At 38.8% G+C, this 57,545-nt stretch carries 61 protein-coding genes, 3 pseudogenes and 2 riboswitches (2 of these 66 only partly in view); of the genes and pseudogenes, 49 read left to right on the forward strand and 15 right to left on the reverse strand.

All coding sequences use genetic code 11. The features are described 5' to 3' along the window. Both LC090_RS08535 and LC090_RS08540 read right to left on the reverse strand, forming a co-directional pair. A protein-coding gene (locus tag LC090_RS08535; RefSeq protein WP_226657149.1) for an SDR family NAD(P)-dependent oxidoreductase crosses the window boundary here: on the reverse strand, positions 1 to 611 show its 5' portion. 193 nt of this gene lie to the left of the window's left edge; the window shows 611 of its 804 coding nt (coding positions 1–611); it begins with the start codon at positions 609 to 611; its stop codon lies beyond the left edge, outside the window. Between the two features lie 109 nt (positions 612 to 720). Next, positions 721 to 2,373, reverse strand: a complete 1,653-nt coding sequence (locus tag LC090_RS08540) for a M4 family metallopeptidase (RefSeq protein ID WP_425590640.1) — start codon at positions 2,371 to 2,373, stop codon at positions 721 to 723. Between the two features lie 287 nt (positions 2,374 to 2,660). On the opposite strand from LC090_RS08540, the gene LC090_RS08545 reads away from it, so the two are divergent. The 4 genes from LC090_RS08545 (at position 2,661) to LC090_RS08560 (ending at position 6,926) form a co-directional block, all read left to right on the forward strand. Beyond that, the gene (locus LC090_RS08545) at positions 2,661 to 3,938 is read left to right on the forward strand and encodes a DNA polymerase thumb domain-containing protein (RefSeq protein ID WP_226658422.1); all 1,278 of its coding nucleotides are present in this window, start codon (positions 2,661 to 2,663) and stop codon (positions 3,936 to 3,938) included. A 14-nt stretch (positions 3,939 to 3,952) separates the two neighbouring features. Then, positions 3,953 to 4,282, forward strand: a complete 330-nt coding sequence (locus LC090_RS08550) for a YolD-like family protein (protein WP_226657152.1) — start codon at positions 3,953 to 3,955, stop codon at positions 4,280 to 4,282. Between the two features lie 149 nt (positions 4,283 to 4,431). Beyond that, positions 4,432 to 5,271, forward strand: coding sequence for an alpha/beta fold hydrolase (locus tag LC090_RS08555; RefSeq protein WP_226657154.1), 840 nt, complete (start codon positions 4,432 to 4,434; stop codon positions 5,269 to 5,271). Between the two features lie 177 nt (positions 5,272 to 5,448). Beyond that, a riboswitch (SAM riboswitch) is annotated at positions 5,449 to 5,552 on the forward strand. Positions 5,553 to 5,573: 21 nt separating this feature from the next. Then, the gene (locus tag LC090_RS08560) at positions 5,574 to 6,926 is read left to right on the forward strand and encodes a Na+/H+ antiporter NhaC family protein (RefSeq protein WP_425590641.1); all 1,353 of its coding nucleotides are present in this window, start codon (positions 5,574 to 5,576) and stop codon (positions 6,924 to 6,926) included. Positions 6,927 to 6,989: 63 nt separating this feature from the next. On the opposite strand, the gene LC090_RS08565 is transcribed toward LC090_RS08560, so the two are convergent. Beyond that, positions 6,990 to 7,667 (reverse strand): hypothetical protein, encoded by a 678-nt coding sequence (locus LC090_RS08565; RefSeq protein WP_226657158.1) that lies wholly within the window; start codon positions 7,665 to 7,667, stop codon positions 6,990 to 6,992. A gap of 292 nt (positions 7,668 to 7,959) precedes the next feature. Between LC090_RS08565 and LC090_RS08570 the strand changes: the two genes are divergently transcribed. Genes LC090_RS08570 through LC090_RS08580 form a run of 3 tightly spaced genes read left to right on the forward strand, consistent with a single transcriptional unit; the run spans position 7,960 to position 11,267 of the window. Beyond that, complete coding sequence (locus LC090_RS08570; protein WP_226657160.1) at positions 7,960 to 9,585, forward strand: SLC13 family permease; 1,626 nt, start codon at positions 7,960 to 7,962, stop codon at positions 9,583 to 9,585. A 21-nt stretch (positions 9,586 to 9,606) separates the two neighbouring features. Beyond that, entirely contained in the window at positions 9,607 to 10,839 is a 1,233-nt protein-coding gene (locus tag LC090_RS08575) for an MFS transporter (protein WP_226658423.1), read from the forward strand. Continuing rightward, positions 10,836 to 11,267 carry a GNAT family N-acetyltransferase gene (locus LC090_RS08580; protein WP_226657162.1) on the forward strand — a complete coding sequence of 144 codons (432 nt, stop codon included), beginning with the start codon at positions 10,836 to 10,838 and terminating at the stop codon, positions 11,265 to 11,267. The genes LC090_RS08575 and LC090_RS08580 overlap by 4 nt, the downstream gene beginning before the upstream one ends. 41 nt (positions 11,268 to 11,308) lie before the next feature. Here the strand turns inward: LC090_RS08580 and LC090_RS08585 are convergent, their stop codons facing one another. After that, positions 11,309 to 11,770: a hypothetical protein gene (locus tag LC090_RS08585; RefSeq protein WP_226657164.1), complete on the reverse strand. Its 462-nt coding sequence runs from the start codon at positions 11,768 to 11,770 to the stop codon at positions 11,309 to 11,311. A gap of 87 nt (positions 11,771 to 11,857) precedes the next feature. Continuing rightward, positions 11,858 to 12,394, reverse strand: a complete 537-nt coding sequence (locus LC090_RS08590) for a topology modulation protein (protein ID WP_226657166.1) — start codon at positions 12,392 to 12,394, stop codon at positions 11,858 to 11,860. Between the two features lie 327 nt (positions 12,395 to 12,721). On the opposite strand from LC090_RS08590, the gene LC090_RS08595 reads away from it, so the two are divergent. The 23 genes and pseudogenes from LC090_RS08595 (at position 12,722) to LC090_RS08695 (ending at position 29,359) form a co-directional block, all read left to right on the forward strand. Beyond that, complete coding sequence (locus tag LC090_RS08595) at positions 12,722 to 13,216, forward strand: GNAT family N-acetyltransferase (RefSeq protein WP_226657168.1); 495 nt, start codon at positions 12,722 to 12,724, stop codon at positions 13,214 to 13,216. Between the two features lie 167 nt (positions 13,217 to 13,383). Next, a complete protein-coding gene (locus tag LC090_RS21920; protein WP_255648066.1) occupies positions 13,384 to 13,518 on the forward strand; it encodes a hypothetical protein in 135 nt (44 codons plus the stop codon). A gap of 164 nt (positions 13,519 to 13,682) precedes the next feature. Then, positions 13,683 to 14,226 (forward strand): annotated as a pseudogene (locus LC090_RS08600) (N-acetyltransferase family protein). 184 nt (positions 14,227 to 14,410) lie between these two features. Beyond that, positions 14,411 to 14,998, forward strand: a complete 588-nt coding sequence (locus tag LC090_RS08605) for a YdcF family protein (RefSeq protein ID WP_226657170.1) — start codon at positions 14,411 to 14,413, stop codon at positions 14,996 to 14,998. 236 nt (positions 14,999 to 15,234) lie between these two features. Further along, positions 15,235 to 15,689: pseudogene (locus LC090_RS22130) on the forward strand (NUDIX hydrolase). A 167-nt stretch (positions 15,690 to 15,856) separates the two neighbouring features. Further along, complete coding sequence (locus LC090_RS08615) at positions 15,857 to 16,141, forward strand: hypothetical protein (RefSeq protein WP_226657174.1); 285 nt, start codon at positions 15,857 to 15,859, stop codon at positions 16,139 to 16,141. A gap of 136 nt (positions 16,142 to 16,277) precedes the next feature. Further along, on the forward strand, positions 16,278 to 16,706 hold the full coding sequence (locus tag LC090_RS08620; RefSeq protein ID WP_226658424.1) for a GNAT family N-acetyltransferase: 429 nt from the start codon (positions 16,278 to 16,280) through the stop codon (positions 16,704 to 16,706). A 434-nt stretch (positions 16,707 to 17,140) separates the two neighbouring features. Next, on the forward strand, positions 17,141 to 17,338 hold the full coding sequence (locus LC090_RS08625) for a hypothetical protein (protein ID WP_226657176.1): 198 nt from the start codon (positions 17,141 to 17,143) through the stop codon (positions 17,336 to 17,338). Positions 17,339 to 17,617: 279 nt separating this feature from the next. Next, positions 17,618 to 18,055: a MarR family winged helix-turn-helix transcriptional regulator gene (locus LC090_RS08630; protein ID WP_226657179.1), complete on the forward strand. Its 438-nt coding sequence runs from the start codon at positions 17,618 to 17,620 to the stop codon at positions 18,053 to 18,055. Positions 18,056 to 18,131: 76 nt separating this feature from the next. After that, positions 18,132 to 19,079: a ring-cleaving dioxygenase gene (locus LC090_RS08635; protein ID WP_226657181.1), complete on the forward strand. Its 948-nt coding sequence runs from the start codon at positions 18,132 to 18,134 to the stop codon at positions 19,077 to 19,079. A 49-nt stretch (positions 19,080 to 19,128) separates the two neighbouring features. Next, positions 19,129 to 20,106 carry a ring-cleaving dioxygenase gene (locus LC090_RS08640; RefSeq protein ID WP_226657183.1) on the forward strand — a complete coding sequence of 326 codons (978 nt, stop codon included), beginning with the start codon at positions 19,129 to 19,131 and terminating at the stop codon, positions 20,104 to 20,106. Between the two features lie 234 nt (positions 20,107 to 20,340). After that, entirely contained in the window at positions 20,341 to 20,529 is a 189-nt protein-coding gene (locus LC090_RS08645) for a hypothetical protein (protein ID WP_226657185.1), read from the forward strand. A 389-nt stretch (positions 20,530 to 20,918) separates the two neighbouring features. Continuing rightward, positions 20,919 to 21,079: pseudogene (locus LC090_RS22135) on the forward strand (cyclase); the annotation flags it as partial. Next, positions 21,056 to 21,247, forward strand: a complete 192-nt coding sequence (locus tag LC090_RS08650; RefSeq protein WP_226657188.1) for a hypothetical protein — start codon at positions 21,056 to 21,058, stop codon at positions 21,245 to 21,247. The pseudogene LC090_RS22135 and the gene LC090_RS08650, both read left to right, overlap by 24 nt. Positions 21,248 to 21,302: 55 nt before the next feature. Beyond that, on the forward strand, positions 21,303 to 22,172 hold the full coding sequence (dapA, locus tag LC090_RS08655) for a 4-hydroxy-tetrahydrodipicolinate synthase (RefSeq protein ID WP_226657190.1): 870 nt from the start codon (positions 21,303 to 21,305) through the stop codon (positions 22,170 to 22,172). A gap of 242 nt (positions 22,173 to 22,414) precedes the next feature. Beyond that, positions 22,415 to 23,392 (forward strand): glycerophosphodiester phosphodiesterase family protein, encoded by a 978-nt coding sequence (locus tag LC090_RS08660; RefSeq protein WP_226657192.1) that lies wholly within the window; start codon positions 22,415 to 22,417, stop codon positions 23,390 to 23,392. A gap of 170 nt (positions 23,393 to 23,562) precedes the next feature. Continuing rightward, a complete protein-coding gene (locus LC090_RS08665) occupies positions 23,563 to 24,144 on the forward strand; it encodes a type 1 glutamine amidotransferase family protein (protein ID WP_226658425.1) in 582 nt (193 codons plus the stop codon). Between the two features lie 265 nt (positions 24,145 to 24,409). Next, positions 24,410 to 24,664 (forward strand): hypothetical protein, encoded by a 255-nt coding sequence (locus LC090_RS08670; RefSeq protein ID WP_425590642.1) that lies wholly within the window; start codon positions 24,410 to 24,412, stop codon positions 24,662 to 24,664. Positions 24,665 to 24,694: 30 nt separating this feature from the next. Continuing rightward, positions 24,695 to 25,405: a nucleotidyltransferase domain-containing protein gene (locus LC090_RS08675; RefSeq protein WP_226657194.1), complete on the forward strand. Its 711-nt coding sequence runs from the start codon at positions 24,695 to 24,697 to the stop codon at positions 25,403 to 25,405. A 296-nt stretch (positions 25,406 to 25,701) separates the two neighbouring features. Continuing rightward, positions 25,702 to 26,259, forward strand: coding sequence for a M15 family metallopeptidase (locus LC090_RS08680; RefSeq protein WP_255648068.1), 558 nt, complete (start codon positions 25,702 to 25,704; stop codon positions 26,257 to 26,259). Positions 26,260 to 26,276: 17 nt separating this feature from the next. Next, entirely contained in the window at positions 26,277 to 26,741 is a 465-nt protein-coding gene (locus tag LC090_RS08685) for an NUDIX hydrolase (protein WP_226657196.1), read from the forward strand. Between the two features lie 298 nt (positions 26,742 to 27,039). Beyond that, positions 27,040 to 28,413, forward strand: coding sequence for a hypothetical protein (locus LC090_RS08690; protein ID WP_226657198.1), 1,374 nt, complete (start codon positions 27,040 to 27,042; stop codon positions 28,411 to 28,413). Between the two features lie 19 nt (positions 28,414 to 28,432). Beyond that, on the forward strand, positions 28,433 to 29,359 hold the full coding sequence (locus LC090_RS08695) for an aminoglycoside phosphotransferase family protein (protein WP_226657200.1): 927 nt from the start codon (positions 28,433 to 28,435) through the stop codon (positions 29,357 to 29,359). Positions 29,360 to 29,424: 65 nt separating this feature from the next. Here the strand turns inward: LC090_RS08695 and LC090_RS08700 are convergent, their stop codons facing one another. Then, entirely contained in the window at positions 29,425 to 32,067 is a 2,643-nt protein-coding gene (locus tag LC090_RS08700; protein ID WP_226657202.1) for an MMPL family transporter, read from the reverse strand. Beyond that, entirely contained in the window at positions 32,064 to 32,516 is a 453-nt protein-coding gene (locus tag LC090_RS08705) for a MarR family winged helix-turn-helix transcriptional regulator (protein ID WP_226657204.1), read from the reverse strand. Before LC090_RS08705 ends, LC090_RS08700 begins: the two co-directional genes overlap by 4 nt. Before the next feature lie 266 nt (positions 32,517 to 32,782). Between LC090_RS08705 and LC090_RS08710 the strand changes: the two genes are divergently transcribed. Then, on the forward strand, positions 32,783 to 33,088 hold the full coding sequence (locus tag LC090_RS08710) for an AbrB/MazE/SpoVT family DNA-binding domain-containing protein (protein ID WP_226657206.1): 306 nt from the start codon (positions 32,783 to 32,785) through the stop codon (positions 33,086 to 33,088). Between the two features lie 87 nt (positions 33,089 to 33,175). Here the strand turns inward: LC090_RS08710 and LC090_RS08715 are convergent, their stop codons facing one another. Beyond that, a complete protein-coding gene (locus tag LC090_RS08715; protein WP_226657208.1) occupies positions 33,176 to 33,934 on the reverse strand; it encodes a TrmB family transcriptional regulator in 759 nt (252 codons plus the stop codon). Positions 33,935 to 34,085: 151 nt separating this feature from the next. Between LC090_RS08715 and LC090_RS08720 the strand changes: the two genes are divergently transcribed. The 3 genes from LC090_RS08720 (at position 34,086) to LC090_RS08730 (ending at position 37,034) form a co-directional block, all read left to right on the forward strand. Next, positions 34,086 to 35,258 (forward strand): MFS transporter, encoded by a 1,173-nt coding sequence (locus LC090_RS08720; RefSeq protein ID WP_226657210.1) that lies wholly within the window; start codon positions 34,086 to 34,088, stop codon positions 35,256 to 35,258. 61 nt (positions 35,259 to 35,319) lie between these two features. Beyond that, positions 35,320 to 35,964, forward strand: a complete 645-nt coding sequence (locus LC090_RS08725; protein ID WP_226657212.1) for an SDR family oxidoreductase — start codon at positions 35,320 to 35,322, stop codon at positions 35,962 to 35,964. A gap of 140 nt (positions 35,965 to 36,104) precedes the next feature. Then, on the forward strand, positions 36,105 to 37,034 hold the full coding sequence (locus tag LC090_RS08730; RefSeq protein ID WP_226657213.1) for a manganese-dependent inorganic pyrophosphatase: 930 nt from the start codon (positions 36,105 to 36,107) through the stop codon (positions 37,032 to 37,034). Between the two features lie 106 nt (positions 37,035 to 37,140). On the opposite strand, the gene LC090_RS08735 is transcribed toward LC090_RS08730, so the two are convergent. Beyond that, positions 37,141 to 37,686 carry a hypothetical protein gene (locus LC090_RS08735; protein ID WP_226657214.1) on the reverse strand — a complete coding sequence of 182 codons (546 nt, stop codon included), beginning with the start codon at positions 37,684 to 37,686 and terminating at the stop codon, positions 37,141 to 37,143. Between the two features lie 128 nt (positions 37,687 to 37,814). On the opposite strand from LC090_RS08735, the gene LC090_RS08740 reads away from it, so the two are divergent. Beyond that, positions 37,815 to 38,672, forward strand: coding sequence for a phosphatidate cytidylyltransferase (locus LC090_RS08740; RefSeq protein ID WP_425590657.1), 858 nt, complete (start codon positions 37,815 to 37,817; stop codon positions 38,670 to 38,672). Between the two features lie 54 nt (positions 38,673 to 38,726). On the opposite strand, the gene fabL is transcribed toward LC090_RS08740, so the two are convergent. Then, positions 38,727 to 39,482: an enoyl-[acyl-carrier-protein] reductase FabL gene (gene fabL / locus LC090_RS08745; protein WP_226657215.1), complete on the reverse strand. Its 756-nt coding sequence runs from the start codon at positions 39,480 to 39,482 to the stop codon at positions 38,727 to 38,729. Positions 39,483 to 39,675: 193 nt separating this feature from the next. Here fabL and LC090_RS08750 point away from each other — a divergent pair, with 193 nt between their 5' ends. The 5 genes from LC090_RS08750 to LC090_RS08770 all read left to right on the forward strand — a co-directional run bounded on the left by LC090_RS08750 (position 39,676) and on the right by LC090_RS08770 (position 45,619). Further along, positions 39,676 to 39,921, forward strand: coding sequence for an HPr family phosphocarrier protein (locus LC090_RS08750; RefSeq protein WP_226657216.1), 246 nt, complete (start codon positions 39,676 to 39,678; stop codon positions 39,919 to 39,921). Between the two features lie 190 nt (positions 39,922 to 40,111). Further along, positions 40,112 to 40,684 carry an RNA polymerase sigma factor gene (locus tag LC090_RS08755; RefSeq protein WP_226657217.1) on the forward strand — a complete coding sequence of 191 codons (573 nt, stop codon included), beginning with the start codon at positions 40,112 to 40,114 and terminating at the stop codon, positions 40,682 to 40,684. Continuing rightward, positions 40,668 to 41,429: an anti-sigma factor gene (locus LC090_RS08760; RefSeq protein WP_226657219.1), complete on the forward strand. Its 762-nt coding sequence runs from the start codon at positions 40,668 to 40,670 to the stop codon at positions 41,427 to 41,429. Before LC090_RS08755 ends, LC090_RS08760 begins: the two co-directional genes overlap by 17 nt. A gap of 240 nt (positions 41,430 to 41,669) precedes the next feature. Then, on the forward strand, positions 41,670 to 43,199 hold the full coding sequence (locus LC090_RS08765) for a glycine betaine uptake BCCT transporter (protein ID WP_226657221.1): 1,530 nt from the start codon (positions 41,670 to 41,672) through the stop codon (positions 43,197 to 43,199). A 179-nt stretch (positions 43,200 to 43,378) separates the two neighbouring features. Further along, entirely contained in the window at positions 43,379 to 45,619 is a 2,241-nt protein-coding gene (locus LC090_RS08770) for an FUSC family protein (RefSeq protein ID WP_226657223.1), read from the forward strand. Positions 45,620 to 45,652: 33 nt separating this feature from the next. On the opposite strand, the gene LC090_RS08775 is transcribed toward LC090_RS08770, so the two are convergent. The 4 genes from LC090_RS08775 to coxB are packed head-to-tail and all read right to left on the reverse strand — an operon-like array spanning position 45,653 to position 49,184. Further along, the gene (locus LC090_RS08775) at positions 45,653 to 45,925 is read right to left on the reverse strand and encodes a cytochrome C oxidase subunit IV family protein (RefSeq protein WP_226657225.1); all 273 of its coding nucleotides are present in this window, start codon (positions 45,923 to 45,925) and stop codon (positions 45,653 to 45,655) included. A gap of 5 nt (positions 45,926 to 45,930) precedes the next feature. After that, positions 45,931 to 46,524 carry a cytochrome c oxidase subunit 3 gene (locus LC090_RS08780; protein ID WP_226658428.1) on the reverse strand — a complete coding sequence of 198 codons (594 nt, stop codon included), beginning with the start codon at positions 46,522 to 46,524 and terminating at the stop codon, positions 45,931 to 45,933. After that, positions 46,524 to 48,473 (reverse strand): cytochrome c oxidase subunit I, encoded by a 1,950-nt coding sequence (locus LC090_RS08785; protein WP_226657226.1) that lies wholly within the window; start codon positions 48,471 to 48,473, stop codon positions 46,524 to 46,526. The genes LC090_RS08780 and LC090_RS08785 overlap by 1 nt, the downstream gene beginning before the upstream one ends. Positions 48,474 to 48,476: 3 nt before the next feature. Beyond that, positions 48,477 to 49,184, reverse strand: a complete 708-nt coding sequence (gene coxB / locus LC090_RS08790) for a cytochrome c oxidase subunit II (protein WP_226657227.1) — start codon at positions 49,182 to 49,184, stop codon at positions 48,477 to 48,479. A 263-nt stretch (positions 49,185 to 49,447) separates the two neighbouring features. Here coxB and LC090_RS08795 point away from each other — a divergent pair, with 263 nt between their 5' ends. Beyond that, positions 49,448 to 50,224 (forward strand): 3-hydroxybutyrate dehydrogenase, encoded by a 777-nt coding sequence (locus LC090_RS08795; RefSeq protein WP_226657229.1) that lies wholly within the window; start codon positions 49,448 to 49,450, stop codon positions 50,222 to 50,224. 54 nt (positions 50,225 to 50,278) lie between these two features. Here the strand turns inward: LC090_RS08795 and LC090_RS08800 are convergent, their stop codons facing one another. Further along, entirely contained in the window at positions 50,279 to 50,902 is a 624-nt protein-coding gene (locus tag LC090_RS08800) for a LysE family translocator (protein WP_226657231.1), read from the reverse strand. Positions 50,903 to 50,955: 53 nt separating this feature from the next. On the opposite strand from LC090_RS08800, the gene LC090_RS08805 reads away from it, so the two are divergent. From LC090_RS08805 to LC090_RS08835, 8 genes are all read left to right on the forward strand, one after another. Further along, positions 50,956 to 51,744 (forward strand): class I SAM-dependent methyltransferase, encoded by a 789-nt coding sequence (locus tag LC090_RS08805; RefSeq protein WP_226657233.1) that lies wholly within the window; start codon positions 50,956 to 50,958, stop codon positions 51,742 to 51,744. Positions 51,745 to 51,849: 105 nt separating this feature from the next. Further along, a complete protein-coding gene (locus tag LC090_RS22140) occupies positions 51,850 to 52,092 on the forward strand; it encodes a hypothetical protein (protein ID WP_369522737.1) in 243 nt (80 codons plus the stop codon). Positions 52,093 to 52,152: 60 nt separating this feature from the next. Beyond that, positions 52,153 to 52,266 carry a GNAT family N-acetyltransferase gene (locus LC090_RS22145; protein WP_369522738.1) on the forward strand — a complete coding sequence of 38 codons (114 nt, stop codon included), beginning with the start codon at positions 52,153 to 52,155 and terminating at the stop codon, positions 52,264 to 52,266. A gap of 251 nt (positions 52,267 to 52,517) precedes the next feature. Further along, on the forward strand, positions 52,518 to 52,949 hold the full coding sequence (locus LC090_RS08815) for a GNAT family N-acetyltransferase (RefSeq protein ID WP_224591629.1): 432 nt from the start codon (positions 52,518 to 52,520) through the stop codon (positions 52,947 to 52,949). 453 nt (positions 52,950 to 53,402) lie between these two features. Then, a riboswitch (SAM riboswitch) is annotated at positions 53,403 to 53,500 on the forward strand. Positions 53,501 to 53,579: 79 nt separating this feature from the next. Then, complete coding sequence (locus tag LC090_RS08820) at positions 53,580 to 54,242, forward strand: sulfite oxidase-like oxidoreductase (protein WP_226657235.1); 663 nt, start codon at positions 53,580 to 53,582, stop codon at positions 54,240 to 54,242. A 173-nt stretch (positions 54,243 to 54,415) separates the two neighbouring features. Further along, positions 54,416 to 55,798 (forward strand): copper amine oxidase, encoded by a 1,383-nt coding sequence (locus tag LC090_RS08825; RefSeq protein ID WP_255648070.1) that lies wholly within the window; start codon positions 54,416 to 54,418, stop codon positions 55,796 to 55,798. Positions 55,799 to 56,014: 216 nt separating this feature from the next. Then, positions 56,015 to 57,253, forward strand: coding sequence for an ABC transporter substrate-binding protein (locus LC090_RS08830; RefSeq protein WP_226657237.1), 1,239 nt, complete (start codon positions 56,015 to 56,017; stop codon positions 57,251 to 57,253). Continuing rightward, on the forward strand, positions 57,222 to 57,545 hold the start of the coding sequence (locus LC090_RS08835; RefSeq protein ID WP_226657239.1) for an ABC transporter permease. 561 nt of this gene lie beyond the right edge of the window; the window shows 324 of its 885 coding nt (coding positions 1–324); its start codon is at positions 57,222 to 57,224; the stop codon falls past the right edge of the window. The genes LC090_RS08830 and LC090_RS08835 overlap by 32 nt, the downstream gene beginning before the upstream one ends.

Below are 57,545 nucleotides of genomic sequence, written 5' to 3' on the forward strand. Positions count from 1 at the left end.
CTGTTTCTTCCCATTTCTGTATCAACAAATCCAGGGCAGACGGCGTTCACTCTAATGCCATCTCGAATTGCCTCGTGTGCAAAGGACTGAGTAAAACCGGTGATCGCAAATTTTGAAGCACTATAGGCCGTGTTTCCGAAAGTTCCTCGAAGTCCGGACAGAGAAGAGAGGTTCACAATAGAACCTTTTTTCTTATTTTCACGCATTTTATTATAAACGAGCTGTGTTAATAAAACCGTTGAGAAATAATTGAGTTCCATTACCTTACGAAGGTCTTCTTCGTGTAATTGATCGAGCGTATCGCCGCCACCAATTCCAGCTGAATTTACTAATCCGGTAATCTCTCCTCTTTCTTTAATCGCATTTTCAATTAGGTTCGCACGATCCTGTTCGTCGTTTAAATCGGCTGGAAGAATGGTCACTTTAGCATCCGCAACTAACTTTTCACATTCGGCCTTTAACCCTTCTAATTTCTCTTTATTTCTTCCAGTGATTGTAATGGAAGCCCCTGCTTGAACAGCGGCTTTTGCCGTTTCGTATCCAATCCCACCAGTTGCTCCAGTGATTAGCACATGTTCTTGTTTGAGTGCATCTTCTTTAAAAATGGTCATGATTTCTTCCTCCTTTTTTGTTCTAGCCCTTTTTCCCGTTTAAAGACTTATAAAACCTTCCGAAATTGAAAAGACAGGTAGCCAGTAGCTACCTGTCTTACAGAAGTTGTTATTGAACACCAACAGCGTTAAATGCCTGTTTGACAGACTGCACTTCTGAGCTTCCGCTTCCATAAAGATCAGTTGCTGCTTGAACGGCTGCTGCTCTCATCTGACTAAAGTTCGAAGATGCGGTTAGGTATTGTGTTAATGTACGATAGTAAATAGCCCCAAGCTTGTCTTTTCCAATTCCAGATACGCTGACTCCGTAGAATGTACCGCCTTCACTTAAAAGATAAGCCGCTTTATTCATAATCCCGCTATTAATATGAACACCACCGTTATCCTGTGTACCTGTATAGCGTACAGAGTAATGATCAGGATCGCCAAATTGCGATGGGTCAGACATTGAACGAAGAGCGTCCCCAGAAGTTCCTGGTGTATAGATGTCTTCACCAATTAACCAGTCTGGATTGTTATTATCATGAAATTCCACAAGTGTTCCGAACACGTCAGACATTGATTCGTTTAGTGCACCCGATTCATTTTGATAAATGAGATCCGCTGTCGTATCTGTAACCGCGTGTGTTAATTCATGTGCTACAACATCCTCGCCGCCAGAAAGAGAGACGAATGTGGAGCCATCTCCATCACCATAGACCATTTGGCTACCGTTCCAAAACGCATTATTGTAGTTACGACCGTAATGGACAGTTGATTCTAGTGCTGCGCCGTTTCCGTCATAACTATCTCGATTGAAAACATCTTTATAATAATCGTACGTTGCTCCTGCATAATAGTGAGCGTCGACTGCTGCCGCATCGTAGCTTGCATTAAAGGCGTTATCCGCATCCGCCCATAATGAACCTGGTAGTCTTGTCCGATTAGCTGCGTCATAAGTAAGAATCCCGCCGCCTCTCGTTGTATCTTTCAAATAATAGGTCGAGGAGGAAAGAAGCGTATTGAACGTTTTTTGGTCACCGAGGACGCCTGTTCCGCTGGCCGTTTGAATTGTTCCGGTGATCGCACCACCGCCCGGCTTACCAACGCCTTCTTTTTTAGCTTCATGAAGGGCGTTAAAGCTTGTTAGTACTTTACCACTTGTTGCGTCAATTATGTACTGCCAGTTCCCTGGTTCAGGTGAAAGGAAGTTTAATGTGACGTGATAAGCGTATGTCGCAGATTCTCCCTCTGCATAAACGACAAGGTTTGATTCAGGTTTCTGTTCATAAGTTGGAGAGAAGCCTAGATCCTCTTCTGCTTTTTTAATAGCATCCTGTTTCTTGAATTTTGTTGTTTTTTTAAGCTCTTTCTTCGATCCAAGGTCCGGAATCACTGTACCGGATACAGCAGTTAAGACGCCGCTTTCATCAATGTGTGCGGTTTGAGTGGACCCATAAACCGGTGTTCCTTCATGAAGCTGCTGTAAACGAAAGACCGTGAAGCCGAGGTCGTCTTTTTCCTCTGAAAGTATTTTAAAAGCATCCTGAGCCGACGCTCCACTAAATTTGTAGAGGCTCTTCTGATCGTTCAAGTAATTAAATAATACTTCATTGGGATTTTGAGAGCTCCCTTTTGTTAACTTTCCTGAAACAAATGAAGGTGTCCCCGTTGTTTTATTCATATTCGTATCGGCTGCTGCAAAGGTAGAGGATGGAGCGAACATCGTACTAACGAGCCCCACTGATAAGCCTATTGAAAGCAAGTTCTTCTTCTTTCCCATTCCTGTTTCCCCCTCGTGATTAAGATGTGCTTACTTTATCACGAAAGTTTTAATATTCAAACTATTTTAACAATTATTGATATTTATGACCTATTCTTTCGTATGTATTAGTAGGTCTATTTACCTGTAACATCATGACCGTATAGGTCATTAGACTCGAACTTTTCTATCGCAAGATCCAACTTTAAAGTCGTAACCTTTTTGATTGGAAGAAAGTACTTATTGTAAAGGGAACGTATATTCGAGTAAAATACGGGTATAGATAAAGAGAACAAATGTTCTTAGTGATGAAAAGGAGGGGGATACAAGTGGATTATTCGCAATTTCCAAAGAAAACAATTCTGTGTATTGATATGAAAAGCTTCTATGCTAGCTGCTCAGCGGTAGAGATGGGGCTTGATCCGCTTACGTGTTATCTTGCAGTTGTTGGTGACGTGGAACGACAGGGAAGTGTTGTGCTAGCGGCTTCTCCAGCCCTAAAAAAAGAATTTGGGATTCGTACAGGGAGCAGGTTGTTTGAAATCCCAAATGACAAGAGAATTCATATCGTTAACGCAAAGATGTCCTCTTATTTGAGACAGTCAATGGAAATAACGAGGCTTTTTCATCGTTATGTACCATCAGAATGTATCCATACGTACAGTGTTGACGAATCGTTTTTGCAGGTTGATGGGACAGAACGACTATGGGGAGATAAATTTGAAGTGGCTCATAAAATCAAAAATGAAATAAGCGAGACATTTGGCTTACCAAGCGCAATTGGAATTGGACCGAATCTTTTGATGGCAAAGCTTTGTCTGGATCTTGAAGCGAAGGAAAAAGGGGTAGCAGAGTGGACGTATGAAGATATTCCGAGAAAACTGTGGCCGCTTTCCCCACTTAGTCAAATGTGGGGAATTGGAGCGCGTGTTGAACGTACGTTAAACCGAATGGGGATACGAAATGTCAAGCAGCTGGCTCACTATCCGCTTCACTTATTAGAAGAGAAATTTGGTGTCATGGGGAATCAACTCTATCATCATGCGTGGGGAGTCGACCTTTCTGAAATGGGCGCGCCCATTATGCAAGGACAGATTAGTTTTGGGAAAAGTCAGATCTTGTTAAGGGATTATCATGATCAAAAGGAAATTCAACACGTGATTCTTGAAATGAGTGAAGAAGTGGCGAGACGTGCTAGAAGAGCCGGGAAAGCAGGACGTACGATTAGTCTAGGGATTAGTTATAGTAAAGAAGAAGGTGGCGGAGGCTTTCATCGCTCAAGGAGTGTTGATGGACCAACAGCGATTACGCTTGAAGTCTACCGCGTATGTCTTCAGCTATTTGAGGAATTTTATGAAAGAAAAACGGTTCGAAAAATTTCCATCACTCTTTCGAATATTTGCAATGATGAGGAAGTGCAGTTGGATTTATTTAACACTGCTCGACCGAAGCAGCGAGACCTTGGATATGTGATGGATTCCATTAGAGAGAAATACGGCTCGGATGCTCTGCTACGCGCTGTTTCTTACACCAAAGCTGGTACAGCATTACACAGAAGTAAACTTGTCGGTGGGCATAAAGCCTAAAGGGGGGATGATTCATGATTCGTGACCGTGGAAATATAAAGTGGACATCAATGATGTTACCTGAGCATGTGAAAGAGCTACGTGATTGGAAAGAAGAAGAGAAAAGAAATCAGATGCCTGTACTGGATGAGCAAAAGATAGAAGAAATGAACGAAGTGATATGCGAAGCAATGGAATTCCATTGGTCCTTGTGCTTCCACTATTTTAAAAATGGTGAAAAGCACGTCCTCTCTGGCTACGTACATTATGTTGACCCAATGACGAAAGAGCTACGAGTGATTGATCATCAGGAACAAAAGAGAAACGTTAAATTGATGGACCTTCTCCATGTTGAAATAGAATGAAAAAAATGGATGTACACCCTGGATTGTAAAAAAGTTTTTCATTCCCTGATTGGGGTAAAATACGTATAACGTTAAACTTTTAGTGCGGCTTCATTCAGGAAGCGGCGACACCAGGGTAAGTAAAATCAAAATCCGGAGTGAGATGACAGATGTTATTAGCTCAAAGCATGAAACAACATACGGAGAAAATTAAGGGAATTGACATTCATTATGAGTATTATAGAAATGATGAGGCGGTTGATCGGCCAGTTATCACCCTGCTTCATGGGTTTTTATCGTCAAGCTTTAGCTTTAGAAAATTAATCCCCTTACTCACAAAGGCATACAATGTCGTTGCAATCGATCTTCCACCATTTGGGAAAAGTGAGAAGTCTTATCACTTTGTGCATTCTTACCAAAATTATGCGGAAGTGGTTGTTGAACTATTGGAAAGACTTTCGATTGAACATACGGTCATGATCGGTCATTCAATGGGCGGGCAGGTAGCGATGAGAGCATCCACGCTAAAAAAAGATTTTGTAAGTAAAAATATTTTGCTATGTAGCTCAGGTTATCTTGAGAAAGCCAAGCAGAGTCTCGTTTATACGTCTTACTTACCTTTTTTCTCTGTCTACTTAAAACGCTGGCTTTATCGAAAAGGAGTAAGAGGAAATTTGCTTAATTGTGTTTATGACCCTGCTCTTATTGATGAAGAAATGATGGATGGTTATATTCAACCCTTCTTTCATGAAGGGATATTTAGATCGTTGGTCCGTATGATTCGTGATCGAGAAGGCGACCTTTCTGAAGCTGAGTTAAACCAAATTCATACTCCGAGCCTCTTAATATGGGGTGAAAATGACAGGGTTGTGCCATTGAACATAGGGAAGCGTTTAAGCAACGATCTACCAAATGCCGAGTTGATCGTTTATAAAAAAACCGGACACCTTCTACCTGAGGAGCGACCAGCATCAATTATGAAAGACATTGAGCAATTTTTAACTCGTTAGTTAAGCCGGACGGCTGTAAAAGTAGAGAGGATTTTCCGAATAAGCTCCTTTTTATAAAAGGAGTTTATTTTCATGAAGGTGGAAAGAGTTGACGCAGTTGAATCGGGCATGATAAAGTAAAGCTCGTTCGTGAAATTCTAATCAATTCTGAGCTCATGCTCATTCATAACTGTATATTTCTTATTAAGAGAAGTGGAGGGATCTGGCCCGAAGAAGCTTCAGCAACCTCTGTCGATCAGAAAGGTGCTGCTTCCAGCAAGAGAGATCTTGAGAGATAAGAGCAAAAGCCCTCTTCTCTTGAAGTGGGCTTTTTTCATGCAGTAGTAAAGAAAAAGGAGATAGAGAGAATGGAAAAAGAAATCAAAGGTAATGGCCTGGCGTTACTACCCCTTGGCATTTTTATTGTGCTCTTTATTGGCACAGCCGTAGTGACAAAGGATTTTTATAGTATGCCGGTTATTCTTGCTTCATTAATTGCAGCAGGGGTAGCCCTTTCGATGAATCGAAAAGAAGATTTTATGAAGAAAGTAGAAGTGTTCTGTCGAGGAGCAGGAAACACAAATATTATTTTAATGATTCTAGTCTTTTTATTGGCAGGCGCTTTTGCTGGGACCGCTGAAAAGATTGGCGCGGTTGATTCGATTGTGAATTTAGGAATATCCATTCTTCCAGCGAATTTATTAATTGTTGGCTTATTTTTAATCGGGTGTTTTATTTCCATTTCAATGGGAACGTCGATGGGGACGATTGTAGCCCTTGCGCCGATTGGAATTGGGATTGCAGAACAAACAGGAGTTGCCCCAGCGCTTGCCTTATCTGCCGTTATTGGTGGAGCGATGTTCGGGGACAACCTATCCATGATTTCAGATACAACGATTGCAGCTGTCCGCACACAGAATACGCAAATGAAAGATAAGTTTAAAGTAAACTTCTTTATTGTATTGCCAGCCGCTATTATTACGGCCATTATTTATGGTGTGTTAACGTTGGGAGAGCAGGCATCAGTTGGTGGGGATCGGGCTTTTGATTTTATCACAATTCTTCCCTATTTAGGCGTTTTAATCGCCGCTATTGCTGGTGTTAATGTGCTTGTTGTCCTTGTAAGCGGAACGCTATTTGCTGGAATAGTCGGCCTGTTTAATGGCTCGTTCGGCATGAGTGGACTGATTTCCACCGTTACAGAAGGAATTAAAGGAATGGAAGATCTTGCGATGATTGCTCTCATAATCGGTGGTATGATCGAAGTTATTAAGCATAACGGCGGCATTCAATACGTGCTAGATAAAATATTAAGTAGGGTCAGCTCACGTAGAGGAGCAGAATTTGGGATCGCTGGTTTAGCTAGTGTACTCGATTTATCGACAGCGAATAATACGATTTCGATCATTATGGGAGGACCTCTTGCGAAGAACATTTCTGAAAAGTACGGTGTGGATCCGAGGAAATCAGCTAGTATTCTAGACATTTTCTCAGGTAGTATTCAAGGTATGCTCCCATATGGTGCTCAGGTGCTAGCCGTTGCTGGACTTGCCTCGATTTCGCCGCTCGCCCTCTTGCCTTATTCCATTTATCCTATTCTTATTGCCGTTGCTGGGGTGATTGCGATCTTCATTAATTACCCTTCTTTTCAAAAAGAAGAGAAAGCCAATCGTTAGAAGCAACTTTTAAACGAGAATGAAATAGCTAGACAGGTAGCTCATGAGCTACCTGTCTTTTCATTATCCTTCGATTTGTTTTTGAAGATGAACAATTCGTTGAGGAAGAATATAGAGATATTCAATTAATGAATCTAAGAGGTCGATAATGAGATTCGCGGTTTCTTCGCTAGTCGCTTTTTCAAGACAAAGAAGGTTGTTCAAATTACTTCCTTTACCTAGAAGCTGCCCAAGCTTGACAATCGGTTCTTCTAAGTCAATTTGTTTGGCCAGCGTTTCAAGCTGCTTGGAGAGAGGTTGTCCTAATTCATTCTCAGATAGAAAACTGCCGGTAATACTTTCAAGGACGCGGTTAGCCATGACAGCTGTCGCGGTCCAGTCTTTCATATTATGTACGTTCACGGCAGAGCGGTAAACACGTTCAAGATCGTCAGGCAGTCGGGCAGAACTTGTTAGTCTACCGAGCGGTTCACGTGTGAAGGAAGTTTGGTGAACAAAAAGCTCGACTTCTTCCCCGCGATCGCCGTGTGAGGTTTTGATTAAAATGAAAAGGACCGCTTCTTTACAAATGGAACAGCGAGAAAGCGTTGAAAACACGGCCTGGTTAATTTGATAATCAAATTTTAACTGAAATGATGCGTCATTTCCACATTCAGGACATTCTGTATTTGTTGATTTCGGAAGCTTCGTTTGTCCATATTTTACAACCGAATTAATGGTCGTCTGCTGTATCTTTCTCATCATATACCCCCTGGATCGATTTTGAGCAACTTGTTGTTAATCGAAATGAAACTCATACGGTGATTCCTGGAATGTATCGTATGAATGATTAAAAATCACACCATCAACTTATAACATTCGCCCTTATTGGAAATATAAGGGGGTTTTGGAGGAGGATGTGAATGAAAATACCAAAGATGAACCAAAAGTCCTTTTTTGAAAAGAGTAAAATAGAACCAAAATTGTGAAAATATTGACAGGTCTACCTGGTGAATCCTACACTATAGTGACACGAACGATAGGAGGTATCACTATGGAACAAGCCCGTCTTTTTTGGAACTATTTTTGGAAAGAACATCATCGTGCAAAGGATCTCTTAACATTCGCTTCTTCACACACGCCGGGAATCCCTTCTCAAAGTTCACAAAAAAATCCTACACTATCCGGTCCTGATCCGGTTTACGACAAGAGAAAGGTAATCGGATTAGTTTTAGGACCAGCACTCTTTCTTGCGCTTATGCTGTTTTTTCACCCGAATGGCCTTTCGGAAGCTGGTTTAGCTGTATTAGCAAGTACAGCATGGATTGCAACATGGTGGATTACAGAAGCCATCCCCATTCCTGCAACGTCTCTTTTACCACTCATTTTATTTCCGCTAACAGGGGCGCTGGAAGGTGATTTAACAGCATCAGCCTACGGCGATAATACCATTTTTCTATTTATGGGTGGGTTTTTGATTGCGCTTTCAATGCAAAAGTGGAATTTACATAAACGCATTGCTCTTTTTATTATATCAGCAATCGGAACGAGTACGGAGAAAATTGTTCTTGGATTTATGGTGGCAACGGGCTTTTTATCGATGTGGATCTCAAATACTGCCACCGCTATGATGATGGTGCCGATTGGACTTGCGGTAATTTATCAAGTATCCGAGCAGTTAGAAATGAATACGGAAGAGGGAGCTCCGCGATTTAATTTCGGAAAAGCGATTATGCTTGGTATCGCCTACAGTGCTTCGATTGGGGGGCTTGCGACATTAATTGGAACACCGCCTAATACCATTTTTGCAGCTGTTGTGAATGAGCTTTATGGAATTGAAATTTCATTTGCCCGCTGGATGATGTTTGGCGTACCGTTAACCGTTATACTTTTAATTGGGTGCTGGTATTATCTTGTCAAAATGGCCTTTCCAATGAACATTAAAGAATTACCAGGTGGAAAAGAGGTTATTAAAAAAGAGAAGGATGACCTCGGGGGAATGTCGATAGAAGAGAAAGTCATTCTTACCATTTTTTCACTTACGGCGCTTGCGTGGATCAGTCGCTCATTCGTTCTTAGTGAGTTAAATCCGAACATTAATGATACAGTGATTGCCATGACGGCCGCGATTTTATTGTTTCTGATACCCTCACCTTCGAAAAGGGGATCGTTTTTGTTGGACTGGAATACAGCGAAAGGGTTACCGTGGGGAATCCTCTTACTTTTTGGAGCGGGACTTGCCATTGCTTCGGGGTTTCAAGAATCAGGACTTGCGAAATGGATTGGAGAGCAGCTAACGGTTCTTGAAGGAATCCATATATTCGTTATTTTACTCCTTGTTACGACGCTCGTGATTTTCTTAACAGAGATCACATCCAATACGGCGACGGCAACAATGATGTTTCCGATCATGGCTTCCTTATCAGCAGCGATCGGTGTCCATCCATATGCCTTAATGATTGGGGCTGGAATTGCATCAAGCTGTGCCTTCATGCTTCCAGTTGCGACACCACCAAATGCCGTTGTGTTTGGGTCAGGTTACTTGAAAATTCCTGATATGGCGCGAGCCGGTTTCTGGCTGAACGTAACCTCTATCGTTATTATTACGCTAGCTATTTATTTTTATATGCCAATTGTATGGGGGATCGATCTAACTCAAATTCCAACAAAATTCAGCTAGAACTAAGGTGATGATACAGTGATGGATCAAACAACGAAGAAGCAGCGTTATACATCCAAAGATGCAGGATTTTGGCGAATAGCGGCTAGTCTTGGTTGCGGAGCACTGCTCATTTTTTCTTCTTTATATGCTTTTCAACCGCTGCTTCCTATATTTGTGAAGGAATTTCAAATAACGCCTACAGCATCAAGTCTTCTCATGTCGCTGCCAGTCATCACAATGATCCCAGGTCTTTTGATTCTGGGATTTGTTTCCGATCGCTATGGACGAACAGTCGTCATGAAAGTATCCCTGCTTTTTGTTCTCGGTCTGCTCCTGCTTATGCCATTATTAAAATCGTTCCTCTTTTTACTCATTCTTCGATGTATCCAGGGATTCTTCCTGGCGGGAATACCCGCATCAGCCATGGCGTATTTAGCTGATGAAGTCGAGCCGTACACGATCGGACTGGCCACGAGTATTTATATTGCTAGCAATGCAATGGGAGGACTTGGTGGCCGAGTGGCAACCGGTTATTTAACGGATCTCTATAGTTGGCAAATTAGTTTTATGTTTCTTGGTGGTTTTGGCCTAGTAGCAACAGTTTGTTTTTACTGGATGCTACCTGGCTCCCGCTTTTTTGAAGGGGGAAGTAGAAGCGTCATTAAGGATTTGAAGGGGATGTTCGTACACCTGAGAGACCAACGCTTATTGTCTCTTTTTACACTAGGTTTTCTTATCCAAGTAATCTTTACAGGGGTTTGGACATATTTGCCGTTCTACCTAGAAGAAGACCCCTTTGCTCTGTCGTTGAAGTGGATCTCCCTTACCTATTTTGCGTATATCCTTGGCGTCATTTCTCCACCTATTGCAGGTAGAATTTCTTCTAACATCGGCCTTAGACGAACAATGCTCATTGGACTATCTACTCTCATCGTTGGAGTAGTTCTTACCGTTTTTCAAAATATATCGGTTGTCATGATTGGTCTTTGCGTTATCTGCGCAGGCTTTTTTATCGCACATTCAATGGCATCAGCTTCTGTCGCACATACAGCCGACCATCATAAAAGTGGCGCATCAAGCTTTTATTTGATTAGCTATTATGCAGGTGTTGCTGCAGGGAGTTCAGGAGTTGGAGTGGTGTGGGACCGGTTTGGATGGAGTGGAGTGGTAAGTTTAATTGTGCTCGTTTTGCCACTAATTCTCTTGTTTTCACAAAAACGAGTTTTAAAGCGATCCCGAAATAGGGGTTTTGGAGAGGAGAAGGAAACATGAACGTGAGAAAGGTGAAGGTAGGGGATGAGCAAGGAATCACTCGTTTACTTTCAGATATGGGCTATGAAACCGAAGTACATGAAGTAAATAAGCGATTCCTACCGATTCTAAATGATCCTATGTATCTTACTCTTGTGGCAGAAGAGGAAGGTGAACTAATTGGTATGGTTGGCATGCATTATGAACGTTCATACGTGGCCAATATTCTTGTCGCAAGAATTATTACGATGGTGACAGCTAAAGCTTATCGCCAGCAAGGGATCGGAAGGAAGTTGATGGAGGAAGCCGAAAGATTGGCTGGTGATAAGGGAGCTTCAACAGTCGTGTTAAATAGCGGGAATCGAGAAGAACGAAAAGCGGCACATCAATTCTATGAAGCCTGCGGCTATGTGGGGAAATCAACCGGTTTTTATAAGTCGCTTGGCTAAATAAAAAAGCCTCTCGCTTAACGGCGGGAGGCTAATCTGGTTTATCTTCTCGTAAATCCTTCTTCATCAAGGTATTGAACCGCTTCGTTTCGAGAAGGGAATGTGCCATCAAGAATCTCACCAGCGTAAACATTCCATAGCTCGAGTTCAGGTTCGTACATTAGTTCAAGCGTTTGACCTTCGTCATTCACCCATACCTGTACTTCAATATCTGACCCAGGAAGGACAGAAAGAGATTGAATGGACTCTCTGATGATTTTTCTGAGCTCATTGCTTGAGAAATCACGAATGTTGACCATACCTCTTTCATCTAATGGATACCCTTCAATAAGATCGCCAAATACATAGCCGTTTCCGTTCGGGTGAAGATGATAAACCACATTTTTCTTATCGATAACCGCTTCTTCATAATGAAAGTTCACACGTCCAAGCGATACGTCTTTACGTGTTAATTCAGGAAAGGATGATTCAATAATGTCTAGTTTTTCTTCAAAAGTTAGCATAATGCCTCCATGTGCTTCAGTAGTCTTTCTAGTTTGAACAGGAAAATCAGGATTCAAACGTACTGCACTTTATCTTATCATGGGTTCTCACAAATTTGTATGATTTGTCTGAAGTTCATGAAGAAAATTCGCGATTTCGGCTTTGTTTTGTAAAACAATAATGGTTTTTTCAGGAGAAGTTTGGTGGATCTCTTCAAATCTCTTTTTCATCTTCTCCTTACGAGGATAGTAGGTTGTCCAAATGAATGTTAAAAACGACCACTCCATTTTTTCGTTGCAACCTTTGCCCATATCAGAACGTGTCTTCCCGATATGAGTGACCCAGCGTTTTAGAACGCGATAAAGACAAAGGAGTCTAGGGGCATCGATGTAAATAATCGTATCGGCCTGCTTTACGCGGATATCGTAGGAGTTGCTATAATTCCCCTCGATAATCCAGTTAGAAGTTGAAGTGATTCTCTCTTGGGAAGCACGAAACTCATTAAGGGTCGCTTCCACCCATCCCGGTTTCCAAAAGAGCGCGTCGAGGTGGTAAACGTGATAATCTAGAATTTTGCCGAGTTTCTTTGCAAAAGTTGATTTACCGGCGCCTGCTGAAGCACCCAACACCATAATCCGATCCATCCTCATCCTCCTTTAACAAACTGCCTATCTTTAGAAGTTTACCAAAGAATGTAGGAAGATAGAAGAAAGAGTAGCTGAGCAGTAATTAAAAAAGAAATTATCATTCCATAATATGTTGAAATTATGGTTGAATATTCCGATTTGGCTGTTAAGCAATCGGGCAGGTTTATGGAAGACTCAGTTTCGAGATATATAACGCTTTAAAACTAAATCAGACCTACTCCGTAGGTATTAAGCATTTAGAGAGGGAGCTGAGAGCTTTTTAAAACATTTAAATGACTGTGGAAAAAAAGTCATATAGACATAACAATATTGGGGGATTTTGAAGTGAAGAAAGTGAGTATAAGGTTTATAGAGGAATCAGATCTACCTTTAGTACAAGAGTATGTCTCTAAAAAGCAAGTTGCTGATACAACTAATGTACCTTTTCCTTACCCGGCTAATGGAGCATTACAATGGTTTGAATTCGTTGAAAAAGAGAAAGAACAGGGAAACCACCATCCCTTTGCAATTCTTTACTATGAAAAGTTTGCTGGTAGTATTTCAGTTAGGATAGAGAAGAACGAAATTGGAGCTATTGACTACTGGGTAGCACCACCTTTCTGGAACAAAGGTGTAGGAACTAGAGCTGCTCAAGAAGCTATTAATTATGCAGTAAAAGAATTAGGATTAAAGACATTTGAAACTTGTTGTCTTAAAGAAAACCCTGGGTCTGGAAGAGTATTAGAAAAGAATGGATTCCGTTTTGTAAAAGAATTCGAAATTGGTTCTGGTGATAAACACGAGGGGAAAAAGGCAAACTTATACAGATTAGAGATGTGATTTTATTGTTAATTTAAATCGAAGCATTTCTTTAAGAAGTAGAAGAACACTTTTTTGTGAAATTAGTGTTCAAAATAAAGATTACTGCAGTAAAATAAGGTATTATGTTGTTGTATAGATTCTCTTGTAAGAGAAGAAAAGTGGTGAACAAAGTGGGAAGATATCAATTGGATCACAAAAGTAAGGTAGCTGTGACAAAGTTTCATGAAAAACAGACGACTGCCAAATTTGATAAAAAGAATCATCTTGAAAAAATACGTGCGGAGTATTTAAAAAAGAAGCAAAAACAGACAGATAAATAGTGGGATGGAAACATAGGAAGATTAAATTCTTCCTATGTTTTTCTTATAAAAAGTTTTATTTCGATATCTTCTGCAATGTCGGAGCAATTATTGATTAAATGTAGTCCCCTTCTATACTCAGATAGTGGTCAGAGTTACGATAGGTTAATTTAGGAGGAAAAAAGTTGATCGTAAACTCAAAAGAATATGAGGTTAGTAATCTTAATTATAAAATAAGGTCCGCACAAATTGATGACGCAAAAGCTTTGTCTGAATTAAGACTCCAGATAGATGGTGAAAGTGAAAATTTAGATAGAGTAAAAGGAGAAGCATACATAGACGGAGAAGGCTTTAAAGCTATTATCAAAAGTGACTCAGATAGTTTGAACAATATTTTCTTGGTAGCTGAAGTTAATGGAACCCTTGTTGGTTTCTCTAGGTGCGAAGGAAATGAGTTAAAAAGAAGTTCTCATAAGGTAGAGTTTGGTGTTGGTGTCATGAAGGATTATTGGGGATATGGAATAGGAAAAAAATCTCCTGAAAACATCTGTTAACTGGGCAGATGCAAATCACATAAAGAAAATCACTTTAAATGTCCTGGAAACAAACGAGAAAGCAATAGCCCTTTATGGAAAATATGGTTTCAAGATTGAAGGGGTATTACAGAAAGACAAGCTATTATCTGATGGTAATTACTACAATACATTATTGATGGGAAGATTGTTTTAATTATTAGGGTGACATATTGATATTGACTCTTCCACAATCTCGGAGCGTTTGCATAATAAAAAGTAAGCGTTCTATGTAGGCTAAGGGCAGTTTAATTGAACAAATGATTGTTATTAAACCCGATATGTGCCCAATACTAATATATTATCTGTCGATAGAGAGAATTTCAGAGGAGATATTTTAAATGATAGGCTTGTATGTTTTATGCTTAATTTTTATGTGCTTTACGGTGGGGGTTATATTTATTCGTAAGCATTTTAACAAAGCGGGTTATAATCATGGAGAAAAAAGAGATGCTATGATTGTACTTGGTTATCCCGCAAAAAAGGATGGGAGCATGACTCCAATTTTACGAGAACGAATCAATAAAGCAACAGATCTCTATCACACTGGAATTGCTGAAGTCATTATTTGTTCGGGTGCATCTGTCGCAAATAACCATGTTGAGGCAGAAATCATGGCAAGAGCCTTAGTGGAATTAGGCGTGGATGGTAACCAAATCATACGAGAAACAAAAGCGAGGGGCACTTATGAAAATTTGGTGAAATCGCGAGAAATTATGCACGAGAGAGGGCTGAAAAAAGCGGTTATAGTCACCTCACCTTGGCATTTGCGAAAAGCTAGTTCATATGCGTTTCGGTTAGGAATTGATCATACCTTGGAAAAGTCGAAAGTGCCAAAAGAATTCGTCATAGGATTAGGAATCATTTACGTTTATATATACATACAGATGTTCATCATTTATCTGCGTTTTTATCAGGGAAAACAATGAAACATACTCCATTATGAAGTGTGAAAATGTCTCTGTTTTAGTAAGAAAAGATATAGTCAGAATTGGTAATTACAACTAACGAGGGCGTTTGCTTAAAAGGGTGCTCGCCATTTTTCATATGCATAGGAGTTTTTGAATTTAGTTTGTATAACTTTCGGAGCAGTTTAGTGATAGAAGAATTTATTGGTATATAATAAAGAAAAATGTGTTTTTCAAATAGAATTGAGGAGAAATGGATGTCTCTAGATGGAATTGTATTAGTAGCAAGTGTTTCAGTCTATTGCAATGATAAAGTCTTAATTATAAAAGAGAATAAACCTAGTGCTGTCGATAAGTGGAACTTTCCGAGTGGACATATTGAGTATGGTGAGGACATTCTTTATTCAGCTCGGAGGGAAGTTAAAGAGGAAACAGGGTTAGATGTAAAACTAATCGGTACGACTGGAGTTTATAATTTTATCAGTAATACGAACGATCAAGTCATTTTATTGGGGAGATTACTGGTGGTACATTAAATCTCATAGAAGATGAAATCACTGACAGCAAATGGATACAAGTTAATGACCTTATTACATTTGAAAAAGAGAATTTACGAGAATTGCATGTAATAAAGCAGATAATTAATAACTTATTAGAAGAAAATATTTATTCAATTAGTGTATTTAATGAGCACCTTTTAACCAACAAATAGAAGATAATCTCTTATAGAATTATCAGGTGTATTAGCTATCATTTACAAAAAATAGCTCAAAATCAAGTCTTCACCAATCTCTGAGCGTTTATTTAATAAGGATGTGATAACGTGCAGGGTTATAATGTTTTGATGATTTATAACAAAGCTATGGACAAGTTACTAATGTGCGAAAGGTTGAAGAACCCAATATTTCTAAAATCGACATAACTCTTCATCATTTAATGGATTTTAAATACTATCTTCAAGATTGTTACGTTGAAGTATATGTTGGTAGATTAAAAAGGGATGTAGCCGTTTCAGGTGATGAAAATATTCTTTATTGGTCTAATTTAGATAATAACTTTTTTAATATGTCCTTATATGCTGGAGAAGGAAATATTGGTCATATGATAGAGCAGGTCAATTTTGTTAAAGACAGACTTTTTTTGGATGAAGACTCCCTTGTATAGTTTCAATCTACTTAGAACTAATCTTCCACAATCTCGGAGCGATTGCAGTATAGTGTAATCGCTTTTTCTTATCAATTATAAGTTTCATATGCTGTTAAAGATGATACAATGATAGGAAAAATATGGAGTGATACTTCTGGAGATAAGGAAATATGATTCTGCTGATCTATCACAATTCTCGGGTTTGATATCAGAATTAGGCTATCCAACTTCTGTTGACGAAATGGAAATAAGGATGAAACGGATAGAATCAATTTCAAATTACTACACTTTCGTTGCAGTAAAGAATGAGATATTAATTGGAATGATTGGAATTACACTCCACACTACATATACAAATAACGATGTTAAGGTTCAGATAACTTCTTTAGTTACAAAGGAAGAGTATCGTGGTCAAGGTATCGCTAAATTATTGATTAAGCATGTAGAAGAATGGTCTTTGAGTATAGGTTCAAAATTCATATATCTTCTGAGTGGCATTAGTGAAGAGAGAGAAAAGGCACATATGCTATACAAATCTGTTGGTTACGATATAACAGGGTATAGGTTTGTAAAGCGTATTTAGAAAAAGTTTAAACCTATACATGAGAAAACTGCTTGTTTAAGTATCTTCGGAGCTTATCTGTAATAAGATAGGCTCCTTTTAGTGTGAAGAAAAGATTGAGTTATTTGCACGAATTTGAAATAATTGGTATTTCAAAAGTTTATAAATGCTTTCATACTGACAAATCATAATGTGTTGAGCCAATTATGATTTGTTAACCAACGCTATAAATCGTTTATAGGTTATAGCGCAATTCATAGACAATCAAAAGCGCCGTGTTCGGAGGAGCAGTTGATAAAAACTCGATCGTCCTTATTACCGCGGCTCGGATTGGATTTATTACAATCATTGCTGCAAGCATCGCTTACGGATTTGATTTTGCAAGATCCTATTGAGTGCCGTTATCAAGTGTAGCGGACATGTCCGATGTATTTTCTATAGAGAGGCTAGGATATATGCTTGAAAGTAGAACAAAAACAACGAGTCTCCCAACCCTTGAATCGCTCGCCAAGTTTCTATACGTATGTGAGATGATGGCTCTTTCTGTCTATACCAATAAGAAATCATCATTAAAAAATGTACCAGAATTAAGAGGGATTCCAGGAATACAAAAGGAAATTAACAACTTACAAATATTCATTCATATGACTTGACTTAGCTTAATAGGTCTAGAAGTTCGCGCTAGGCAGGGATGGTTTCTCCCTGTCTTTTTTGTGTGATGTATATTTTATCGTCAATTTTTAGAAGGTAGATGTCATCACAAACTGAAATGATTGTCTATCGTAAAAGAGGTAACTAATTTTGAAGAGGGAGGAAAGGAGAGTAGTTCAGCATGAAATTTAGTGATAAAAAAATACTTTGAATTCGAGATGTTTTGGTTGCCTTTATCTCATTTGATGTGTAAAGTGATGATAGGAAGGGACATGATTTTCTTGAGAAAAAATACACTTGGTTCACTGATTTGGTTGCGTATTGCTCGTTTTACACATCAAAGTAATTTACTTTCGAATGATTTCTTAAAACAGTATGGTATAACGGTTGCACAGTTTGATGTATTAAATCAGGTTTCATTCTATCAGCCGATCATGCAAAGTCAGCTGGCTGTTAAAGTAACCGTTTCAGAAGGTGGAATTTCACGTATGCTCACTCGACTTGAGCAAGAGGGCTATATACATCGAAAGCAGGACTGGAAAACTAAATGGATTGCCCTTACTTCAAAGGGAGAAGATAAAATGCATGAAGTTTTTGAACACCAACTTACTTTCCAAACGTCCATTGTCAAGGAGTGTTTGACAGAGGAAGAGCAGAAGACACTATATAAGCTCATGACGAAGTTACAAAAGCATACTGAAAATAGAATGGATAATTAAGAGTCGTACTACTAATCCCTGTAATGTTATTTTTAAACCATCACTTGATTAGTAAACTGAAAAGGAGGAATGATTCATGCATACCATCTCAGGACATCATCACATCTCGATGATTACAAAAAATGCAAGTCAAAATAATCACTTTTATCGGCATGTACTTGGTTTGCGTCGTGTCAAAATGACAGTAAACCAAGATGATCCATCAATGTACCACTTATTTTATGGAGATAAAACGGGTAGCCCAGGTACAGAATTATCATTTTTTGAAATCCCATTAGTAGGTAATACTTATCGCGGTACAAATGCGATAACGAGAATCGGATTATTGGTCCCTACAGAGGAAAGTCTATTATTCTGGAAAGCACGTTTTGAGGAACATAGTGTACTACATGGAGAAATCACGACTTATGCAACTCATCCAGCTTTGGAATTTGAAGATACGGAAGGTTTACAGATGGTATTGCTTGTTTCTAACGGAGCAAAAGTAGGGCATTGGCAAGCATGGGATAAATCCGAGATTCCGGTGGAACACCAAATTCAAGGAATGGGTTCCGTGGAAATGAAGGTACGAAGACTTGATGAACTTAGGGAAACACTGACAGAAATGTTCGGCTATACAGAGATAAGTCGTACGGATCATGAAGCTATTTTTCAGTCTATCAAAGGAGAGGTTTTTGGTGAAATCATTGTAAGGCAAGTAGACGGTCCAACAGAAAGGCCAGGTCGTGGAAGTATTCATCATTTGGCCATTCGTGTAAAAAACGAAGAGGAGCTTATCTTTTGGGAAGAGCAAGTACGAGCGCGTGGCTTCCAATCATCTGGCATAGTGGATCGCTTTTACTTTAAGAGCTTATATTTCCGTGAATCAAACGGAATTTTATTTGAAATTGCAACAGATGGTCCAGGTTTTACGGTTGACGGAGAGATAGAACATTTAGGAGAAAATCTTGATTTACCACCATTCTTAGAAGAACGTCGTAAAGAAATTGAAGAAAAGCTGAACCCCATTGAGGAGCATGAATGAACCAACGAACAGTATTACTAAAAAATTGAATGTCTAGGAGGAAAATAATATGAATCATCTTAAAGGTATGCACCACGTAACAGCTATCACAAGTAGCGCAGAAAAGAACTATGAATTTTTTACTTATGTATTAGGAATGCGTTTAGTTAAAAAAACAGTTAATCAAGATGATATTCAAACCTATCATTTATTTTTTGCCGATGATAAAGGTAGTGCAGGCACTGACATGACGTTCTTTGACTTCCCAGGTATCCCGAAAGGTACACACGGTACAAATGAAATTTATAAAACGTCATTCCGTGTACCAACTGATGCAGCATTAGAATATTGGATGAAACGTTTTGATAAATATGATGTCAAGCATGAAGGTATTACAGAACTATTCGATAAAAAGATATTATCCTTCGTCGACTTTGACGACCAGCAATACATGCTTATTTCAGATGAATACAATGAAGGAGTAGCTTCAGGAATACCCTGGCAAAAAGGTCCTGTGCCACTTGAATTCGCGATTACAGGTCTTGGTCCCATACATGTTCGAATTGCGCAGTTCGATTATTTTAAAGAAGTATTAGAAAAAGTTATGCTGTTCCGTGAAATTGCAAAAGACAAGACCATTCACTTATTTGAAGTGGGTGAAGGTGGTAACGGTGCACAAGTGATCGTGGAGCATTGTACTGATTTGCCACAGGGACAACAGGGATATGGTACGGTCCACCATGCAGCCTTCCGAGTAGAAGATACAGCTGTATTACATGAATGGATTGAACGAATGAACAGCTTTGGTCTTCCTACATCAGGTTATGTAGATCGTTTCTTTTTTGAATCCTTATATTCCCGTGTTGCAAATGGTATTTTATTCGAACTTGCAACAGATGGTCCAGGTTTTATGGGAGACGAATCTTATGAAACACTTGGAGAAAAATTATCTTTGCCCCCATTCTTAGAGCCTAAACGTGCAGAAATAGAAAAATCGGTTCGCCCAATTGATACGGTGCGAAGTACGAAGACCTTCATTAAGGAATAAAGGATATGGTGAAGGTTATCTAAAAGGAGACCTTTCGAAAATCTAAATATTCAGAGTAATAGTGTCGTATGTCCGCAACGAAGGAGATTTTCCCATTAGTCAAATGAAAAATAGGGACATTTGATTTTCCTAAAGATGAAGTGAAGGCTATTGCAGTTTGAAATTCTGAAAAGAACCCACAAATCGTATAAAAAAAATCCCCCCTCAACCTAGTTGAAGGGGGATAAGTTCTTTATGAGAGTTCACGATGAATATGGCATTGAAGTAGGAAAACCAGCTAACTTTATCGTGTTAGATGCAAAAGATTCTTATGAAGCCATTCGTGAGCGTGCAGATGTACTTGCCTCAGTCCGTAATGGGAACTTTCTGTTCAAACGTGAACCACAAAAAAATGAAGTCGAAATCGATTTCTTAAGACAATAATTGACCTCTTTCCATTTGGGTAATGCTAGTTCTGTAACGAGCATGATGTGTTTAGAGCCGGCAAATACTATTATAATTGCGTGGATCTGGTTAAATGAAAAGCCGAGTACGTTGTCTCTCATAGGGGGATAGTTACAAATGTACTGACAGATAAGTTATTATCAGATGGTAAATACTACAATACAATATTGATGGGGAGATTTAACTCATTATTAAGATGAATATCTTAATATCGAGTCTTCCACAATCTCGGAGCGTTTACTGAAAAAGCAGACCCTTTTGTTCAAGTAAAGGGAAGGATAGTTCAATAAGGTTATTGTTCCATTCAACAAGAATATATATAATATCGACTTGAAACTAATATGAGGTGGAGTAAAGTGGAAAAATGAGTGATATTTGACTTTGAACTTGAGTTTACTAATGGCGGTGGGGGTTACAGGGACAGGACTTTCGACTTGATATTAATGGGGATGACATTACCGATGAAGAGTTAGGGAAGTATATCGTAAAGGATATGAGGTTGCTAATGGTTGGAGAAGTTAAGATACTCCTTACGGTGCAGCTGCCAATAGGCGACTATTTTTCTTACTTATTAACAGGCATTGTTGAACAAGAACCAACTTTTTCACAAACTCCTGCATTTTACAAGAAAGAATGCATTTCACATGATGAACAATCCACTTTTTTACGTTTAGAGGATACTCAGATTCTTTATTGAATATAAATTCAATATTAAAACTATACACTTATTCTAATATAAGGGAGGTTTTTTATTGAAAATTGAAGGAGTTTGGCTACCGATAATAACCCCTTTTCACAATGGAAGAGTTGATATTGAATCATATTCAAAATTAGTTGAACACTATGTAAATCAGGGGATATCAGGATTAATTCCATTAGCTACAACAGGTGAAAGTCCTGCGATTGAGGAAGCTGAATTTGAAATGGTGCTTGATAAAACACTTGAAGTAGTAAACGGACGTATTCCCGTTTTCGTCGGTCACGGAGGAAATTACACAAAAAAGGTAATCAAACAATTAAAAGTAGTAGAAAAATATAAAGTAGATGGCATATTGTCTGTTTCACCATATTACAACCTGCCGAGCCAAGAGGGAATTTACAATCATTTTTTACAAATTTCCGAAGCAACTGATTTAAAAATAATAATTTATAACGTTCCTTATCGGACAGGACGGAACATTGATAATGAAACCGTTTATAAATTAGCAGAATGTCAAAATATTATAGGAATTAAAGATTCTGGCGGAAACTTGAAGCAATCCTTAGAATTACTTATGAATCCCATAGAAGGCTTTTCTAATCTAACAGGTGAAGATGCTTCTTATTTCCACCACTTAACTTTAGGTGGTGCAGGTGGAATTTTAGCTTCTTCTCATTTAAGCACAAGTGACTTCTTGGATATTTTTAACATGATTCATGAAAACCATCATAATCAAGCATTAAAAGTATGGAAAAGTGTATATCCGATAACGTCTTTGCTGTTTCAGGAGACAAATCCAGCACCTTTAAAGTATATTCTTTATAAAAAAGGTTTGATTCAATCTCCCGAAACCAGATTACCCGTTACAGGGACGACCAAAGAATTGAATAAGAAATTAGATACATTGATTTCTTCCTATTAAACTTTATTAATAATATGTGGCGGGATATAAAAATTATGGCTCGTTAATGTTGACTATATTATTGAGCCATATTTGGCTATTCAACAATCTCGGAGCGAAAGCTGAAGATCGTATTAATAGTCTCCAGCTATTCCTTTTTCAAGCAATGGGCAAGGTAATGGAATAGAAGAGTAATTAAAAAGATAACTTTTCTATTCTAAATGATAGAACTAGTAGATAAACATGGCATTTGGGGGAGAATTGTGAAGAGGTTAAAGCGAAATCTCAAAAGGTTTTTTATATTTTTATTTATTTTAATTGCTTTTATGTATCTAAATAACACATCGTTATTCACAACAGAGAGCAATAGAGAGCCTTTATTGCTGGCTCACCGTGGAGTGGCACAGACCTTTCATATGGAAGGAATTACGGGTGAAACGTGTACCGCGGAAAGAATATACGCGCCTGAACATCCATTTATAGAAAATACAATTCCTTCAATGGAAGCGGCGTTTAAGGCTGGTGCAGATGTTGTTGAGTTTGATATTCAACCCACAAAAGACGGAGAGTTTGCTGTTTTTCATGATTGGACACTAGAGTGTAGAACTGATGGCGAAGGAATAACGAGAGAACACACAATGCAGGAACTAAAACAATTAGATGCTGGTTATGGCTATACGGCTGATAACGGAGAAACGTATCCATTCCGTGGTAAAGGAATAGGGATGATCCCTTCACTTGAAGAAGTTCTCTCGCATTTTCCAGAGCAGTCCTTTTTAATACATATCAAAAGTGGTGACCCGACTGAAGGGGAGCAATTGTCTGAATATCTCACTAGCTTTCCAGATAGTAGGTTAAAAGAACTTACAGTTTATGGTGACGACAAGCCGATTGCTTCTTTGAAAGAAAAACTACCTGAACTTCGTGTCATGTCAAAAGATACGATGAAAAGTTGCCTGCTTCCTTATATAGCAGTTGGGTGGACAGGATATGTACCGGCAGAGTGCGGAAACACACAAGTGCACATTCCAGAAAAAATCGCTCCATATATATGGGGATTTCCAAACAAATTAATAACAAGATTAGAGGATGTGAATACAAGATTCATTCTCGTTGCGGGTGATGGTGGATGGTCGGAAGGTTTTGATAACAAGCAAGACTTAGAACGCCTTCCCGTAAACTACACAGGGGGTATATGGACTAATCGAATTGATATGATAGCCCCTATTTTAGAAGAGTAAATAGGTTTATCAAGGTATCTTGATTTCGAATCTTCAACAAACTCGGAGCTTATCTTTAATCGGATAAGCTTTTTTCTATATTAAAAAGATTGAGTAATCCACACTAGTTTGAAATAATTGGTAGTGGATAGTAGGAGAAAATCACAATGAATACTAAAGGGGATATACATATGAAAAAAGTTTTGGTTTTTATTACGGATGGCTTTGCCGATTGGGAAGCAAGTTATGTGACTGCTGAATTAAATAAACCAGGAACGGGCTATGAAGTACAGACAATTGCGATTGATAAGGATCCTAAAATCTCAATGGGTGGATTAAAGATCCTACCAGATTATAGCTTACAAGACTTCTCTCTTAATTTAGAATTAGCGATGCTGATTATACCTGGTGGAACGGGGTGGAGAGAAGAGAAAAACCATCAGGCAAAGAAGCTTGTAGATTATTGTATTGGAAAGGATATTCCAGTAGCAGCCATTTGTGATGCAACTACTTTTTTAGGAGAATACGGATATCTTGATCATCATAAACATACAGGGAATTCATTGGCTTATTTAAAAGAAGGAGCACCTCATTATCGAGGTGACGAAAATTACATAAACGAACAATCTATCAGTGATGGCTGTATAATTACAGCTAATGGAAGTGGAGCACTAGAATTTTCAAGAGATATATTAAGTAAACTGGATGTCCTGAAAAGTGAAGAACTAAGAGAATGGTATGGCTTATTTAAGAATGGTTTTATTAAAAGATGATGGCAAGTATGGAAGTATCTAGAGAAGGAATTGGGATGAGCCCCATCCTTATTTTATTTATAGTTTTATGTTTTTACTTTACATTCATATTTTTTGAAGCCTTGCGTAAAGGTGATGAACGTATAATTAAGCAATCAAAATTTGCAGCGATCATTTGTATGGCGATTGCGTTGATTAATGGGACTATTTATTAAGCAGTAGCCCGCAATAACTATTTGCTTAATGTTCCATTATCTCAAAGCGATCGTTGAGAAAGGAGCGAAAAATGAAAGAACCCTTTTATACAGGTATATTACTTTATCCTAGATTTAGTGAATATGAGCTTTCTGTACTATTATCGGTATTGAAACAAGGTGGAAAACAAACTATATTTCTGGGGTTGAACAGTCATCCTATAAGAGGAGAAGCTAGCTATTATCCTTTGAAAGAATATATGGAGTCAGATGGTAGTTTAAAAGAAAGAGGGAAAATGATTCGTTTTTATCATGATTCGAGTGCTCATCGGCAATCAAACGCATGAACTAAAAATATCAGAAACGGAGCATAGCAAATGAACTCATTAAATTCCGTGGTTTCCATAGCTAGAGAGCTTGTCCGATCAAAATCTTTCTCATGCGAAGCAGCCTTTCTAGCTGGAAGTGTTGTCAGAGGGGAGGGGACCCCTACATCGGATCTTGATATTGTCGTTTTTGATTCATCTGTAACTGCGTCATATCGTGAAAGCTTTTTCTATGAAGGATGGCCGATCGAATGGTATGTTCATAATTTAGAAAGCTATCATGCCTTCTATGAAAGTGACTGCGCCCGGGCGAAACCATCTCTTCCTAAAATGGTTTCAGAAGGAATTGTTCTTTACGATAAAGGGAAGGCATCGGTGCTACAGGATGAGGCGAAAAGCCTTTTGAAAAAAGGGCCGTTACAATGGGGAGATAAAGAAATTGAGCTAAAACGCTATTTCCTAACAGATGTCTTAGAAGATTTTATTGGCGCTACTGATCGTGGAGAAGAAATGTGCTGTGCAGCTGCACTTGTTGAACAAGTTCACGAATTTATTCTACGCACAAACGGTCAGTGGGTTGGCTCTTCCAAATGGATCGTCCGTGCACTTAAAAACTATGACCAAAACTTAGCAGCAAGGTTTGTCCGAGCTTTCGATCATTATTACAAAACAGGCGAAAAGGAAGACGTGATTTCGTTTGTTGAGGACGCTTTACAGCCATACGGAGGTCGATTATTTGATGGATTTTCATTAGGGAAGTAGTCCTATCGCCTCTTAGAAATAAAAGGTGATAGTGCGTTGTAATAGGATGATATCGTCATTATACTTCATTTTACCCTTATTAAGGTATAATATGGATATCCATAAGAGGAAAGCCCACTTACTCCTAATGTTTTAAAGGTTGAGATAATAGGATAAATAGATTCATTTCTTATATAAGAAATGTGTGAAAAAATGCGCATGTTTCTACGATCTCCTATTCAACCCTTGAATTCATAATCGATCCTTCTCCTATGTTATGATCAGGATAATAGAATTATCATGTAGGAGGTTACGATTTGAAAGGATTTAATCTTATAACCTTCCTTTTTATCATAGGAATCGGTATTCTCATTATCAATTTCAAGGACGATCTCGAAGGAATGTTTATTCATAAAGATGTTCCCTTACCTACAGCGCTTCATCCAATAGTTAGCGAAGCAAGAGATACGTTAATGAAGCAAGCAGCCGATAAGGGCATTGAGATTGTGATTACGGCTGGCCACCGGACAAAAGAAGAACAGGATGCTCTTTATAAAAAAGGACGGTCAACTGAAGGACAAGTCGTTACAAATGTTGCAGGAGGCGGTTCTTATCATAATTATGGCCTTGCGATCGATTTTGCATTGCAGTTAGACGATGGAGATGTTGTATGGGATATGAAGCGGGATGATAACGAGAATGGGAAATCAGATTGGATGGAAGTAGTCGCCATAGCAAAAGATCTTGGTTTTGATTGGGGCGGAGATTGGAGTAGTTTTAAAGATTATCCTCACTTTCAAATGGATTTTGGTTTAACGATGCGTCAATTAAAAAATGGTCAAAGACCTGATGAAAGTGAATATGCGACAAACTAGTTTGAGAGGATTCTATTATGAGAACCAGAAAAGCTGTAGGGGCCATTGTGACACACAATAAGCGCTTTTTAATCGTTCACAAAGTTGCAATCAACACCAGGGCGGGGACAGAGCTTCAGAATGGGTCATGGGATTTTGTGAAAGGTGGCATAAAGGACGAAGATAAAACAGTCGAAGCTGCTATTAGAAGAGAGCTATTAGAAGAAACGGGATCAGTCGCTTACTTGTTAAAGAAGCGATTCCATGACACCATCTCATTTTCTTTTCCAGAAACGATTCAAAAGAAAATCGGTTACCATCGCCAGACCACCTCAATGTTTCATTTCGAATATATTGGCGACGGGAATGATCTTGAATCAAATGACAGAGAAATTGATCAGATCCAATTTGTTTATAAACCAGCGTTATTGAACCTTATAGCACACGAGGAATCAAAAGAATTCTTCATTAGAAATGGTAGCCAGATTATCCATGAAAAATAAATAAAATATTTTTTTAAAAAGTGGTTTAGTTATTTTAAGAAGGGGTAAATTTAAACTAACATAATTTTCCCCCTTTTGTACCGTCCGTTTAATCGGGCGGTACTTTTTTTACATAGTAGCTTTAATAAAGGAAAGGTAAATAAAGCATTCGCATTGTTTAATAGTGTAACCCCATAGTAAATCGAATTCTTGAAAATTTAAACAATTACCGATAGGATAAGAGCAGCAAACCAACAAAGGGGAAGTAGACGAACTGATTCAATTTTCTTCTCGTTCGCCTATTGGATAGGAGAATACCATGTGGAATACTAGGCTGTTTCAGCATATTTACGTTTTTTATTTATTCGTTTTTTTGTTAGATGTTATCAATCTTTTTTGGTCAAATGCGTCTCTTTATATGACGATTGGCCTAATGGCGATGGTCATGATCGTTATTAATTTCAGAGAAGCAGATCGCGTTTTTAAGATACTTGGCGTGATTCTGTTAAGTGCAGGGGGCTTTTTTTATTTCTCAAGCGATGTCCCTATCATGAAAATCCCAACCTTTTTTGCCGGAAATATCGGTTTGCTTTTTCTTTTATCCATGCTCCCCTGGATGAATAGCGTTGTCAAAGCAGGAAGATATAATAAGCTGTTGCAAACATTACTCGGAGGCAATGTGAAGAGAATGGGAGATTTGTACGTAAGGGGAGAAGCTACGATGGTTTCGCTTGCTGCGTTTTTGAATTTATCATCCGCAACCATTTCTCAAGATCTGCTAAAAAACCAATTAAAAAATTCCCAAACAACTATAAGAAATCGTTTTATCGTAATGTCGACTTTAAGAGGTTATTCCCTTGCGTTACTATGGAGTCCTCTTGAGATTTTACTAGCGACATCGATTTTTATTACAAATGCGAATTATTTAGAAGTATTGCCATGGATGCTGCTTGTTGCCTTACTAGGCTTTGCTTTTGATTCTATTATTGGAAAAGTTACTTTTCGAAACGAAGTGGTAGAAGAGATTGTCACGTCTACAAAACTGGGAAAAAGTAGTAAGAAGAAGTTAAGGGAATTTATTGTGGCGTTAGTATTATTTTTAGTGGTTGTTGTTTTTCTCACCAATGTGATGAAATTCAACTTTTTATTTGCCGTTACGATCGCTCTGTTTCCCTTTGCTTTTAGTTGGGCATTATTGTTAAATCGAAAAAGGAGCTTCTTTCATATCGGCTGGTCCAACTGGAAAAGGCAAACAAACCATTTACATAATTTCATTGTCCTGCTACTAACACTCTCTTTTTTCACAACTACGTTAAATGCTTCTCCATACTTACAATACCTGCAGGATCCTCTTGTAGCGCTCGAGGGACATCAAGTTTACATTATGTTCTTCATTCAAGCGATGTTTTTGGTAATGACTTTATTAGGAGTGCATCCCATTGCGACAATGGGGATCTTTGGCGGAGTGAGTGAGCTACTGTTAAGCGCTTTTCCTTCTGTTACATTAACAATCTTACTTGCCAGTAGCGCAATCGCTACTGTACCATCAGCTCCTTATGGGTTGATCGTTACGCTAACGTCAGTATCTTTGAAAATGAACCCGTATAAAATTGTCTTAAAAAACATTCCTTATAGTGTAATGTGTGGCTTTATTGGCGTATTAATCGCATACTGCACTTTATTTCTTTATTAAAAGTTTCGGGAGGCGTGTGATGGAATATCAAGAGCAGTTTGTTCAATCCGTTCGTTTTTATTTTCAGGAAGAAGGAGAGGAGTGGATACAAGAGTTACCAGAGCTCATTCACTACTGTGAACAAAATTGGTCGCTGAAAATGGAGGATCCTTATTCTCTCTCGATCAACTATGTGGCACCAGCTAAACGAGAGAGTGGAAAAGAAGTTGTGGTAAAACTAAGTATACCAGGAACAGAGTTTCTTGATGAACTGGAATCATTAAGCTTATTTAATCATCATGGAATGGTTCAAGTCATTGACTTTAATATAGAAAAAGGCATTATCATTTTAGAAAAATTATCTCCTGGTTATACGCTTGCGACAGTAGAAAACGACGAGCTAGCATGTCGTATAGCTGCAGGAGTACTTAAGAAGTTATCTATTTCTGCTCCAAGTAACACCCGGATTCAAACAACAGCTATAAGAGAAGAATCGCTTCGAGCTACTTTAGTGCAGAATGAAGAAGGATATGGCCCCCTTTCTTCGCACGTCCTTAGAACTTCACTAAGCCTTTTTACAAAACTGAATCAATCAATCGTTCATTACAAGTTACTACATGGAGATTTTCATCACTATAATGTGCTTGCTTCAGGAAACGCTTGGACTGCGATTGATCCAAAAGGATTATTAGGGGAAGTTGAATATGATTTGATTCAATTTCTTTTGAATCGGCTTCCGGAGAAAGACGTCTATGATGTAACCAAAAACCGAGTAGACATCTTAACAAATGAGCTTAATCTTAATAAAGAGCGATTACTACTCTGGGGCTATTGTCATACCGTACTGGCGACGTCATGGAGTGTAGAAGGTAGTGACTATAGTAAGCCTTTTTATCAAATGATTGAGATCTTTGAGAGGATGTATAAAGAAGCATATGGAAAAGAAGTAGCTCAATATACGATGTGAAGTAAATGATACAAATTTAAAAATCTCGGAGCGCATCAGCGCTCCGAGATTTTATTCTACCCTTATCATTTTTTAGGTTTAAATGGCCACCAGATACCATTTCCAAATGAAACGACAACAGCAGGGATAAGAAGAGGTAGAACAATTAGACCGTAAAGAAGCAATCCAGTAATCACAATCGTAGCAATTTGCATTAAGCTCAGTACACCAGAAGGCATCATGGCACCAAATGTTCCCGCTAATATAATCGCAGCAGTGATGACAACTGTGCCCATTTTAGCCATAGACCGATGCATGGCTTCCATAATGCCAATCGAAGCTTCTTCGTTAAAGCGGTCGAGTAGGAAGATGGAATAATCCACGCCAAGCGCAATGAGCATGACAAATCCAAAGAATGGAACAGCCCATGTAATCCCATCATAGCCTAGTAGATTAATAAAGATTAATTCAGAAATCGCAATCGATGTAAAGTACGTAAGCAAAAGCGATCCAATCATCACAATCGGCATGATCATAGAGCGGAATAGAATGGTTAGAATAATAAACAAACCGACAAGCATGATGATCACTGTTCTTGTAAAATCACTCGTTGAAATGTCTGATAAGTCGCTATTAATACTTGAAACCCCGCTATAAGCAACCGTTGCTTCTTCAAGAGGTGTTCCGTCAATTGAACGGGAGACGGTCTCTTTTATTTCACGTACGGTTTGAATGGCCTCAGTTGAATAAGGATCTTCTTTTAAGATCACTTCAAGCGTAACGGCCTTTTGTTCATCGAACGCATAACGCTCAATAGCTGGTTCAAAATCTTCATTATCAAGCGTTCCTTTTGGAATGAAAACGCCCGTGTCACGAAGGGCGTTCGAATCACCCATATTGGTAACCAAATCTGCTGCGTCCTGTAAGCCGTTCTTGATTTCATTCAGTCCATCAATTGATGACCCAACACCTTTCGATAGATCTGAAATCCCACCGCCTAGTTCAGAAACCTGACCTGACTGACTTTGTAGATCGGAAGAGGCACCTGCAAGCCCTTGTTGAATTTGGCCAAGCTGCTGTTGAACCTGACCGAGCTGCTCTGACGCCGCAGCTACATTTTGTGATTGTTGAAGACCTTGTGAAATGGAACCTAGCTGATCATTCACTTGCCCTAATCCGTTTACTGCTTCTTCCAGTCCTCCGGCATTACCACCAGAAGGGATCTGGCCGCTAATTTGATCCAATCCATTTTGAACTTCCGTTAATCCATTTTGAACCTCATTAATTCCGTTCGTCGCTTCATTTAAGCCGTCGCCCACTTGTGAAAGCTGTGAATCGACATAGAAGTCATCAATCACATCTCCCGCTGGTCTAGTAATCGACCTAACAGAAGCTACATCTTCATTTTTCTCAATGTCTTTGCTAATTGTTTCGATATAAGGAAGCAATTCTTCTGTCACAATCGCTTTATCTTGCTGAAGAATGATTTTTACAGGAAGTGAATCCCCCTTACCAAACCCTTCTTCAATCGCATCTAGCCCTTTAACAGATTCATAGTCACTACCAATCTCATTTACAGTATTAAACGACAGTTGATCGTCGTATGTGAAAAGGAGTGGAACCATAATAACAGCAACTACGACCATCGACCAAATCGGTTTGTTAATAGAGAAACGACCGAACCTGGTCCATAGTTTACTATCTTTGTGAGACGCTGATTTTTTAGATGGCCAGAACAGTTTATCTTTTAGTAGCGCCATAAAGAATGGGACAATTGTAAATAAAACAAGCATTAAGACGGCAATTCCAACAGCAACCCCAACCGCAGATTTAAAGATTGGGAAGTCGGCAAAGCCAATCGCCGCAAAACCAATGAAAACGGCTAATCCACTTATTAATAGCGTTCGCCCGGCTGTTTTGTACGTATTTACGATCGCATCTTCTACTGAATGTCCTTCCGTTAATTCTTCTTTATACCTGCTAAGGAGAAGGATACAATAGTCTGTTCCAATGCCGAATAAGACGGCAACTAAGAAAATTTGTGTATAGTTGGATACTGGGAAGCCAATCCAATCAATCAGAAACGCAACAATTGATTGGCTAAGTAGATAAGTTACACCTACAGCGAGCAGTGGAATAAATGGTGTTGTAATGGAACGGAAAACAGCAAGAAGTAGTATGAAGATTAAAGCAACCGTAATGATTTCGGTACGCTCAAGTCCTTTTTGAGCACTTTCATTTACATCGTGATTAATGATGGCCTCTCCCGTAAGATAAGCGGTTGTATCATCTGGAACTAGATCTTCACGAATATGATTTGCGAGGTCATTCACTTCTTCATCCGTTCCGTCTACTGTGATGGGTAGAAGAACAGTTTGCTTATCTTCAGAAACAAGTTGTTCCGTCATTTCTTCACTTTCAAAAGGATCGAGAACATCTTTGATAATGGTATCTTCCTCATCAAGCTCTTGTGCGAGAGAAGAAACCGTTTTTTTTGCTTTATCTTCGACGGGTTGATTATAAGTGAAAACAAGAGAGAGCGTTTCATCTCCTGCACCAGCTTCCTCAAGTATGTCCGCTGCTACTTTCGAATCAGCGTTTTCAGGGAGTTGAAATGTCCCTGCATCCTCAGCCTGCTTTGTAAGATTTGGAGATAAGATAAATAAAGCAGCAGTTAGCACAATAAGTGCAATAGCAATTGGCCATTTGAATTTTAATATTTGTCTCATTTTGCATCTCCTTCTGTTTTTAAAATTGAACTTAACTTACGAAATATCCGTAAGAATTCATCTATCTCTTTTTCATGAAAATCATTTAATACAATGTTTTCAACATGTTCATAAATGACTTCGTTAAATGTAGTAACAACATCATTTCCTTTTTGGGTAAGTGTGATGGACTTGCCTCTTAAATCCTCTATAGAATCAACTGTCTTTACAAGTCCTTTCGTTTCAAGCTTTTTGTAACGATTGGAAATAGCGCTTTTGTGCACGCCTTGTAATGAAGCGAGTTTACTTGGAGAGATACAGCCAGATTTCGATATGATTTGAAGCATCTGAAGCTGTTCAGAAGAATACTCTTCAAATAGTTGATGCTCAAAAGAACGAATAATTCGTTCAGTTCCATACATAATCACTTCTTCAAAAAGCTCAACGGCTTCACATAATTTCTTCTTCATTCGTATACCTCCGGTAGTTTATCCTCTAAACATTATTAGTTTACCCCCTAAACAATGAGGAATGCAATGATTAACTATTATTAAATAGGTTGAGACGTATGGTACCATCAAGTGAAAATGAACATTTAGTGGAAAGTTTTGTGAAATCGGAAGGAATAATGAAAATTTACAGAATTTTGGCACAATATTTATTGCATAATCCAACCATCGATATTATGATAAAGGAAATAGAGAGATGTTCGCTAAAACGAAAGGGAGGAATGAGGATGAAGAGCACTGGTGTGGTAAGGAAAATTGATGAACTAGGCCGAATTGTCATTCCTAAAGAACTCCGACGTACGTTAGACATTAATGTGAAAGATCCAATTGAAATTTTCACAAGTGAAAACAAGGTGATATTACAGAAGTATCAAGCTGATATGGCCTGCATGATGACGGGTGAGATCCTAGATGATAACCAGACGTTTGGTAATGGAAACATTGTGCTCAGTAAAGAAGGAATGCTACTGCTACAAGAAGAATTAGAGAAGAAATTAGGACAGAAAAAAGAAGAAATGATAAATGCGGAATAGTGAATCATTAATCTACCCTTCCATTCACCTTGGAAGGGTATTTTTTGTAGAAGATGTAGCAGTGAAAAGTGTGTTGAAGGGACAACATCAATAGCGTAATTTCAGCAGGACATTTCGAATGTGGGGATCTTCCATCATAGTGGAACCGAATTTCCGAGTAATTTCTGTTAAAGCAACGTCGTGGTAAAAGAATTCAGAGAAAAAAGTAACGAGTGGTTTTGATTTAGTGTGGATAGCCTGCCAGTTCGTATCTTCAATACCCGCAAATAAAACTTCTTCATGATCAATGATCACAATCCGACTTCGCTCAAGTTTCTGGTGATCTGCATCTGGAATCAGCGTTGTAACATGACTAAGGCTAGAGTCAATTTCCCCGATTGTATGTATTTCAACTGCAATTCCCTCCGCTTCTTTTTCCTCAAGTAAAGCGAGGTGCTGCTCAATATCATCCGCCCATCCAGAGAAAATAATTGAACTAGTTGAAAGGTGAAGCAGTTCAGAGACGAGGGAGTGTATGGACTGTTCTTCTTTCAAAGTCCATACGCGATCATCAATCTTTTTTTTTCGCGATTGTATGGTTTTCAATTGCGTTATATTGTCGTTAAAATCACGCTGTAGTTTCGTAATCGCGGAATCCAGTGGAAGTGGAGCATAAAGCCGCTTTTTTTCAGTAGTTGATTCTAATACCATTCCTTTCTCGCTCATACGCCGGAGGACTTCATAAACTTTTGATCTAGGAACGCCAGAACGTTTGACAATTGTCGTGGCATCAAGAGCCTCGTCGATTGTAATGAGAGCTTCATAGACCTGGCTTTCATATTGCGAAAATCCAAACTGTTGCAGCATGTGTCTAATCTCCTTGCTTTATCTGTTCATTTCTTTTAATGATAGCACAACCAATTGAGACGGGAAAAGCGACCTTCATTTTCCTATTGATTAATCCTTGTATTAGAGTTACTCTTTTAGTGGTAACTTTATTAGAGGGGTGCGAGGATGAATGAATAAACGAGTATACTTACTTACAATCGTTTCGTTTGTAGTCGGAATGGTTGAGTTAATTATTGGAGGCATTCTTGATCTAGTTGCAGAAGACCTCCAAATTAGTCTTGGGAAAACGGGACTATTGATTAGTGTCTTCTCTATCGTGTTTGCGGTGATGGGTCCCATATTATTATCAATGACGGCAAAAATAGAACGTAAAAAACTGACGCTCTTATCGCTAGTCATTTTTCTTGTAGGTAACCTAATCGCCGTATGGAGTTCTACATTTTTATTATTAATGGTAGCCAGGATCATCTCTGCAGCCAGCGGCTCTCTATTAGTAGTGTTATGCGTCACAATGGCATCAAATATTGTTAAAAAAGAATATCGCGCAAGAGCGATCGGTGTGGTGTTTATGGGAATCAGTGCATCACTCGTTTTAGGTGTTCCTATTGGCTTGATGTTAGGAAATGCTTTTGGGTGGAAAGCTCCATTTGTACTCATTATTGTTCTTACGATATTATCAATGGCCGGCGTAGCATTGTTTATGGAAGAAATTCAACCAAAGCCAGCGATTCCAATTCTCAGTCAAATAAAAACATTAAAAGATAAACGTATTTTAACTGCTCAACTAACGTCGTTTTTGTTTCTCACAGGTCATTTAACGCTTTACGGCTATCTGACTCCATTTCTAAAAACAACGCTTGGATTATCCGGAAATTGGGTAAGTATTGTTTATCTCATCTTTGGAGTAGCTGCTGTTGCGGGTGGAGGGTTAGGCGGAGTAGCTTCCGATCGCTTTGGTACAAAATCAACCATTTTGACAATGATTCTGGTTTTTGCAGTAGTCATGTTCGTGATTCCATGGTCAACGTTCTCTTTTCCGCTATTTCTTATAATCATGGTGATCTGGAGTATGCTAAGTTGGGGAATTACACCTGCTCAACAAAGCTATCTAATCGAATTGGCCCCAGAAACATCGGATATTCAACAAAGTTTAAATAACTCGGCTCTTCATCTGGGCATTGCCCTCGGCTCTTCTGTTGGGGCATATGTCATTGAAAAGCATTCCGTAGAAATGAATGCAACTGTTGGAGGCATGTTTATATTACTTGCCCTAGCAACAGCAATTATTTCGATCTCAAGAGGTCGTCAAGTATTATCTGTCCTGAAGAAGAAAGCTAGTTAGTTGCGATAGCAAAAAGGGTTTGAAATAATAGGCGTAGATTGGTCGAAGGGAGCGTTTTGGGATGAATGTATTCGTGATTGGAGCAAACGGCCAGGTTGGCCAAAATATTGTACAACTTCTTCATACGATGGAAGAGCATTCCTTGAAGGCAATGGTCCGAAAACAAGAGCAGGCAGATGAATTAGCTAGCAGAGGAATAGAAGCAGTAGTGGTCAGTCTTGAAGACTCGGTCGAAGCTATTTCTGAAGCTATGAAAGGAAGCGATGCCGTCATATTTGCTGCAGGTTCAGGAGGGAATACAGGATCAGATAAAACGTTATTAGTGGATTTAGATGGAGCGGTAAAAACGATCGAAGCCGCTGAAGAGTTAGGAATTAAACGTTATGTGATGGTCAGTGCTCTTCAAGCGCACAATCGAGAAAATTGGCATGAAGCCCTCCTACCTTATTATGCAGCGAAACATTATGCAGATAAATTGTTAGAAGCGAGTCAATTAGACTACACGATTGTTCGGCCTGGTGGACTGTTAAATGAACCTGGAAGTGGGAAAGTGTCGATCGCTGAAAATCTTGGTAGTGGGTCAATTTCACGTAAAGATGTAGCGGAAGTAGTTGTCTCTACTTTGAAGAAGGAAAACACGATCCGTCGTTCGTTTAACTTACTTTCAGGTGAAAAGGATATTAGAAAGGCACTTGATTCCTTTTAAACACCTCGGATTCCCTATGCAGGAGGATCCGTTTCCTGACTTTTCTTGTTAGAATCATACGAAATAATATTGAGTTTATACGTAGAGATCTTTACAATATGTAGTGTACATAAATCTTTTCATTTAAAAGGAGTCGAATTATGGAAAAAGTATTGATTTTTGGACATAAAAATCCTGACACAGATACGATTACATCTGCGCTTGTCTATGCAGATTTAAAAAGAAAACTAGGCATGGATGTAGAGCCGGTTCGCCTTGGGGCAGTTAACGGTGAAACACAGTATGCTTTAGATCAATTTAATGTAGAAGCTCCGCGCATGGTTCAAACGGTCTCTAACGAAGCAAGTGCTGTTATTCTTGTAGACCATAATGAGCGTCAACAAAGTGCTGAAGACATTGAAAACGTACGAATTTTAGAAGTCATTGATCACCACCGCATCGCAAATTTTGAAACAGCTGATCCTGTTTATTACAGAGCAGAACCAGTTGGTTGTACGGCGACCATCCTTAATAAACTTTATAAAGAAAAGAATGTTCAGATGGATAAAAAGATAGCAGGTCTGATGCTTTCTGCAATCATCTCTGACTCTCTTCTTTTTAAATCACCAACGTGCACGGAAGAGGACATTGCAGCAGCTCGCGAGTTAGCTGAAATTGCAGGCGTGGATGCAGAAACATATGGACTTGAAATGCTGAAGGCTGGTGCAGATATGAGCAGTAAGACACCTGCAGAACTCATTTCCCTCGATGCAAAAGAATTTGGAATGGGGTCTTCTAAAGTTGAGGTTGCTCAAGTAAATGTAGTGGATACCCTCGATGTTCTTGCACGTCAGGATGTCGTAGAAGAAGAAATGAGAAAAACCATTGAAGCAAAAGAGCTCGATCTCTTCCTTCTTGTGGTAACAGATATCTTAACAAATAACTCAACAGTTCTTGCATTAGGAAAACAAGCTGGTCAAGTAGAGAAGGCGTTTAACGTCACGTTAGTTGAAAACCTGGCAGTTCTTGAAGGTGTTGTTTCTCGTAAAAAACAAATTGTACCCGTTTTAACAGAGACGTTTACAGCGTAATAGTCATTACCAACGCGGACAGATTCTAAAAGGAATCTGTCCTTATTTATAAGTATATGTGTAAATATCAACCATATAAGGGAAATGAATGGGGGAGAAAGAGGTCTCATAGTTGTTTTTTAATAGGTTCATAATCAAATAGTTTTCCTTCATATAAAAGTGTAAGTTGTTCGCATTTTCGGAAATCGTCAGGCGTCACGAGGGCAGGAAGCTTATCCCAAAGTTCAATGCCTGATCGATGAAGCACTTCAGCTACAAACTGTGAGCAGAAGTAAGAATTACTAAATTCAATCGGTTCATTCATTGATACACCAAGAACACCAAGAATGTTATAAAGAAATCGTTGTTTATTTTTAATAAATATGGTTAATAACCGCTTCATTTTCATTACATCTCGTTCGGTGACGTTTAGTTCGTAAATCACACATGTTGTGTTTGGATAACGGCGATATGTTCCTGTTAGGACATTTTCCTTAACAAACCCACCGTTAAGAGGGTTACCCGGTTTTTTTCTTCCAAAGCTATACATATCATTCAAGTGCTCATCGAAAGCAAGTGACGCATGGTTATAAGGTGCCTTTGTGTATTTTTTTATTGATTTTGTAAACAGCGTTCCAGTATCTGAAAGTAAAATGTATACTTTTTGAGTCATAATCTATTCCTCATCTTTTTGACGTTTAATGTCATTATACATAAAACTATACATGATAAGGAGGGGCCTTTCTGGAAAGTACAGTATGGACCTTGTCGATTATTTTTCTTGCCTTATTATCTGCCCAAATGATTTTTACAATAGTTAAAAACAAGCAGCCCAATAAAGATTTTGCGGGACTATCAGTAAAAGTGAAAACGTGGTGGGGGATGTTTGGAGTATTTTTTCTTGCCACGTTATTTAATCCAATCGTGTCCTTATTTTCTTTGATGATTCTCAGTTTCTTTGCATTAAAAGAGTATTTTTCCATGATGAAAACAAGAAAAGCTGATCGTAGACTTTTTCTTTGGTCTTATATGGCGATTCCAATACAATTCTACTGGATTCTGATTGATTGGTATGGAATGTTCATCGTTTTTATTCCAGTATACGTTTTCTTATTACTTCCACTACCACGTATAGTTGGAAAAGGTACGCTGGGTTTTCTAAGATCGGTAAGTTCGACGCAATGGGGCTTGATGTTAATGGTTTTTGGTTTAAGTCATCTTGCCTATTTTCAAATTGCATCTCCAATTTATGGGGCAAACCTTGTCTTGTTCCTTGTCTTACTAACTCAAGTGAATGATGTGGTGCACTATGTGATTTCGCTATATGCAGGAAAGAGAAAAGTCGTTCCCTCTTCGAATCCTTTTATTACATTAGAAGGGTTTTTCTGTTCGTTATTAGCGACAACAGCGCTTGCTTATACGTTATATCCATATTTAACGCCATTTGATCCCTTATTTGGCATTTTGTCAGGCATTTTAATTAGTGTGGCTGGTTTCCTTGGGAGCTTAACCATTTCCGTTTTGAGGCGAGATCTTTTACTTGGAGATAGCAAGAAGTTAAAGGCTCTAGAGGAGAGTTACTTGAGTCGAGTAGATAGCCTTGCTTATACTTCGCCTGTTTTCTTTCATGTGATTCGTTACTTTTTTGATTTTATGTAACGACAGTTAGCATGAAGTAGAAAGACAGCGGAATGACCGCTGTCTTTCTGTTGTTTATTCACCTAGTAAGGATAAACCGCCATCGACAATAATGGTTTGCCCCCTGATCATACTCGCTGCTGGAGTAGTTAAGAAGTATGCAGTATCAGCCATGTCTGTAGGCTCTACAAGTCGTCCTGCAGGGTTTCTTTTCTTAGCGGAATCTAAGAGTTCATCTCGATTTGGAAAGTGTTTAAGAGCATCTGTATCAACAGCTCCACCTGATACAGCATTCACGACAATTCCTTTTGGTGAAAGCTCAACTGCTAAGTATCGTGTGATTGCTTCGACCGATGCCTTTGATACACCAACGGCCACATAGTTAGGAAGAGCTCGAATGGAGCCAAGACTCGAAAGGGCTACGATGGCCCCGCCGCCATTCTTCTCCATTAGTTTAGCAGCTTCTTGTGCAGCAAATAAATAAGCTTTTGCATTGATGTTTTGCGTCCAATCCCAATGACTTTCTTCAATCTCCATGAGCGGTCTTAATACACCTGATGCTGCATTGTTCACAAAAACATCTAGTCGACCAAATGTTTCTTCAGTTTCATGAAAAAGAGCAGTGATCTGCTTTACTTCACCAACATTTGCTTTAACAATATGTACAGTAATTCCGAATTCCTGTTCTAATTCTAATTTCGTTTGTTCGGCATCTTTTTTCTTTCTCATGAAATTGAGGACAAGGTTGTACCCTTCGGATGCAAATTTTCGGGCAATTGCTTTACCGATTCCTCGTGTACCTCCTGTTATAAGTGCTACTTTATTAGCCATTTTCAGTCACCTCTTTAGTATCTAATCAATCCTATCATACAGGAACAAGCAACCTGTGAAAAGTTTGGTGAATAGAAAAGCAGGTATAGAAAGATAAAAGTCGAGTGGGAAGAAAGTATGAAAGATATGGCACCTCTTCAGTTATGATATAATTTCAGTTAGAAGACGAATATGGAGATGGGAGGAAGCGGAAATGATGTTAAAAGTTCTAAAACCAGTTTTTGCTGAAACTGCCAGTCAACTTGTAAATACCGCAAGCCGTTTCGAGGAAACCATTCTGTTAAAAAAAGAACACTGGGTCGTTGACGCGAAAAGTCTTCTTGGTGTCCTAGCACTTTCATTACAACCTGGTCAGACACTCGAATTGGTTGTTAAAGGTGGCAATTCATCAGACGTTATCGCTGCTTTCCTTTCACTTGGGTTATTTGAAGAAGCGTGAGCCTTCCCTAGGAAGGCTTTTTTAAAGGAGAACGTCTAACCTTTTCTTGTTGATTTATTAAGTGATTTCATACGGTTTTAAGAAGTTTTTTTAGGAAAAACACATCTAAAGTAGACTGCGTTACGTTAGCTATACATAAGCTTTTCTGCCTCTTCAGGCTAGCGTTAGTTGCAATGAAAAGGAGAATGATATGAGAGAACTTAACGATGCCGAGCTGTATGGTAAGGTTCAGGCAAAGGATAAAGAAGCTCTCTCATCTCTTTACGATCGATATGAAAAGCTTTTATATTCATTTTCATATCGAATTGTAAAAGATGGAGGACTTGCTGAAGAAGTATTGCAAGAAGTGTTTATTAAACTTTGGAAAGGAAAGGCTCAGTATAGTGAAGAAAAAGGAAAGTTTTCTTCATGGCTACTTACCATGACGAGACATACAGCGATTGACTTGTTGCGTAAGCAGGCAAAAGAGCCGGACTATGAATTAGATGAACGGGATGCGTTGCATAGCGATGAAGCATCAGTAGAAGATCAGGTTGAGTGGAAAGAAAGAGGCCAGGTACTTCGGACAGCTGTGTCAAAACTGAAAGGTGAACAAAGGAAAATTATAGAGATGTTTTATTTCAAAGGAATGACGCATAAAAGAATTTCAGAAGAGTTCGACCTCCCGCTGGGTACTGTAAAAGGCCGAATTCGGCTAGCGTTAAAACATTTAAAAACCAGTCTTAGTGAGAAAGGAGGGGTCTCAGATGAAAGCAAATTGTGAACAGCTGCTCGACTATTTTAATGGAACCTTATCAAACGAAGAAAGAGAACGGTTCGAAGCTCATCTCCTATCATGTGAAGAGTGCAGAGAGGAGTTAAAGGAGCTGGAAGAATTGACAGGTGACCTTCCTTATCTCTCTATGCCGGAGGAGCCGCCTGCCGGAATGAAAGAACGTGTTCTGGCAAGCGTTTTTGAAAGTGATACGGATGAAACAAGTCATACCACAAATGAAAAGGGTTCAGTTGAACAAAAAAACAACGTAACAAACTTACAAACAGAAAGAAAATCAAGACAGCGAAAATGGATTGCCCCTACCTTAGCCGCGGCGTTATTTCTTTCTTTAACAGGAAATGTTTATACTTTCGTTAGTGAAGGAGATGGGGAAACAACCCAACCAGAAGAAATCTCCTCTTTAATCAAAGCGGTTCAATTACAGCCTTCTGAAGCAGAAGCCTCGGCAGGGTCCGCCGCTCTAATGAGTGAAGATGGAAAAATGAATTTAGTGGTTCAGGTTAACGATGTGGCAGAAACGAAAGGTGATCAAGTGTACCAGGTCTGGTTACTTGAAGGTGACAAACCATATCGAGCAGGTTACTTTACCCCAAATCAAGATGGGAAAGGCGAAGTCGCTTACGAAGTTGAATATGAGGGAGAGCACGACTGGGATGCTGTAGCGATCACCCTTGAGCCAGACCATACGAGTGAAACACCTAAAGGAAAAATTGTTTTAAGCTCGGGTTTATAGATTCAGAAAGTAGAGGTGAGAGCCTCTACTTTTTTAATGGAAATTGTCAGGAATGTATGGAGTGGCGCTTCCTTTTTCGGAGAATATATAGTGGTTATTAGTCAATAGTAAAGGGGTATATTATACTAAATTCTTATAAAAATTTGAAAATGGCTGTGTTTTTGCTTATGATAAAAAACGATGTGGTTATTATTTTGAAATATTTTTAGTTTCACATAAACTTTCATGGGAGTGGACATAATGCACAAAGTGACAAATGTTTTTTGGATAGGCATTGCGATTGCAATTGTCTTCGTTAGTTGGGGCGTGATCATGCCTGGCAATCTAGACCAGGTTATGACGATATCCCAAAATTTCTTTTTAGATCAGTTTGGATGGTTTTATCAGTTAGCTGCAACATTCTTTTTAGTATTTGCGATCTATTTAATCTTTAGCAGATTTGGGCATATCAAGTTAGGAAAGGATACAGATAAACCTGAATATAGTAGACTCACCTGGTTTGCCATGCTCTTTAGCGCCGGGATGGGAATAGGGCTATTGTTCTTTGGAGTATCAGAACCGATGTCCCACTTTTCTACCCCGCCATATGGTGAAGGAGGAACAGTTGAAGCCGCGCACCTTGCTCTTCGCTATACATATTTACATTGGGGCTTTCATGCCTGGGCCATTTACGCTACGATCGCTTTAGCATTAGCATATTACAAATTCAGAAAAGGTGCCCCAGGATTAATGAGTGCTACTCTTTATCCACTATTGGGTGATAAGGTCAAAGGACCGATCGGAATTACGGTTGATGTGGTAGCGGTCTTTGCAACGATTTTTGGTGTAGCTGCTTCGTTAGGATTGGGCGCTCAACAAATCAATGGTGGATTAAGCTACTTAACGAGTATCCCTAATAATTTTACAGTTCAATTAATTATCATTGCGATTATTACCGTGCTCTTTACTGTTTCAGCAGGAACAGGGATTAAAAAAGGGATTAAGTATTTAAGTAATGCAAACATGGCTCTAGCCGTAGTACTTCTTATCCTTTTCGTCGTTTTAGGACCTACGAAGTTTGTATTAGATCTTTTTGTGACGACATTTGGTGAATATGTCCAAAACATCTTTGCAATGGGAATGAGATTAGCACCGATGAACGCAGAAAGTGAATCATGGATTCAGAACTGGACAATCTTTTACTGGGCATGGTGGATTGCCTGGTCGCCGTTTGTTGGAACGTTTATCGCAAGGGTATCAAAAGGGCGGACAGTTAGAGAGTTTATGATTGCTGTTACAGTTGTGCCAACAGTTGTTTGTGCCTTCTGGTTTGGCATATTCGGTGGATCAGGTATTTTCTTTGATTTTACACAGGGTACCGACATAGCAGGTCAAAGTCTCGAGACCGGTTTGTTTTATCTTTATGAGCAACTTCCATTAGGGGGTATATTAACCGTCGTAACCTTATTGTTAATCTCTACCTTCTTTATCACATCAGCTGATTCCGCAACTTTTGTATTAGGTATGCAAACAACGAACGGAAGCTTAAATCCTCCAAACTTCGTGAAATTCAGCTGGGGCTTTATTTTATCAGCCTCTGCAGTGGTGTTAATGGTGACTGGTGGCCTTGAAAGCATGCAAACGGCGATAATCGTCAGTGCATTTCCGCTAACGATTATCCTTCTCTTTACATGTTGGGGAATGCTTAAGTCCTTTAATGAGGAAGTTCCAAGAAAACAGAAGACGACTGATAAGCAAGCAAAAGCAAAGAAAGATTTAAAAACCGTTTAGCCAAAATCCTTTGAAGGTTTCACTTCAAAGGATTTTCTTTTTTAAAGTAGTAATTTATCAAAGAATTTTCGGTACTCGAAAGGAGAAATTAGGAAAGATGGAAGACAGCACAGAAAAGGATACAAGGAAATTGGTACACAAAGTTGGCAGAATGGTTTTATTTTCGATAGAATTAACTTATGTTGACTAAAAATAAAAAAACGATTATAAAAAGCTGGTGGGCTCGTTTAGCTGCTGCAGACCCCGGCAGGACAAGGTTACATCAAGCAGCGAGAATTACAATTAGCGTTTTTTCTTCCGTAATGTTCATGCTATGGTTGACAGCATTGCTTAACATTTCCTTTACTCCAGCCATTCTTGCAGGTGTGGTAAGTCTTTTATCTTTATTGCTTGTGAATGATGACACAGATAAGAAGAAGAAAATCACTGCGCTTTTATTAGTCATTTCAAGTATGATCTGGCTAACCGTTCGAACCTATCTTAGTTCCATTCCCTTTATGACGGACGTTTTGTTTTTATTGGTGATCTTTTTTGCTTACTATTTACAGCATTATGGGTTTCGATATTTTGGTATCTTTATGATTGCCTTTTTATCCATTTATTTTTCCACCCTCTTAAATCTTCAACCGCCTGATTTGCCAGGCTTCATTATTGGGATTTTAGTCGGTGGAGGGTTCTCTTACCTTTATCACTTTATCTTTTTCAAAAACAAACCGAAAAGACAGCTTAGTCGTAGTATGAACTCCTTCCATATCCAAACAAATCTAACGCTGGATCTTGTTCTTGATGCCATCGCAGACCCGACTCCAAATCGCTATAGGGCGTTATTACTAAAACGTGATGTCAAAAAGTTAAACGAGTACGCCCAGGTGATATCTGGTCAATTAACAACTACAGATCCAGGAGAAGTATGGGCAGGTATAGACACAGAGCAACTGAGAATGTACGTTTTTGATGCGGAGATGTTAATTGAAACGCTTTACCCTGCTGTTAAGAGGATGAAGGAACTTCACGCATTGGAGCATAACGAAGTCAGAAAGCTGCTCTATAAACTTGTAGAATCTGTTCGAGATGCTGAAGTGTTACGAAGTCACGATATTGTAGGGAACTTAAAACAAACAGAAAACGTCATTGAAGAACTGAAGCATCAACTAATTGAGCTTAGAGTTTCCAATCATCAAAATAAAGATTGGTTATGGCTCATTAGAAGGATTGAGTCAATCGCTAACCATCTTGTAGATAGTTCGGTTGAGCTTGGAGAAAGACGAATCGCAAACATTGAAGAGAAGGAGCGTTTAGAAGACGCTGAAGAAATAAAGAAAGAGAATGTAAGCACAGAAGAAAAGTCGAAACAGCCTAGAGCCGCCACAATTAAAGCTTTGCAGGCTATAGTAGCAGGAGCAGCGGCGATTATTCTCGGTTATTTTCTATCTCCAGCTCATCAATACTGGGTTCTTCTTTCTGCTTTTGTTGTATTACTTGGGACAGACACAGTGGGAATGACGCTTCAGAAAGCATTCCAGAGGTCTCTTGGAACAATATTTGGTGCGATTGCCGGTTTTGGACTGGCTCATTTACTTGCTGGTCAGGTGATCTTAGAGTTAATTGCGTTATTTTGCTGTATCTTTATGGCATTTTATCTATTGTCTATTTCATATGCGATGATGATGTTCTGGATGACAATGTTAATTGCCATTATGTATGACTTTATATTAGGTGGGATCACAGAACAGATATTAATGGCTCGTGTGTTCGATACGCTTGCTGGAGCGGTTATTGGCTTTCTAGCTGCCGCAATCATCTATCCGAAAAGTACTCGAGAAAAGGTTGCGAATACTGCAGAAGAGTTTCTAACCAAATTAAGCTCGTATGTTTCTGATTACCTGGACTCTTTTACAGAAGGAAATAACTATTATGATTTTACAAATCAAGCGTTTAGTATTGATGAACAGATGAGGAAAATTACAGAAGATGCACGCCCCCTTCGAAACAGACCCGCTATTCTAGCTCGTTCTGGAATTGAACGCTGGCTGACTGTCCTTACAGCGATTAATTATTTTGCAAAGCATTTACTCGCATCTACAAACCGTAACAATCGGTCAACTATAGTAAAAGGGTCAGAAAGAACGCTGGATCTTGTAAAGGAAGTCATGAAGCATAATATTCTAACCGTTTTGAGACTTCTAAAAGGTGAATCGGGGTTAATGATGTACAATTTAAACAAAGAACGGGAATTTATTGAGGGTCTCTCAGAAAACATCACCTACGATGATCAAGAAGTGAAAAAATTCGTGAATGATCTGTACTATATCTGGAGAATTAACCAGTCGCTTTTACTACTTGGAAAAGAATTAGGTGTATCAAAGAATCGAGAAGCAGCAACCTTTGAGTTCTACAAAAAGAGTAACCCGGAGCATTAAGCTCCGGGTTACTTTCGTTTTCGTCAATTTTGGTTATAGGAGGATTAAAAAAATAATCGTGAGAAGAGCCACGAAACTTCCTCCGATTAAAGAAGTTAAGCGATAGTACCCTTCCTTTTCGCGCATATCCATAAATCGATCAAATTGAATGATGATTTGAATAAGAGCAAGAACTAGTAAAAGTATAATTAAGATAGGTGGTGAAATGAGTTGAAAAAGAACAAGAGAGAAAGCGATAGCGGTTAAAGCAATCATTAGCAAAAATGACAAGGACAATTGACGAATCTCTTTTTGATGCTTATTCACTTTTTTCACACCTTTCCTATTAAATAGACAACAGTAAAAATCATTACCCAAATAACATCGATGAAATGCCAGTAAAGACTTGCGATAAATAATTTGGGTGCTATTTCTTGGTTGATGCCTCTTAGTGACAGCTGCACTAATAATAAGGTGATCCAGATAACACCTAACAAGACATGAAAGCCATGGGTCCCAAGAAGCATATAGAATGCTCCAAGGAAAGCACTGGTAGAAATCGTAGCGCCTTCTTTAACATAAAGTGTAAATTCTCTTATTTCTAATCCAACAAATGCCAAACCAAGGATAATGGTAATAAGAAAAAATAGAAGAGTCCATGTCTTTCTAGAAAGATTTAAAAAATAAATGGCTAGTGCGCAAGTAAAACTACTGGTTAGTAAAATAACAGTCGAAAGCATAATTTCGTTCAATTTAAATAATTCATTTGGTCCAGGTCCATCACTCGTTAAAGTCTTTACAGCTAGGTAAATGCCGAATAAGCAACCAAACACAACAACCTCTGCACCAATAAGGAACCAAAAAGCCAGGATGTTCATTTGGGCTTGCTTATTGTATAGTTGCTTTTGTTCAGATGTTGTCTCCATCACTCCTCCGACCTCCTGTCTTCAGCCATTACCGTTTTTTTAGGAATGTGGATACCGTTGTTTTGTTGGAAAGATCGAATACCCAACAGAAGGAATACCATTGCCATCCCTAACATAGCGACTGTCCATATCTCGAATACAAATCCAAAAGATGCGATCAGAAAGCCAATTCCTATAAAGAATGGAAGAGAGGTTGAGTTTGGCATATGGATATCTTCATACTCACCAATAAAATCAATGTTTTTATACCCTTTTTCATAAGCATCCCAAAGTGGTTCGCGACTTTTAACTTCAGGAAGTCTCGCGAAATTATAGGCTGGAGGCGGTGATGGGATTGTCCACTCGAGAGTTCGACCTCTTGAATACCAGGGGTCATTTAACATCAGCTTTTTCGAGTAACGGGTTGTTAAGTAAATATTTATGATGAAAAATAATATGCCTGCACCCATCATAAAGGCGCCAAAAGTGCTAATGAAATTAAGAAAGCCCAATCCCTCATCTTCCGGATATGTAAACACACGACGTGGCATTCCCATTAATCCCATTATATGCATCGGAAAGAAGGTGAAATGAAAACCAATTCCAAAGGTCCAAAAATTCCATTTACCGAGTTTTTCATTTAAAAACTTACCAAACATCTTCGGCCACCAATAGTAAACGCCTGAAAAAACGCCAAAAATCGTTGCGCCAATAATGACATAATGTAGGTGTGCAACAACAAAATAACTATCGTGATACTGATAATCTGCTGGTACAGTACTAAGCATCACCCCTGTTACACCACCAATAACAAAAGTAAAGATGAACCCTAATGCATAGAGCATAGGGGTATCAAAGCGAATCCGACCTCCACGCATCGTAAAGAGCCAGTTAAAAACCTTTATTCCAGTAGGTACTGCGATTAACATCGTTGTTAGCGCAAAGAAGATATTAATATTCGTGTTTAAACCTACAGTAAACATATGATGCACCCAAACCATGAAGCCGAGAAATCCAATAAGAATAATGGCAAACACCATAGAAGGATAACCAAATAGTTTACGCTTAGAAAACGTGCTAATCACATCCGAAAATATTCCAAAGGCAGGTAAGGCAATGATGTACACTTCTGGATGACCAAATATCCAGAAAAGGTGTTGCCAAATGATCGGATTCCCTTCCCCTCCTGATAAAATAACCGTTCCAAAAAGGCGCTCGAAGGTTAGCAATAGAAGAGCAACGGCAAGAGCAGAAAAGGCATATACGATGAGAATGGAGGTGATAAACATTGCCCACGTTGATAAAGGCATTCTCATAAACCGCATTCCAGGAGCCCTCATTTTCAGAATCGTAACGATAAAATTGATTCCCCCCATAATTGTTCCAAGTCCAGCAACCTGAAGTCCTATAGGATAATAGTTATTGCCGGGCCCAGGCGTATAGTCGTTAAGAGCGAGAGGTGCATAAGATGTCCACCCGGCATTAGGCGAACCACCGGCTACAAAACTTACATTGAGTAAAATACCACCAGAAATAAATAACCAAAGACTCAAAGAGTTCATGAAGGGGAAGGCAACATCTCTTGATCCGATTTGTAAAGGAACAATAACATTCATTAAACCGATTAAGAGGGGTGTTGCGACAAGAAAGATCATGACAGTTCCATGAGTGCTTGTTAATTGATTAAATCGATCCCCTTGAAAGACCCAAAAATCATTATTTGGAAAGGCGAGCTGCATTCGTATAAGCAGCGCTTCCATCCCGGCCCGGATGAAAAAAAGAAATGAAACAAGTAAGTACATGATGCCGATTTTTTTATGATCTGTTGAAGTAATCCAGCTCCAGAGCCAGTTCCATTTTGAATGCGTCGTTAATAAATAGGCAATCGTTATTGCTAGGATGGTAAATGATAGATCGGCAAGTAGGATATCTGATGGTAGGGATGTAAAGTAGTTTAATAGTGCCTTCATTTATTACTCCTCCTGTTTATCAGCAACATTCGTCCATTCTTTAAATGCTTCTCTTTCAATAACCGTCGTTTTAAAAGTCATAAAAGCATGACTCGCGCCACAAAACTCAGCGCACTTTCCGTCAAAGGTTCCGGTTTCGTCAGGTGTTATGGTAAGCTTGTTTTCTTTATGGGGGAGGACATCTTTTTTTCCAGCTAGTTGTGGTATCCAAAAAGAATGAATGACATCTTCTGAATGAAGGTTAAAGACAACAGGACGGTCCACAGGAAGTTTCACTTCATTTTCGAGCATGATGTTAAATTCGGGGTAATAAAAAAACCATCTAAATTGCTTTCCAGTAACGTTAATTCTTAGAGGCTCATCTACTGATTCTGCCTCATGGTCAAGCTGATATGTAGTGGCAAATGTCGGGATTGCCAGGATAATTAAAATGAAGACTGGTACAACAACCCATGTGATTTCAAGTTTTTTATTCCCCTCGATTTGAGTTGGGAAGTCGTTTTCTTGACCAGGGCGCTCACGATACTTTATTAAAAAACGGGTAAATAAAGTGAAAACAACAAGTAAGACAATGCTCATCAAGGCTAAACTAAGGTAAAGTAGGCTTAGCTCTGAGTAGGCTTCCGTCCCTTTAGGGGTCAAAATTGCTATGTTCGAGCAACCAGAAATTGAAATGATTCCGCTTACAAAAAGGGCGATGCGAAGCGTCATTTCCTCTAATCTCCTTCCAATTTTAGGATTTCCTGTTTCATTTAGTACCCTAAATGTCTTTCCATCAAACGATAGAGACTTATAAGCTTAATCTCAGGAAGTCTTTGATAGACGTAGCATTATTTTTAAAGGGATTTAATCGAACAGCATAACAAATAGCGAAAAAATAGGAGCAAATGTGTTTATAAATCGTTGTAAGGGGTAAATGGTGGTGTGACAGAATACAACTAAATTTTTAGGATCGACACTAGGAGGAACGTTTCATGGTTAACAACAAGACTGTATTTATTACAGGAGCAGCAAGAGGAATTGGTTTTGAAATTGGTGAGACATTTGCAGCAAACGGTGCAAAAGTTGTTCTTTCTGATATAAACGAAGAGGGTACACAGGAAGCTGCCCAAAAACTACGAGATAAAGGGTATGAAGTGATTGGGATTAAAGCGGACGTTACAAGTGAAGATGAAATCAAACAAGCCATTGATCGGACTGTTGAAGAATATGGGCGTCTAGATGTACTTATTAATAATGCGGGACTTCAACATGTTTCTCGATTGGAAGATTTTCCAACTGAGAAATTCAGAATGATGCAGGATATTATGCTAACAGCTCCATTTATTGCAACAAAACATGTTTTTCCAATTATGAAGGAACAGGGTTTCGGACGAATTATTAACATGGCGTCAATTAATGGTGTAATCGGATTCGCAGGTAAAGCTGCTTATAATAGTGCAAAACATGGTGTCATTGGACTTACAAAAGTTTCAGCACTTGAAGGTGCGGAGTATGGTATTACAGTGAATGCAATGGCACCTGGCTATGTGGATACACCTCTTGTAAGAGGACAAATGGAAGATTTAGCAAAAGAACGTGGAGTGGAGCTTGAAAAGGTATTAGAGGAAGTAATCTATCCGCTTGTTCCACAGAAACGTTTACTTGAAGTGAAAGAGATTGCTGATTACTCCATGTTTATCGCAAGCGATGCAGCGAAGAGTATAACTGGACAGGCTCTTCTAATTGATGGTGGATATACAGCTCAATAAGGATCATCGGAAGATTATGCGATTGTACAGCGCCTCTCAAAAGAGGCGCTGTTTTTAATTTTTACTAAGTGCAATTTGAATGCCAATAAGTGTGAGTAGTCCTGCTTTTGTAAGGTTAAATCGTCTTAATAACGTCGAATTCCCAGTAATATACTTTGCTAATTTCCCAGCATATATGCTAATAAGAAAAAAGATAATAAGAGCTTGAATAATGAAGATTAGACCTAATAAAAGCATTTGAAGAGCGGGAGAACCCGACTCATGGTTAATGAACTGAGGAAGGAGGGCAAGGAAAAACAAAGAAACTTTTGGGTTTAAGATATTCATAAAAATGCCTTTTCGATATAGAGCTAAATAAGTTCGTGATGGCTGCTCTTTCAATGTGGAGGTTTTATTACGCTCTTTCAAAGCTTCATATGCCATGAACAGTAAATACCCAGCACCAAATAGTTTAACAACCGTAAAAGCAAATGAAGATTGATAGAGAAGGGCTGAAATTCCAATAGCTGCAGCTGAAATATGCACGAGAAGACCTGAACAGAGCCCAAGGGAGGTGGCAATACCTGCTTTTTTGTTTTGAGTGATGCTTTGGGCTAGCACAAATAAATTGTCAGGACCTGGCATGATTGTTAAAAGAACGGCAGCCCCTATGAATGATAAAATGAGTGTAAGATCCAATAGAACCTCTCCTTTCCAGGGGATATGATTTTTAGTATATAGGAGGCTGGAAAATGTATAAAGACTTGTTTAAAGGAGCGGCCACATATTATTCAAAATATCGACCATTGTATCCAGAAGAAGTGATTGAGTATCTTACATCCACATTTCAATTAAATGGCACAGGAACTCTTCTTGACGTTGGGTGTGGTCCAGGACAAATGGCGATTCGACTTTCTGAAAAATTTAAGAACGTGATCGGTGTAGATAAAGAAAAAGAAATGATTGAAGAAGCGCGACGTTTAGCTGATCCGATATCAAACATAATTTGGCACCATTGTGATGTTGACTCCTTTCTACTAACACTGAAGTGTCCAATAAAGCTAGTTACTTTAGCCAAGTCATTTCATTGGCTTGATCGAACAGCCTTTTTAGAAAATATTTATCCTTTTATTGAAGAGGAGGGAGGGATCGCAATCATTGATGACTATGATGTCGCTCAACCTCTAGAAGAGTGGCAAATGGCATTCAGAGACGTTGTGACCAAATGGTATGGAGAAAGAAGACGTGCAGGTAATTCTACATATACTCACCCCCTCCAAAGTCATAAGAAAGTGATACAAGATTCACGCTTTTATTCAGAATCATTTGAATGTGCACCTGTCACATACAAGTGGACACCTGAATCGATCATCGGTCACCACTACTCCTTATCGTATGGCCTTAAACATTTACTGCAAGGTTGTGCAGAGGATTTTGAAGCAGAAGCGAAACAAGTATTGGCTGAAATAAATCCAAATGGTGAATTTATTGAACATCGCAAAACTAGAGTCGAAATTGGGAGAAAAAGGTGTTTTTCTTGACAGATTTCTTATTAATGATATAATTCTGACATCTTTTAGTGTTTTTGGAGGACGTTTCATGTAACCGATCCAACCTGATTTTCCAAAAGAGTTTCATACAGATCGATGAAACATTGGCTATCCTGTTCGGGGGATGGTAAAGCTGTTTATCCATTCATTGAAGCATCTTTAGTTCAACGTAAGCCACATATGTTATTGACACATACGAATCAAACGGAAACAGAAGTGGAAGCGAATATTAGAGAATCCAATGCAGCTTTCTTAAAAAGATATGACTTACGACTATTGTTTTTTCATAAGCTAACTGGCGACTATATTGGTTCTTCTGGTTTACATCGCATTGATTGAAAGGTTCGTAAGTTTGAAATCGGTTACTTGATTGATTCTAACTATAGTGGAAAAGGATACATGATCGAGGCTGATAAAGGGATGGTTGACTTTGCGATTCAAGAACTTCATACCAAGAGAATTGAAATTCGTTGTAATGCGGAAAATGGGCAAAGTCGTAGAGTAGCAGAATGATGTTTCTTTCAGCTTGAGGCGATTTTTTAAAATGATCGTCGATCTATTGATAATAGTAAGCTCGTTGGTACCTGTGTTTATGCTAGAACGAACGAGTAGGTTCGTGCATCTCTCCCATAGACCGGATTTTCAGTGAGATTTCAATCACTTTATCATTTGGATAATATAGGAATTGGTTATTGAGAAGGAACGCGGTTCACTTATCAAGAATAAACGCATAATGAACGATTTTGGCGATGGAGGGAAATGGTGTGATCGAACGCGCGACAATCGAAGAAAGAGATTATATTTTGTCTAATTCCATTCAGTCAGTGAACGAAGGAACGACAAATCCAGGGATCGTGAAAGAAGAGAAAGCTCTTGAAATTGTTTCCTCTATTCTTGATCGAGGTGGCTATCATCTTATTTATCGAGATGGTGGAGAAATAGCAGGTTGGGTATTACTAGGTGAGAACACCGATTACTTTACGGAAAGTAAGCACGGCTTTATTTATGATGTATTTGTATTCCCGAAGTTTCGTGGCAAAGGGTATTCAAAAAAGCTCGTGGAAGCAAGTATTCAAAATTTTAAAGAACAGGGTTACGAGGAAATTCGTTTGAACGTGTATTCTTCTAACTTTGCAAAGTACATTTATAAAGATATTGGATTTCGAGAGTTGCAAACGATTATGGTATACAAATAGGGCAAGTCATTCTTTTCATTTATTAAAAGAATGTGAAAAACCACTCATAATTACGTTTTTCATACGTGGATCCTGCTACACTACTTTTACAGGAACTTCCCCGGTTCCTGCCCCCCTTAAAATATATAGTGTGAGCCCCATGTATTTCCCGACATGGGGCTTTTCCTATGAGAGAAAAATATTGATTTGAAGGCTGGCATATGAAAAATCATTGAGTTGTATATCTTCTTATGGCTCGATATGTTAATTGAAAATTTCAACGAAAAGGCCATTAAGATCTATCAAAGAGCCGGTTTCGAAAGGGTGCTACTTTCAACAAATTCCATTTGAAGTCATTTATCTTTCTAGTTAAATAAAATGAGCACGAAATTAGTAGATTTTCGTGGAACGTTAGTAAAAAGGATTGCATTTTATCAAGGAGATCGATAAAATAAATCACAATTACATATTTTTTCCTTATCAAGAGAGGCGGAGGGACTGGCCCTAAGATGCCCGGCAACCTGAAAACAAGGTGCTAATTCCAGCAGAGCAATCGCTCTGGAAGATGAGGAGGAGCTCTGTTAAAGACCGGACTCTTCCTAAATGGGAAGAGTTTTTTTTATGGTCCACTACATGAAAGGTGTGAAGTCTATGAAGAAAGCAGCCCGCATTCGAAAAATGAAAGTACCGCAAGCGAATGAAAAATATGGAGACCGTCTTCCACCAGGACAGGTATTAACGGAAAGATTCCCTATTCTACATGAAGGCGAGGTTCCAGTTTACGATATGACAACCTGGGATTTGAAGGTGTTTGGAAAGGTAGAACAAGAAATCACCGTCAGCTATGAAGATATACTTGCTTTACCTCAGAAGCAAGTAACCTGCGATATTCATTGCGTGACCCGCTGGTCACGCTTCGATAATACATTTGAAGGTGTACTAATGAAGGATTTTATGAAAGAACTTGGTATTCATCCTAAGTCAGAGTACGTCATGCTACATGGGGATCATGATTATACAACTAATATACACCTTCATGACTTAATACAGCATAATGTGTTACTTGCTCACTCGGTCGATGGTGAAAAGTTAACAGCGAAACACGGATTTCCTTTACGCTTAGTCGTTCCGCATCTCTATTTTTGGAAAAGTATTAAATGGATTAGAGGAATTGAGTTTATTCAAGAAGATGCACCAGGTTTTTGGGAACTAAACGGTTTTCATAATCATGCAGATCCATTTAAAGAAGAGCGATTTTCTGGAGAAGATCTCGATCTTCCAGACGATGAGTGGGAGAAAAAGGAGTATGATTAACTTTTATTTGAACGATAATATCGGACCACAAACACTTGTACAGCAGGAACTATGCGGTTCTACTTGTAGGAGTAACTAATATTTTTCAATTAATTCTTAATAAAAATGATCCAAACTGATCTTCTCTCCGTTAGCTAAGTGTAAATCAAAAATTAAGGGGAGTGGATTTGAAAATGAATACAAATACGAATATGAAAAAGAAAGTGATTGATTGGAAAAAAGGACTTTTAATTGTTCCACTTAGTTTTTCTCTATTAATCCCAACGGCAGGCGCGTTTGCTGCTGATCACGAGAAGCAAATGGACAAGCCGACAGTTGAAACACCGGGTGCTGATCTTCGTGCTGATCTTGGCCATTTACTAAGTGAACATGCTTATCTTGCGGTAGAAACGATGAGAAAAGGTGCTGAAGGATCTGCAGATTTTGAAGCCTCTGCCGGTGCCTTAAGTGAAAACACAGAAGATCTTACAGCTGCAATTACTTCAGTTTATGGAGAAGAAGCTGGGGCTGAGTTTAATGAAATCTGGAGCAACCATATCGGATTTTTCGTTGATTATGTGAAGGCAACTGGCAATGAAGATGAAGATGCAAAGCAAAAAGCGCTAGATAGCTTAGACGGCTATAAAGAAGATTTCTCCATGTTCCTTGAAAATGCAACTGGTGAACGTCTCGAAGCCGATACGTTATCCGAAGGACTTCAGGCACATATTAATCAATTAATTGGCGCATTTGATAGCTATGTCGCTGGAGACTATGACATGGCTTATGAAAAAGAACGCGAAGCCATTGCGCACATGCAAATGGTTGCAAAAGGATTTTCTGGAGCCATTACAGATCAGTTTCCTGATAAATTTGAAAACACAAAAGCTGTGACGCCTGCCTCTGACCTTCGTGCAACACTAGGTCACCTCCTATCAGAACATGCTGGTTTAGCCATGATGACGATGCAGAATGGTATTGATGGATCAGAAGACTTTGATGCTTCAGCAGCTGCACTTAGTGAGAATACAGATGATTTAGCTGAAGCCATTACTTCCGTATATGGTGAGGATGCAGGTAATCAATTTAAAGAAATGTGGTCTGGACATATTGGTAACTTTGTTGAGTACGTTCAAGCTACAGGAGCTGAAGATGAAGAAGCAAAAGAAGCTGCTATGAAAGCACTAGAAAACTATCGAGCTGATTTTTCAAGTTTTCTTGAAACAGCTACAGAAGGAAGATTAGAAGCGGGTGCATTGTCTGAAGGCCTTCAAATGCATGTTACGCAATTAATTTCTGCTTTTGATAACTATACGATGGAAGATTATGATGCTGCTTACGATTCGGTTCGTGAAGCTTACGCACATATGTATATGCCTGCAAAAGGTTTATCGGGCGCTTTTGTAGACCAGTTCCCAGATAAGTTTGCTATGGAAGCTATGCCAACGGACATGCCGAAAACTGGTATGGGCGGCACAGCTGAACAACAAATGCCGATTGAATGGATTGTTGCTGCAATTCTTGCAACAATGGCTGCAACTGGAGTGATTGTTCGAAGAAAGATGCAAAATAGCTAAGTTAAATTTGGGTAACCTAACTTACCTTCATAAAAGCAATAGCCTTCGTGGCTATTGCTTTTTTTATGATAACTGTAAGGGTGATTACGGCATGGAATGTTTAAAAAAGGTATACTTTTAAGTAAGGGATGAGTCTTTTTTACCGAATGAAGCACAATCAAGTTCGTCAAATAGTAAGAACAGTTGCTACGATATGATAGACGAGGGGGATAAGCGATGAAGTTGAAGTTTATGATTTGTATGGTAGCGCTATTTTTTATAGTAGCTTGTGGAAATAACGATAGGAGTACATCAAGCAATGAGGAAGTATTAGATAAAGATTGGGATGAAATTGTAAAGACTACCGAAGGGTCGAAGGTAAATTTGTTTATGTGGGGAGGAGATGAAGGGATTAACCAATATATAGATGATTGGGCTACACCACATTTAAAAGAGAAGTATGGGATTACGCTTAAGCGTCAGCCAATGAATACCGAAGAATTTATGCAAAAGCTCTTAACAGAGAAAAAAGCTAATAAACGTAATGGTACGATCGATGTGATTTGGATTAACGGAGCAAATTTTAAAAATGCAAAACAAGCTGATTTATTATTTGGCTCTTTTTCAAAGAAGCTGCCACATTTCCAAAATTACATTGGAACAGACAATCAAATTGCTTTATTTGATCAAGGAACTAAAATTGACGGGTTGGAAGCGCCCTGGGGAAATGTGCAGTATGTTTTTTATTACAATTCTACGCATGTTGATCATCCACCGAGCACACTTGAAGAATTAAAACAGTGGATTCATGATCACCCAGGAAAGTTCACATATCCGAATGTGTCAGATTTTACAGGCAACACATTTGTTAAGCATCTGCTTGTAAAAGGTGTGGGAGAAAAGTCAGCTCTTATGGCGGAAGAGTATAGCAAAGAAGTTATTCAATCTGGAGAAGAATATGTTTGGAGTTACTTAGAAGAAATCAAACCTGATCTATGGCGCGAAGGTGAAACATACCCTGAGTCGTTAACAAAACTTGATACTCTCTATAATCAGGGAGAAGTTTGGATGACGATGGGCTTTAATGAAGCGAGGGCAGAAAGCTTAATAGAAAATGGTACATTTCCGAAGAGTACAAAGTCGTTTATCCTAAAAGATCCGGGATCCATTTCGAATACGCACTACCTTAGTATCCCTTTTAACAGTCCAAATCCTGAAGGAGCTATGACCGTGATTAACTTTCTAGAATCTCCAGAAGCACAAATCGCTAAGATGGACCCTGCTATGTGGGGAGAAGGCACTGTGTTGAATTTTAATAAGCTAGATAAAGCGGATCAGGAACAAATTAAAAATCTTAATCGAGGAGATAGCGTTCTTTCTACTGAGTTATTAAGCAACAATCAATTACCCGATTTAGATACAGGATACACGGAGTGGATTAACAATGAATGGGCAAAACGGATTTTTGAACAATAAAAAGAGAGTTGTTTTCAATTTATTACCTGCTCTAGCGGCCACCCTGTTGCTTGTTGGTTATGGCATGTGGTCCGCTATTGCTCAAAGCTTTCAATCAGTCGATGGAGAATGGACAATGGCTTCTTATTTGGAACTCTTCAACAGTCTTGCTTTCTTCCATTCTCTGAAATTAACGTTTCGAGTTGCTATTCTATCCACATTGCTAGCGCTAGTGATAGGATTAGTAATGACAAGGATGTTATATCAATTTTTTAGAGACTCCTCTTCTAAAGTACTCGTATGGATTCCGATT

Source organism: Guptibacillus hwajinpoensis (assembly GCF_020524165.1).
Lineage (GTDB): Bacteria > Bacillota > Bacilli > Bacillales > Guptibacillaceae > Guptibacillus > Guptibacillus hwajinpoensis_D.

Bases quoted from the DNA above. Each gene is read 5' to 3' on its own strand.
- LC090_RS08540 (WP_425590640.1), bottom strand. From the start codon at position 2,373: ATGGGAAAGAAGAAGAACTTGCTTTCAATAGGCTTATCAGTGGGGCTC.
- LC090_RS08545 (WP_226658422.1), top strand. From the start codon at position 2,661: ATGAAAAGGAGGGGGATACAAGTGGATTATTCGCAATTTCCAAAGAAA.
- LC090_RS08550 (WP_226657152.1), top strand. From the start codon at position 3,953: ATGATTCGTGACCGTGGAAATATAAAGTGGACATCAATGATGTTACCT.
- LC090_RS08555 (WP_226657154.1), top strand. From the start codon at position 4,432: ATGTTATTAGCTCAAAGCATGAAACAACATACGGAGAAAATTAAGGGA.
- LC090_RS08565 (WP_226657158.1), bottom strand. From the start codon at position 7,667: ATGAGAAAGATACAGCAGACGACCATTAATTCGGTTGTAAAATATGGA.
- LC090_RS08570 (WP_226657160.1), top strand. From the start codon at position 7,960: ATGGAACAAGCCCGTCTTTTTTGGAACTATTTTTGGAAAGAACATCAT.
- LC090_RS08575 (WP_226658423.1), top strand. From the start codon at position 9,607: ATGGATCAAACAACGAAGAAGCAGCGTTATACATCCAAAGATGCAGGA.
- LC090_RS08580 (WP_226657162.1), top strand. From the start codon at position 10,836: ATGAACGTGAGAAAGGTGAAGGTAGGGGATGAGCAAGGAATCACTCGT.
- LC090_RS08585 (WP_226657164.1), bottom strand. From the start codon at position 11,770: ATGCTAACTTTTGAAGAAAAACTAGACATTATTGAATCATCCTTTCCT.
- LC090_RS08590 (WP_226657166.1), bottom strand. From the start codon at position 12,394: ATGGATCGGATTATGGTGTTGGGTGCTTCAGCAGGCGCCGGTAAATCA.
- LC090_RS08605 (WP_226657170.1), top strand. From the start codon at position 14,411: ATGATAGGCTTGTATGTTTTATGCTTAATTTTTATGTGCTTTACGGTG.
- LC090_RS08625 (WP_226657176.1), top strand. From the start codon at position 17,141: ATGCTTGAAAGTAGAACAAAAACAACGAGTCTCCCAACCCTTGAATCG.
- LC090_RS08635 (WP_226657181.1), top strand. From the start codon at position 18,132: ATGCATACCATCTCAGGACATCATCACATCTCGATGATTACAAAAAAT.
- LC090_RS08640 (WP_226657183.1), top strand. From the start codon at position 19,129: ATGAATCATCTTAAAGGTATGCACCACGTAACAGCTATCACAAGTAGC.
- LC090_RS08645 (WP_226657185.1), top strand. From the start codon at position 20,341: ATGAGAGTTCACGATGAATATGGCATTGAAGTAGGAAAACCAGCTAAC.
- LC090_RS08650 (WP_226657188.1), top strand. From the start codon at position 21,056: ATGGTTGGAGAAGTTAAGATACTCCTTACGGTGCAGCTGCCAATAGGC.
- LC090_RS08665 (WP_226658425.1), top strand. From the start codon at position 23,563: ATGAAAAAAGTTTTGGTTTTTATTACGGATGGCTTTGCCGATTGGGAA.
- LC090_RS08670 (WP_425590642.1), top strand. From the start codon at position 24,410: ATGAAAGAACCCTTTTATACAGGTATATTACTTTATCCTAGATTTAGT.
- LC090_RS08675 (WP_226657194.1), top strand. From the start codon at position 24,695: ATGAACTCATTAAATTCCGTGGTTTCCATAGCTAGAGAGCTTGTCCGA.
- LC090_RS08685 (WP_226657196.1), top strand. From the start codon at position 26,277: ATGAGAACCAGAAAAGCTGTAGGGGCCATTGTGACACACAATAAGCGC.
- LC090_RS08690 (WP_226657198.1), top strand. From the start codon at position 27,040: ATGTGGAATACTAGGCTGTTTCAGCATATTTACGTTTTTTATTTATTC.
- LC090_RS08695 (WP_226657200.1), top strand. From the start codon at position 28,433: ATGGAATATCAAGAGCAGTTTGTTCAATCCGTTCGTTTTTATTTTCAG.
- LC090_RS08700 (WP_226657202.1), bottom strand. From the start codon at position 32,067: ATGAGACAAATATTAAAATTCAAATGGCCAATTGCTATTGCACTTATT.
- LC090_RS08705 (WP_226657204.1), bottom strand. From the start codon at position 32,516: ATGAAGAAGAAATTATGTGAAGCCGTTGAGCTTTTTGAAGAAGTGATT.
- LC090_RS08710 (WP_226657206.1), top strand. From the start codon at position 32,783: ATGAAGAGCACTGGTGTGGTAAGGAAAATTGATGAACTAGGCCGAATT.
- LC090_RS08715 (WP_226657208.1), bottom strand. From the start codon at position 33,934: ATGCTGCAACAGTTTGGATTTTCGCAATATGAAAGCCAGGTCTATGAA.
- LC090_RS08720 (WP_226657210.1), top strand. From the start codon at position 34,086: ATGAATAAACGAGTATACTTACTTACAATCGTTTCGTTTGTAGTCGGA.
- LC090_RS08725 (WP_226657212.1), top strand. From the start codon at position 35,320: ATGAATGTATTCGTGATTGGAGCAAACGGCCAGGTTGGCCAAAATATT.
- LC090_RS08730 (WP_226657213.1), top strand. From the start codon at position 36,105: ATGGAAAAAGTATTGATTTTTGGACATAAAAATCCTGACACAGATACG.
- LC090_RS08735 (WP_226657214.1), bottom strand. From the start codon at position 37,686: ATGACTCAAAAAGTATACATTTTACTTTCAGATACTGGAACGCTGTTT.
- LC090_RS08740 (WP_425590657.1), top strand. From the start codon at position 37,815: ATGATTTTTACAATAGTTAAAAACAAGCAGCCCAATAAAGATTTTGCG.
- fabL (WP_226657215.1), bottom strand. From the start codon at position 39,482: ATGGCTAATAAAGTAGCACTTATAACAGGAGGTACACGAGGAATCGGT.
- LC090_RS08750 (WP_226657216.1), top strand. From the start codon at position 39,676: ATGATGTTAAAAGTTCTAAAACCAGTTTTTGCTGAAACTGCCAGTCAA.
- LC090_RS08755 (WP_226657217.1), top strand. From the start codon at position 40,112: ATGAGAGAACTTAACGATGCCGAGCTGTATGGTAAGGTTCAGGCAAAG.
- LC090_RS08760 (WP_226657219.1), top strand. From the start codon at position 40,668: ATGAAAGCAAATTGTGAACAGCTGCTCGACTATTTTAATGGAACCTTA.
- LC090_RS08765 (WP_226657221.1), top strand. From the start codon at position 41,670: ATGCACAAAGTGACAAATGTTTTTTGGATAGGCATTGCGATTGCAATT.
- LC090_RS08770 (WP_226657223.1), top strand. From the start codon at position 43,379: ATGTTGACTAAAAATAAAAAAACGATTATAAAAAGCTGGTGGGCTCGT.
- LC090_RS08780 (WP_226658428.1), bottom strand. From the start codon at position 46,524: ATGGAGACAACATCTGAACAAAAGCAACTATACAATAAGCAAGCCCAA.
- LC090_RS08785 (WP_226657226.1), bottom strand. From the start codon at position 48,473: ATGAAGGCACTATTAAACTACTTTACATCCCTACCATCAGATATCCTA.
- coxB (WP_226657227.1), bottom strand. From the start codon at position 49,184: ATGACGCTTCGCATCGCCCTTTTTGTAAGCGGAATCATTTCAATTTCT.
- LC090_RS08795 (WP_226657229.1), top strand. From the start codon at position 49,448: ATGGTTAACAACAAGACTGTATTTATTACAGGAGCAGCAAGAGGAATT.
- LC090_RS08805 (WP_226657233.1), top strand. From the start codon at position 50,956: ATGTATAAAGACTTGTTTAAAGGAGCGGCCACATATTATTCAAAATAT.
- LC090_RS22140 (WP_369522737.1), top strand. From the start codon at position 51,850: ATGAAACATTGGCTATCCTGTTCGGGGGATGGTAAAGCTGTTTATCCA.
- LC090_RS22145 (WP_369522738.1), top strand. From the start codon at position 52,153: ATGATCGAGGCTGATAAAGGGATGGTTGACTTTGCGATTCAAGAACTT.
- LC090_RS08820 (WP_226657235.1), top strand. From the start codon at position 53,580: ATGAAGAAAGCAGCCCGCATTCGAAAAATGAAAGTACCGCAAGCGAAT.
- LC090_RS08825 (WP_255648070.1), top strand. From the start codon at position 54,416: ATGAATACAAATACGAATATGAAAAAGAAAGTGATTGATTGGAAAAAA.
- LC090_RS08830 (WP_226657237.1), top strand. From the start codon at position 56,015: ATGAAGTTGAAGTTTATGATTTGTATGGTAGCGCTATTTTTTATAGTA.